The 56,702-nt window shown below is 64.6% G+C and carries 50 protein-coding genes and 1 pseudogene (2 of these 51 cut by a window edge); 19 read left to right on the top strand and 32 right to left on the bottom strand.

The window, feature by feature from the left end; all coding sequences use genetic code 11:
* Positions 1-78, bottom strand: partial view of a GFA family protein gene (locus J2R76_RS26195; protein ID WP_076824759.1) — the start only. It extends 357 nt beyond the left edge of the window; only the first 78 of its 435 coding nucleotides appear in the window; its start codon is at positions 76-78; its stop codon lies beyond the left edge, outside the window.
* Positions 79-328: 250 nt separating this feature from the next.
* Here J2R76_RS26195 and J2R76_RS26200 point away from each other — a divergent pair, with 250 nt between their 5' ends.
* Positions 329-703 (top strand): nuclear transport factor 2 family protein, encoded by a 375-nt coding sequence (locus J2R76_RS26200; protein WP_016847513.1) that lies wholly within the window; start codon positions 329-331, stop codon positions 701-703.
* Between the two features lie 108 nt (positions 704-811).
* Positions 812-2,419, top strand: coding sequence for a Na+/H+ antiporter (locus tag J2R76_RS26205; RefSeq protein WP_076824681.1), 1,608 nt, complete (start codon positions 812-814; stop codon positions 2,417-2,419).
* Positions 2,420-2,576: 157 nt separating this feature from the next.
* Here J2R76_RS26205 and J2R76_RS26210 read toward each other — a convergent pair whose 3' ends face one another.
* From J2R76_RS26210 to ispG, 3 genes are all read right to left on the bottom strand, one after another.
* Positions 2,577-3,917 (bottom strand): Rieske 2Fe-2S domain-containing protein, encoded by a 1,341-nt coding sequence (locus J2R76_RS26210; protein WP_057015585.1) that lies wholly within the window; start codon positions 3,915-3,917, stop codon positions 2,577-2,579.
* 73 nt (positions 3,918-3,990) lie between these two features.
* Entirely contained in the window at positions 3,991-4,884 is an 894-nt protein-coding gene (locus J2R76_RS26215; protein WP_028343560.1) for a TauD/TfdA family dioxygenase, read from the bottom strand.
* 252 nt (positions 4,885-5,136) lie between these two features.
* Complete coding sequence (gene ispG, locus J2R76_RS26220) at positions 5,137-6,426, bottom strand: flavodoxin-dependent (E)-4-hydroxy-3-methylbut-2-enyl-diphosphate synthase (RefSeq protein WP_076824679.1); 1,290 nt, start codon at positions 6,424-6,426, stop codon at positions 5,137-5,139.
* Positions 6,427-6,685: 259 nt separating this feature from the next.
* Here ispG and J2R76_RS26225 point away from each other — a divergent pair, with 259 nt between their 5' ends.
* Positions 6,686-7,561: a sulfurtransferase gene (locus tag J2R76_RS26225; RefSeq protein WP_057016781.1), complete on the top strand. Its 876-nt coding sequence runs from the start codon at positions 6,686-6,688 to the stop codon at positions 7,559-7,561.
* A gap of 218 nt (positions 7,562-7,779) precedes the next feature.
* Here J2R76_RS26225 and J2R76_RS26230 read toward each other — a convergent pair whose 3' ends face one another.
* Positions 7,780-7,968: a hypothetical protein gene (locus J2R76_RS26230; protein ID WP_076824677.1), complete on the bottom strand. Its 189-nt coding sequence runs from the start codon at positions 7,966-7,968 to the stop codon at positions 7,780-7,782.
* 164 nt (positions 7,969-8,132) lie between these two features.
* Between J2R76_RS26230 and J2R76_RS26235 the strand changes: the two genes are divergently transcribed.
* Complete coding sequence (locus J2R76_RS26235) at positions 8,133-9,392, top strand: DUF805 domain-containing protein (protein WP_158074159.1); 1,260 nt, start codon at positions 8,133-8,135, stop codon at positions 9,390-9,392.
* A 187-nt stretch (positions 9,393-9,579) separates the two neighbouring features.
* Here the strand turns inward: J2R76_RS26235 and J2R76_RS26240 are convergent, their stop codons facing one another.
* Together J2R76_RS26240 and J2R76_RS26245 are read right to left on the bottom strand one after the other, a co-directional pair.
* Positions 9,580-10,536, bottom strand: a complete 957-nt coding sequence (locus J2R76_RS26240) for a DMT family transporter (protein ID WP_028343556.1) — start codon at positions 10,534-10,536, stop codon at positions 9,580-9,582.
* A gap of 232 nt (positions 10,537-10,768) precedes the next feature.
* The gene (locus tag J2R76_RS26245) at positions 10,769-11,257 is read right to left on the bottom strand and encodes a Fur family transcriptional regulator (RefSeq protein WP_026191999.1); all 489 of its coding nucleotides are present in this window, start codon (positions 11,255-11,257) and stop codon (positions 10,769-10,771) included.
* 167 nt (positions 11,258-11,424) lie between these two features.
* Here J2R76_RS26245 and J2R76_RS26250 point away from each other — a divergent pair, with 167 nt between their 5' ends.
* From J2R76_RS26250 to J2R76_RS26265, 4 genes are all read left to right on the top strand, one after another.
* Positions 11,425-11,904: a MarR family winged helix-turn-helix transcriptional regulator gene (locus tag J2R76_RS26250; protein ID WP_085970781.1), complete on the top strand. Its 480-nt coding sequence runs from the start codon at positions 11,425-11,427 to the stop codon at positions 11,902-11,904.
* Positions 11,897-13,069: an HlyD family secretion protein gene (locus J2R76_RS26255; RefSeq protein ID WP_076824671.1), complete on the top strand. Its 1,173-nt coding sequence runs from the start codon at positions 11,897-11,899 to the stop codon at positions 13,067-13,069. Before J2R76_RS26250 ends, J2R76_RS26255 begins: the two co-directional genes overlap by 8 nt.
* Positions 13,070-13,166: 97 nt before the next feature.
* Positions 13,167-14,723, top strand: coding sequence for an MDR family MFS transporter (locus tag J2R76_RS26260; protein ID WP_141340582.1), 1,557 nt, complete (start codon positions 13,167-13,169; stop codon positions 14,721-14,723).
* A gap of 284 nt (positions 14,724-15,007) precedes the next feature.
* Positions 15,008-16,318 carry an ABC transporter substrate-binding protein gene (locus J2R76_RS26265; protein ID WP_076824669.1) on the top strand — a complete coding sequence of 437 codons (1,311 nt, stop codon included), beginning with the start codon at positions 15,008-15,010 and terminating at the stop codon, positions 16,316-16,318.
* Positions 16,319-16,761: 443 nt separating this feature from the next.
* Here the strand turns inward: J2R76_RS26265 and J2R76_RS26270 are convergent, their stop codons facing one another.
* The 9 genes and pseudogenes from J2R76_RS26270 to J2R76_RS26310 form a co-directional block, all read right to left on the bottom strand.
* Positions 16,762-17,931, bottom strand: coding sequence for a Gfo/Idh/MocA family protein (locus J2R76_RS26270; protein ID WP_057015446.1), 1,170 nt, complete (start codon positions 17,929-17,931; stop codon positions 16,762-16,764).
* Between the two features lie 16 nt (positions 17,932-17,947).
* A pseudogene (locus J2R76_RS26275) lies at positions 17,948-18,798 on the bottom strand (shikimate dehydrogenase).
* Between the two features lie 21 nt (positions 18,799-18,819).
* Positions 18,820-19,284 (bottom strand): SRPBCC domain-containing protein, encoded by a 465-nt coding sequence (locus J2R76_RS26280; RefSeq protein ID WP_028344907.1) that lies wholly within the window; start codon positions 19,282-19,284, stop codon positions 18,820-18,822.
* Positions 19,285-19,295: 11 nt separating this feature from the next.
* Positions 19,296-19,619, bottom strand: a complete 324-nt coding sequence (locus J2R76_RS26285; RefSeq protein ID WP_057015449.1) for a helix-turn-helix transcriptional regulator — start codon at positions 19,617-19,619, stop codon at positions 19,296-19,298.
* A gap of 143 nt (positions 19,620-19,762) precedes the next feature.
* Entirely contained in the window at positions 19,763-20,365 is a 603-nt protein-coding gene (gene pcaG, locus J2R76_RS26290; protein WP_076824667.1) for a protocatechuate 3,4-dioxygenase subunit alpha, read from the bottom strand.
* Position 20,366: 1 nt separating this feature from the next.
* Complete coding sequence (gene pcaH, locus J2R76_RS26295) at positions 20,367-21,068, bottom strand: protocatechuate 3,4-dioxygenase subunit beta (RefSeq protein WP_076824666.1); 702 nt, start codon at positions 21,066-21,068, stop codon at positions 20,367-20,369.
* A gap of 38 nt (positions 21,069-21,106) precedes the next feature.
* A complete protein-coding gene (locus tag J2R76_RS26300; protein WP_076824664.1) occupies positions 21,107-21,646 on the bottom strand; it encodes a DUF4863 family protein in 540 nt (179 codons plus the stop codon).
* Positions 21,647-21,659: 13 nt separating this feature from the next.
* Positions 21,660-22,388, bottom strand: coding sequence for a nitroreductase (locus tag J2R76_RS26305; protein WP_082653659.1), 729 nt, complete (start codon positions 22,386-22,388; stop codon positions 21,660-21,662).
* On the bottom strand, positions 22,364-23,593 hold the full coding sequence (locus J2R76_RS26310) for an ABC transporter substrate-binding protein (RefSeq protein ID WP_083714869.1): 1,230 nt from the start codon (positions 23,591-23,593) through the stop codon (positions 22,364-22,366). Before J2R76_RS26310 ends, J2R76_RS26305 begins: the two co-directional genes overlap by 25 nt.
* Positions 23,594-23,825: 232 nt before the next feature.
* Here J2R76_RS26310 and J2R76_RS26315 point away from each other — a divergent pair, with 232 nt between their 5' ends.
* Entirely contained in the window at positions 23,826-24,803 is a 978-nt protein-coding gene (locus J2R76_RS26315) for a LysR family transcriptional regulator (RefSeq protein WP_076824662.1), read from the top strand.
* An 8-nt stretch (positions 24,804-24,811) separates the two neighbouring features.
* Here the strand turns inward: J2R76_RS26315 and pcaG (J2R76_RS26320) are convergent, their stop codons facing one another.
* From pcaG (J2R76_RS26320) to pcaF, 3 genes are all read right to left on the bottom strand, one after another.
* A complete protein-coding gene (gene pcaG / locus J2R76_RS26320; RefSeq protein WP_141340581.1) occupies positions 24,812-25,414 on the bottom strand; it encodes a protocatechuate 3,4-dioxygenase subunit alpha in 603 nt (200 codons plus the stop codon).
* Between the two features lies 1 nt (position 25,415).
* The gene (pcaH, locus tag J2R76_RS26325) at positions 25,416-26,117 is read right to left on the bottom strand and encodes a protocatechuate 3,4-dioxygenase subunit beta (protein WP_076824658.1); all 702 of its coding nucleotides are present in this window, start codon (positions 26,115-26,117) and stop codon (positions 25,416-25,418) included.
* 105 nt (positions 26,118-26,222) lie between these two features.
* Entirely contained in the window at positions 26,223-27,431 is a 1,209-nt protein-coding gene (gene pcaF, locus J2R76_RS26330; RefSeq protein WP_028337987.1) for a 3-oxoadipyl-CoA thiolase, read from the bottom strand.
* A gap of 212 nt (positions 27,432-27,643) precedes the next feature.
* Here pcaF and mutS point away from each other — a divergent pair, with 212 nt between their 5' ends.
* Complete coding sequence (gene mutS, locus J2R76_RS26335; RefSeq protein ID WP_076824656.1) at positions 27,644-30,373, top strand: DNA mismatch repair protein MutS; 2,730 nt, start codon at positions 27,644-27,646, stop codon at positions 30,371-30,373.
* Between the two features lie 92 nt (positions 30,374-30,465).
* On the opposite strand, the gene J2R76_RS26340 is transcribed toward mutS, so the two are convergent.
* The 5 genes from J2R76_RS26340 to J2R76_RS26360 form a co-directional block, all read right to left on the bottom strand.
* Entirely contained in the window at positions 30,466-31,263 is a 798-nt protein-coding gene (locus J2R76_RS26340) for a hypothetical protein (RefSeq protein WP_076824654.1), read from the bottom strand.
* Positions 31,264-31,413: 150 nt separating this feature from the next.
* A complete protein-coding gene (locus J2R76_RS26345) occupies positions 31,414-31,923 on the bottom strand; it encodes an OsmC family protein (RefSeq protein WP_076824652.1) in 510 nt (169 codons plus the stop codon).
* Between the two features lie 157 nt (positions 31,924-32,080).
* Positions 32,081-32,866 (bottom strand): ABC transporter ATP-binding protein, encoded by a 786-nt coding sequence (locus J2R76_RS26350; RefSeq protein ID WP_141343250.1) that lies wholly within the window; start codon positions 32,864-32,866, stop codon positions 32,081-32,083.
* Complete coding sequence (locus tag J2R76_RS26355; protein WP_076824755.1) at positions 32,866-33,699, bottom strand: ABC transporter permease; 834 nt, start codon at positions 33,697-33,699, stop codon at positions 32,866-32,868. The genes J2R76_RS26350 and J2R76_RS26355 overlap by 1 nt, the downstream gene beginning before the upstream one ends.
* 235 nt (positions 33,700-33,934) lie before the next feature.
* Entirely contained in the window at positions 33,935-34,909 is a 975-nt protein-coding gene (locus tag J2R76_RS26360; RefSeq protein ID WP_076824647.1) for an aliphatic sulfonate ABC transporter substrate-binding protein, read from the bottom strand.
* A gap of 199 nt (positions 34,910-35,108) precedes the next feature.
* Here J2R76_RS26360 and J2R76_RS26365 point away from each other — a divergent pair, with 199 nt between their 5' ends.
* A complete protein-coding gene (locus tag J2R76_RS26365; RefSeq protein WP_076824645.1) occupies positions 35,109-37,901 on the top strand; it encodes a [protein-PII] uridylyltransferase in 2,793 nt (930 codons plus the stop codon).
* Between the two features lie 525 nt (positions 37,902-38,426).
* Here the strand turns inward: J2R76_RS26365 and J2R76_RS26370 are convergent.
* The 3 genes from J2R76_RS26370 to J2R76_RS26380 form a co-directional block, all read right to left on the bottom strand.
* Positions 38,427-40,373, bottom strand: a complete 1,947-nt coding sequence (locus J2R76_RS26370; protein WP_076824643.1) for a glycosyltransferase — start codon at positions 40,371-40,373, stop codon at positions 38,427-38,429.
* Complete coding sequence (locus J2R76_RS26375) at positions 40,370-41,725, bottom strand: HlyD family efflux transporter periplasmic adaptor subunit (RefSeq protein ID WP_253625174.1); 1,356 nt, start codon at positions 41,723-41,725, stop codon at positions 40,370-40,372. The genes J2R76_RS26370 and J2R76_RS26375 overlap by 4 nt, the downstream gene beginning before the upstream one ends.
* Before the next feature lie 387 nt (positions 41,726-42,112).
* Entirely contained in the window at positions 42,113-42,379 is a 267-nt protein-coding gene (locus tag J2R76_RS26380; protein WP_057015418.1) for a hypothetical protein, read from the bottom strand.
* Between the two features lie 368 nt (positions 42,380-42,747).
* Here J2R76_RS26380 and J2R76_RS26385 point away from each other — a divergent pair, with 368 nt between their 5' ends.
* From J2R76_RS26385 to J2R76_RS26400, 4 genes are all read left to right on the top strand, one after another.
* Positions 42,748-44,499: a PAS domain S-box protein gene (locus tag J2R76_RS26385; protein ID WP_244558657.1), complete on the top strand. Its 1,752-nt coding sequence runs from the start codon at positions 42,748-42,750 to the stop codon at positions 44,497-44,499.
* Positions 44,493-45,167 (top strand): response regulator transcription factor, encoded by a 675-nt coding sequence (locus J2R76_RS26390; RefSeq protein WP_076824640.1) that lies wholly within the window; start codon positions 44,493-44,495, stop codon positions 45,165-45,167. The genes J2R76_RS26385 and J2R76_RS26390 overlap by 7 nt, the downstream gene beginning before the upstream one ends.
* A 102-nt stretch (positions 45,168-45,269) precedes the next feature.
* The gene (locus tag J2R76_RS26395; RefSeq protein ID WP_076824638.1) at positions 45,270-45,644 is read left to right on the top strand and encodes a response regulator transcription factor; all 375 of its coding nucleotides are present in this window, start codon (positions 45,270-45,272) and stop codon (positions 45,642-45,644) included.
* A 37-nt stretch (positions 45,645-45,681) separates the two neighbouring features.
* Positions 45,682-45,990, top strand: a complete 309-nt coding sequence (locus tag J2R76_RS26400; protein ID WP_253625175.1) for a hypothetical protein — start codon at positions 45,682-45,684, stop codon at positions 45,988-45,990.
* A 423-nt stretch (positions 45,991-46,413) separates the two neighbouring features.
* Here J2R76_RS26400 and J2R76_RS26405 read toward each other — a convergent pair whose 3' ends face one another.
* Positions 46,414-46,938 carry a methylated-DNA--[protein]-cysteine S-methyltransferase gene (locus J2R76_RS26405; protein WP_141340233.1) on the bottom strand — a complete coding sequence of 175 codons (525 nt, stop codon included), beginning with the start codon at positions 46,936-46,938 and terminating at the stop codon, positions 46,414-46,416.
* Positions 46,939-47,128: 190 nt separating this feature from the next.
* On the opposite strand from J2R76_RS26405, the gene J2R76_RS26410 reads away from it, so the two are divergent.
* The 3 genes from J2R76_RS26410 (at position 47,129) to J2R76_RS26420 (ending at position 50,524) form a co-directional block, all read left to right on the top strand.
* Entirely contained in the window at positions 47,129-47,491 is a 363-nt protein-coding gene (locus J2R76_RS26410) for a DUF1304 domain-containing protein (RefSeq protein ID WP_083714868.1), read from the top strand.
* A gap of 203 nt (positions 47,492-47,694) precedes the next feature.
* Positions 47,695-48,915, top strand: coding sequence for an ABC transporter substrate-binding protein (locus tag J2R76_RS26415; protein ID WP_076824752.1), 1,221 nt, complete (start codon positions 47,695-47,697; stop codon positions 48,913-48,915).
* 382 nt (positions 48,916-49,297) lie between these two features.
* On the top strand, positions 49,298-50,524 hold the full coding sequence (locus tag J2R76_RS26420; RefSeq protein WP_018269220.1) for an ABC transporter substrate-binding protein: 1,227 nt from the start codon (positions 49,298-49,300) through the stop codon (positions 50,522-50,524).
* A gap of 210 nt (positions 50,525-50,734) precedes the next feature.
* On the opposite strand, the gene J2R76_RS26425 is transcribed toward J2R76_RS26420, so the two are convergent.
* Positions 50,735-51,160, bottom strand: coding sequence for a DUF1330 domain-containing protein (locus J2R76_RS26425; protein WP_016845520.1), 426 nt, complete (start codon positions 51,158-51,160; stop codon positions 50,735-50,737).
* Between the two features lie 247 nt (positions 51,161-51,407).
* On the opposite strand from J2R76_RS26425, the gene J2R76_RS26430 reads away from it, so the two are divergent.
* A complete protein-coding gene (locus J2R76_RS26430; protein ID WP_076824750.1) occupies positions 51,408-53,663 on the top strand; it encodes a transglycosylase domain-containing protein in 2,256 nt (751 codons plus the stop codon).
* A gap of 259 nt (positions 53,664-53,922) precedes the next feature.
* Here J2R76_RS26430 and J2R76_RS26435 read toward each other — a convergent pair whose 3' ends face one another.
* The 3 genes from J2R76_RS26435 to J2R76_RS26445 all read right to left on the bottom strand — a co-directional run.
* Positions 53,923-54,762 (bottom strand): M48 family metallopeptidase, encoded by an 840-nt coding sequence (locus J2R76_RS26435; protein WP_076824634.1) that lies wholly within the window; start codon positions 54,760-54,762, stop codon positions 53,923-53,925.
* Positions 54,763-54,960: 198 nt separating this feature from the next.
* Positions 54,961-56,289 (bottom strand): polyhydroxyalkanoate depolymerase, encoded by a 1,329-nt coding sequence (locus tag J2R76_RS26440; RefSeq protein WP_028341465.1) that lies wholly within the window; start codon positions 56,287-56,289, stop codon positions 54,961-54,963.
* Between the two features lie 128 nt (positions 56,290-56,417).
* Positions 56,418-56,702, bottom strand: the end of a protein-coding gene (locus tag J2R76_RS26445; RefSeq protein WP_057015392.1) for an ABC transporter permease. It continues 540 nt past the right edge of the window; the window shows 285 of its 825 coding nt (coding positions 541-825); its start codon lies beyond the right edge, outside the window; it ends in the stop codon at positions 56,418-56,420.

Here is a 56,702-nt window from a genome sequence, read left to right on the forward strand (position 1 = left end):
GGCCACCTCGTAGCGCACGTCGCGGCAGAAGCATTCGCCGGTCAGGATATGTTCGTTCGAATTTGCAGATGCGGTCACAACTCGTCCCTCACGCAGAATTTTGTCGCCGGCCATGGCGCAATCTAGCGGTTCATGGCTAAATCCTAGCATTGTGTCTCTGACAGTCCATTCCGTCATTCCGGGGCGCGACGAAGTCGCGAACCCGGAATCCAGAGGTTGTGGATCGAGATTCCGGGTTCTCGCTTCGCGAGCCCCGGAATGACACTGAGTGAATCACGCGTCAGAGACGCAACACTAACAGATCAAACCCTGCCGGGAGGACCAACCAATGAGCCAAGATCGATCCAGCGTCGAAAGCGTCGTGCAAACCTATTTCGACGGTCTCTACGAGAGCAATGCCGACAAGCTCGCCGAGGCTTTTCATCCGAGCGCCGATTTGCGCTGGGTGGAGAAGGGCGAGCTGAAGGTCCTGACCGTGCCGGACTGGCTTGCCCTGGTGCGCAAGCGCACCTCGGCGAAGGCCGAAGGCAAGCCGCGCGAGGATTTTATCGTCACCATCGACCGCTCCGACGACAACACCGCCTTCATCAAGGTGCGCTGCCAGCTGCCGCCGCGCTATTTCACCGACTATCTGGTGGCGATGAAGCTCGCCGACGGCTGGCAGATCGTCTCGAAGTCCTACCGCTACGACCTCAGGGATTGATCGATCGGGCGCAGCGCGCCCGCGAAGGCTTTGTGACACACCCTCCGCGGTCCGGCTCCGGCCGGACCGCATTGACTGGCACCGGTTTCCGGGCGAATTGAGCCCGTTATGGAAGCCAAATTTCAGATTTTTCTCACTTTGCTCGGCGTGCTGGCGGGAACCGCCCTGGTGGCGCGGCGGACCGATATCGCGCCCGCGATCCTGCTGCTGCTGGTCGGCATCGTGCTCGCCTTCGTGCCGGGCATGCCGTCGCTGGAACTGCCGCCCGAGCTGGTGCTGCTGGTGGTGCTGCCGCCGCTGATCTATTCGGCGAGCGTCGCGATGAGCTGGCGCGAGTTCAAGGCCAACCTGCGGCCGATCATCCTGCTGTCGGTCGGCTGCGTGATCTTCACCGCCTTCATGGTCGCGACCGCGACCCATTATCTGATCGGCCTGCCCTGGAGCATCGGCTTCCTGCTCGGCGCTATCGTCGCGCCGCCGGACGTGGTCGCCCCGCTGGCGATCGCCCGCAGGCTCGGCATGCCCCGCCGCATCCTGGTGGTGCTCGAGGGCGAAGGGCTCGCCAATGACGCGACCGCGCTGATCCTCTACCGCTTCGCGCTCGCCGCGATCACCACCGGGCTGTTCTCGCTGCCGAAGGCGACCGGCACCTTCCTCGTCATCGTCGCCGGCGAGATCGCGTTCGGCACCGCGGTCGGCTGGCTCAGCCTGCGCGCCCGCCGCCGCGCCAGGGATCCGCAGGTCGAGATCACGCTGTCGCTGATCACGCCCTACCTCGCCTACTGGATCCCCGAGCATTTCGGCGGCAGCGGCGTGATCGCGACCGTCGCCTGCGGCCTCTACATGAGCTGGAACGGACCGCTGTTGATCTCGGCCGCGACGCGCCTGCAGGGCATCTTCTTCTGGGACTTGATCATCTATCTGATCGAGGGCCTGCTGTTCCTCTTGACCGGCTTCCAGATGCGTTCGCTGTACGAGAAGTCGAAGTCGTTCCCGCTGCACGACATCCTCACCGCGACCGTGCTTGTCGCCGTCATCGTGATCGTGGCGCGCTTCGTCTGGGTGTTTCCCGGCACCTATCTGCCGCGCTGGATCAGCCGACGCGTGAGCGAGCGCGATCCGCTGCCGTCGTGGCGGGCGGTGTTCGTGGTCGCCTTCACCGGCGTGCGCGGCGCGGTCTCGCTCGCCGCGGCGCTGGCGCTGCCGCTGACATTGCCGAGCGGAGACGCCTTCCCGTATCGCGACCTGATCCTGTTCGTCGCCTTCGGCGTGATCTTCGTGACGCTGGTCGGGCTCGGCCTCACTCTGCCACCGGTGGTGCGCTGGCTCGGCCTCGCCAGGGACGGGCGCAGCGAGCACATCGCCGAGCACGAGCAGGAGATCGCGGCGCGGCGCGAGGCGCTGAACGCCGCGCTGAAGTCGCTCGATGCCATCACCGACGACCGCGAGCTTTCCGACGAGGTGATCAAGCTTTTGCGCTCACGGCACGAGATCCGGATCAACCAGCTGCCCGACTCGCTCAATCCCGACACGCACGACGTTTCCGCCACCGGCACCGAGCTGACGCGGGAGCTGATCGCCTCCGAGCGCAAGTTCATCCACATGCTGCTGCGCGACGGCAAGATCACCGACGAGACAAGGCGCCGGATCGAGCGCGACCTCGACCTCGAGGAAGCGAGCCTCGCCAACCGCGAGTATCGCAGGATTCCGTTGTAGCGCGTGTAGCGCGCGGTATCCCTCCCCACGTCGTCCCGGCGCAGGCCGGGACCCATAACCACCGTCGCTGGCTTGGCGAAGGTTCGGGCCACAGCGCATCTCAACAATATCCAACGGTGGTTATGGGTCCCTGCTTTCGCAGGGACGACAGCAGAGATTACTCCGCCGCGGCGTTCTGGCCGGGACCGCCGACGAAGCCGGCGGGATCGCCGAACCGCTCGATCATGACGGCGGTGAGGTCCTTGGTCTTGCTGGTGACGCAGGCGCCGGAGCGCACGGTGTAACGGTCCTGATGCTGAGCATGCGGCGGCGCCTCGCCCTTTTGCAGCGCGCGGGCCGCCTCCATGACCAGCTTGCGGAAATGCATGATGCCGAGATCGGTCGGGCCGAGATGCTCGCGGGTACGGTCGGCGATCGGGCCCTGGCTGTCCTGCACCGCGGCGTCCTGCTCGGAGACGCCCTTGATGCCGGTGTAGCTTTTGGTCCGCTGCAGCTTGCGGTCGATCAGATAGTCGTTGGCCTTGTTGCGCAGCGGCACGTAGTTCTCGTCGACGACAGCCATCACGCCGTTGCCGTTGGCGTAGCCTTCGCGCTCGGCATCGGTCAGCGGCCGGTGGGGATTCCACGCATAGGTGTAGATCCAGCAATTGGTGTCGGTGACCGGCACGAAGGTCTGGCCGAACATGTTCTCGCCCGGCATCGAGCTCGGCGCGTAGCTGTGGAACGGCATCAGGAACTGGGCGATGCGCCAGTAGATGTTGTCGCTGCCGGTGAGCCGTCCGCCCGCCACCGTGAGGCCGGCCTCATGCGGATTGATCTTGATCACCGGGCGCGGGTCCTCGGCGATCCAGCGCATGTGATCGGTCGCGACCCGGGTCAGCGGGTTCACGAAATGCTTCTTGATGTCGAGGATCTCGTTCTCCTCCTTCTCGAAGGAGAGATGCGCGAAGGTGAAATGCGCGGTGTCGATCGAGCCTTCCACCGCCTGCACCCAGTTGCAGTCCTGCCACTTCTTGGTGACGAAGCGGTGCGAGGCCGGCAGCAGCGCCATCTCCAGCGCCGGCAGTTCTGGCATCTGATCGGCCGGGCCCATATAGGCCCAGATCATGTCGCCCCATTCGCGCACCGGATAGGACTTGATCCGGATCAGGTCCTTTGCGTTGAGGTCGGGATACGAGGTCGGCATATCGACGCAGCGGCCGTCGGTATCGAACTTCCAGCCGTGATAGACGCAGCGGATGCCGCATTCCTCGTTGCGGCCGAGCCAAAGATTGGCGCCGCGATGCGGGCAGTACTGGTCGATGACGCCGACCACGCCTCTGGTGTCGCGGAAGGCGAGCAGCTCCTCGCCCATGACAACGATCTTCTTCGGGTCGCTGTCCGGCTCCGGCAGTTCCTCGGACAGCAGCACCGGAATCCAGAACCGCCGCAGCAATTCGCCCATGCCGGTCCTCTCACCGGATTCGGTGAGGAATTTGTTGTCCTCGGCGCGAAGCATGGGCGGTCTCCCGATGGCATTTTTTCAGTTCGTAGTCCGTAGGATGGGTGGAACCAACGCAGCACGCAATTCCTCACACCGGCCGCTCTCCCTTCACGGTCACGCGGGTGCCGGAGCGGGTGTGCGGCCAGTAATCCCACATCGCGCGGTGCTGGGCGCAGCGGTTGTCCCAGAACGCGATCGCGTTCTCGGTCCAGCGGAAGCGGCACTGGAACAGCGGGTTCTCGGCGTGCTGGTAGAGATAGGCCAGCATGGCGTCGCTCTCGTCGCGCGGAATGCCGACGATAAAGCGGGTGAAGCCGCGATTGACGTAGAGCGATTTCTTGCCGGTCACCGGGTGGGTGCGGACCACCGGATGCTCGGCGCGAGGATATTCCCGCTTGTCGGCGACGCCGTAGTTCGCATACAGGCCACGATAGGTCTGCTCGCCGTCATGCAGCGCGGTCAGCCCGTCGAGATAGGCCTTCATGCGGTCCGACAGCGCCTCATAGGCGGCGTACATGTTGGCGAACAGGGTGTCGCCGCCGCGCGGCGGGCACTGCTTGATGTAGAGGATCGAACCCATCGGCGGCTCGAGATCGCAGGACACGTCGGTGTGCCAGCCCTCGCCATTCGCGCGTGGCGAATCCTTGTCGGCATAAATCTTCATCAGCGCCGGATCGCCCTCGTTGGGCGCGGCCGGATGCACATGCAGCTCACCGAACTTGCGGCCGAAGGCGAGATGCTGGTCGGGACTGATGTGCTGGTCGCGGAAGAAGATGACGAGGTTTTCGGCGAGCGCGCGATGGATCTCGTCCATCTGGCGGTTGGAGCGCGCATCGTCGCCGACCAGCTTGCCGATATCGACGCCGGAGATCTCCGCGCCGATGATCGGCGTCAGCTTCTCGACGCCGATGGTCTCATAGGGCTCGGATTGGTCGGCGAGGTGGCGGTAGCGTGGACCCTGCTTGCCGGACAGCGAGCTCATGGGCGTTCTCCCAATCATTCTTGATTGGGAGCATCGTAGCGCGCATCGACGGAAGCGCAATCTGCGCCTCAAACATATCTGTCGTCCCGGACAAGCGCAGCGAAGCGGAGCGCAGATCCGGGACCCATAACCACAGGATCGGGTTTTGCGGAGGCTGGTAACCCGCATCTCGCGCCACAACCACGTCCTGTGGTTATGGGTCCCGGCCTTCGCCGGGACGACGGTTGAGTGTGGGTCACGCGCGGAGTGAAACTACTCCGCGGCGCCGGCATGCTCCGGCAGCTTGGCGCCGTTGCCGTAGCGCTGGTCGATATAGTCGATCACCAATGCCTTGAAGTCGGCGGCGATGCCCGGACCGCGCAGGGTGCGGAACTTCTTGCCGTCGACGAAGACAGGCGCGGCCGGCGCTTCGCCGGTACCGGGCAGCGAGATGCCGATATTGGCATGCTTGGATTCGCCCGGGCCGTTGACGATGCAGCCCATCACCGCGACGTTGAGCTGCTCGACGCCCGGATACTTGGTCTTCCAGGCCGGCATCTCGTCGCGGATGAAATCCTGGATCGAGCGCGCCAGCTCCTGGAACGTGGTCGAGGTGGTGCGGCCGCAGCCCGGGCAGGCCGCAACCAGCGGCACGAAGGTACGGAAGCCCATGGTCTGCAGCAATTCCTGCGCGACCTGCACTTCCAGCGTGCGATCGCCGCCGGGCTCCGGCGTCAGCGAGATGCGGATGGTGTCGCCGATGCCCTGCTGCAGCAGGATGCCGAGCGCGGCCGAGGAGGCCACGATGCCCTTCGAGCCCATGCCGGCCTCGGTGAGGCCGAGATGGATCGCATAATCCGAGCGGCGCACGACTTCCTGATAGACCGCGATCAGGTCCTGCACGGCCGACACTTTGGCCGACAGGATGATCTTGTTCTTCGGCATGCCGAGCTCTTGCGCACGCGCGGCCGACAGCAGCGCCGACTGCACCATCGCCTCGCGGGTCACCGCGCGGGCATCGCGCGGATTCGCAGACGCCGTGTTCTCGTCCATCAGCTTGGTGAGCAGCTCCTGGTCGAGCGAGCCCCAATTGGCGCCGATGCGCACCGGCTTGTTGTTCTTGTTGGCGATCTCGATGATGTCGGCGAACTGCGTATCGCGCTTGTTCTTGAAGCCGACATTGCCGGGATTGATGCGGTACTTGTCGAGCGCCTCCGCGCAGGCCGGATATTCGGCGAGCAGCTTGTGCCCAATATAGTGGAAGTCGCCGATCAGGGGCGTGGTGATGCCGCGCTTGCGCAGGCCGTCACGGATGTGCGGCACGGCAGCGGCGGCTTCCTCGCGGTCGACGGTGATGCGGACCATCTCGGAGCCGGCGCGGGACAGCGCGGCAACCTGGGCGATGGTGCCGTCGACATCGGCGGTGTCGGTGTTGGTCATCGACTGCACGACGATCGGCGCGCCGCCGCCGACGGCGACGTTGCCGACCATGACCTGCGTGGTTTGGTGCCGCGGCGCGGGGCCGGCGACGTCGTCTTGCGGCAAAATCTCGGGCTTGTTCATGGCGTCTCGAATATCAGGTTTTGGTGACATTCACCAAGGGGGCGATGGGCCTCGCGCGCGGCGGGCCAAACGATCATGTTTCGGAGCGAATTCAATAGCTTATGGCGCCGATTGAGGCCAAACGCAAGCCATGCAGCGGCGTCCTGCATGCCCAGCTATATTGGACCGGATTGGGGTGAATCAAAGGGCAAAGTGACAGCTTTTCATGTGATCTGGCGCATCTTAGCATCCCGTTAAACACACACCGGGAGGACGCAAAATGGCCGGCAACAGCGAGCTGATCACCACGGCGGAACTTGCCGAGATCCTGACCCGGCCGGATCTTCGCCTGTTCGACTGCACGACCTATCTGGAGCCGGCCCCCGCCGGCAGCAACGCTCCCTATATGGTCGTCTCGGGCCGCCAGACCTTCGAGGCCGGCCACATCCCGGGCGCCAATTTCCTCGATTTGCAGGCCGAATTCTCGGATGCCCATACCCATCTGCGCTTCATGATGCCGCCGACAGCGCAGCTCGAAGCCGCGTTCGGCCGCCACGGCATCTCGGCGGGCAGCCGCGTCGTGCTCTATTCGATCGGCACCGCAATGTGGGCGACGCGGTTCTGGTGGATGCTGCGCTCGCTCGGCTTCGAGGGTGCCGCCGTGCTCGACGGCGGCATCGACAAATGGACTGCCGAAGGACGCGACATCGAGACCGGACTTGCCGGCGGCTATCCGCCGGCGACGTTTCCGGCGCGGCCGAAGGACGGCATGTTCGTCGACAAGCATGACGTGCTCGCCGCGACCACGGAGGGCGACACCGTCATCGTCAACGCGCTCGGCCCGCAATTCTACAAGGGGCTGGAGCCGAGCCGTTACGGCCGACCCGGCCGCATCCCCGGCAGCGTCAGCGTGCCGGCGGCGACCTTGATCGATCCCAAGGCCAAGACGTTCGTGCCGCTTGAGGAGGCCGAAGCAATCTTCGCAGCGCAAGGCATCACCAGGGACAAGCGCGTCGTCGCCTATTGCGGCGGCGGCATCTCCGCGACCATCGACCTGTTCCAGCTGCATCGGCTCGGCTACGACAATCTCACGCTCTATGACGGCTCGATGGGCGAATGGGCGAAGGATGAGTCCCTGCCAATCGAGAGGGGTTAGTGGGGAAGCGCGATGTCTCCTCCGTCGTCCTGGCGAAGGCCAGGACCCATAACCACCGCGTTTGGTGATGAACGGGATTGTGGCCCCAGCGGCGCGCAACAATTGAGATTTGGGGTAATGGGTCCCGGCCTGCGCCGGGACGACACTGAATTTGTTGCGCCGCTCGTGAGTCATACATCCGCATTCTCGCGACATGAATCGTCGGAGTCTTGAGGCGATCAAGCCGGCTTCTTGACGATCTCAAGGCCGCGGGCCGCCAACTCCTTCAAAATGCTCCGTGCCAGATGGGAGCACTCATCCGGCTTGATCCAGCACGCGCTCCGCCAGTCCGGATCATCCTCCTTGGAGTATGCGGTGAACGCGGAGCGAATACCGGCTTCAATTGCATCGATGGCATCGATTGGCATCAGCGCGCCTCCAACGGCATCCCTCGCATGGGAGCCTTCGTGGAGGCGATGTTGACGTAAATCGATACCGTCCGCAATTGCGCCTGAAGGCCACAATTGTCCGCTCAGCAATAGGGAAACGTAAATCTTCGCCGCTAGAGTGCCGCCGTCTGCCGGAGATGGTCGTGCATCCCACCGCGTCGATCGCCACCTGTTTCAGGAAGTTCGCTGATTTCACCGGACGGGCTTCGCGTGCCGAGTTCTGGTGGTTCTTCGGCTTTTGTCTGCTGCTCCTGCTCGCAGCCCATCAGCTCGACAAGACGGTCTACGCCGCCGTCGCAATAGCGCTGCCGCTGTTTGCCGTGACGGCCCGGCGCTTCCACGACAGTGGCCTGACCACCGGCCTTGCGGTGTTCTTCGCCGTTGCGCCGTTTGTCATCTTCTACTTCTTTTCCGCTGTCCAGGATCGCATCGAGGCATGGTTTGGCGTGCACGTGCCGTATGGATTGATCGCCGCGATCCCGGCGATCTGCGCCTTTGCTTTCTCTGCCTTCTGCTTCCTCGCCGCACTCGGCCGCCGAAGCCTGCAGACCGCTTCGACGGCACGGGCGAGGTCCGGCGTCGATTCATCGGAAGCAAATCCGGCCGTGCTCGCCAGGCAAGAGGCGGAACGCAAGGTCTCCGGTTTTTCCAAAGCCGTCATGGCCGTATTCGCGATCCCGGCGGATGGCGGGGCGTCGGCCGGCGCCGACAAGACCGACCCCGGCGTCACCGCCGCGTGCGGGATGGTCGTCGATCTCTGCGCGCGTTACGGACACGGCATCACCTCACCGCCATTCAACGCGCTGTTTTCCGGATCAGGGGCGCGACTTGAGGCCGCCGGCTGGCACGCCCTACCGGACGGCGGCGCGGAGATCGACCTGAACCATCGCGCAAGCACCAGCATCGTGCGCAATTGCGCAGTTGAACTGCGCAAGGACGCGGGACAGACCGACATTGCCGGCCTGCTGCGCAAGGAGAAAGAGCAGTTGCAGGCGGCCGAGACGGCGACGCCGGAACAGGATCGGACGACGGCCTATTACGCGCTCGACGGAGCGGGCGCAGCCGGATTCATTGCGATCGAGAAGCTGCGTCAAAGCTACAACACCTATTTCCGAATCCGCATCTGCCTTGCCGAAGGGGATGGGCGCGCCGCGATGGAGACCCTGCGATCGTCGACGCTCTACCAGGCATTCCGCCACGCGTTCTCCGATGGCGCGCCGCCCTATCCCGCGTTCGGCCAGAGAATCATCAAGGGCTATCAGCCGATCCTCTACCGGGACGGGCTCGGCATCTCACTCGAGGTCACCGATCTCGGAGCCGGGAGCACAAAAATGCTTGCCGGCCGCGGGCTGCATCTTCCGCCGGTCTACGTCGATTTCGAGATGCATGAGCGGATGATGTAACGGGATTGCGCTCCGGTTGTCTGCGGCATTCCGCTCCTCTTTGCTCGTCATCCTGAGGCGCGAGCTCTTGCGAGCCTCAAAGGATGAACGGCCCGGGTGCCGGCTGGGCCGTCGTGCTTCGAGACGCGCGTTCCGCGCTCCTCAGCATGACGGGGAGAGAGTTGAGCGCACGGCACCCAGGATAACCTCACGCCGGCACGTTGGGATCCGGCGTCACCTTCGGGTCGGGCTTGTTGACGAGATAGAGCCCGGCGATCACCAGCAGCGCGGCGACGCCGAACACCGCCGTCAACGTGTCGTGCATGATGAAATAGGCCGCGACGACGCCGAACAGCGGCGTGACGAAGGTGAAGGCCGACAGCTTGCTCGCGGAGTAGGTTTTCACCATCGCAAACCAGATGACGAACGTGCAGCCCACCACCCAGACCGCCTGATAGGCGAGCAGCGAGATCGACAGCGCGCTCGGCACATGCTCGATGCGCTCGCCCGCGATCCAGGCGGCGAGGCCAAGGATCGGAATCGAGATCGCGACCTGGTAGCCGAGCGCCTTTTCCGGCGCCGCCTTGCGCAAGCCTGTGCCCTTGGCGACCAGCGTGGTCGCCGCCCACAGCGCGCCGCCGCCGACCACCATGAGGTCGCCGAGCAGCACCTTGGCATCGACGTTCGGCTGCGGCACGCCGATCGCGAGCGCGACGCCGGCAAAGCTCAGCGCAAGCCCGCTCCACTGCACGGTCGAGAGACGCTCGCCGAGGAACTGGTGCGAGCCGAGCGCAACGAAGAACGGCGCGGTGTAGAGGAACACCGAGGCGCGCGAGGCCGAGGTGAAGACGAGGCCGGTGAAGATCAGCACGAACTCGCAGCCGAACATCAGCCCGGCGATGATGCCGGGGACGAGGGTGCCGTCGCGCTCGAAGAATTTGACGCCGCGCAGGTGGCCGACGATCAGCATCACCGGCAGCGCGCCGGCGGAGCGGATCATCGCCTGCAGCATCGGCGGCACGTCGGGCAGCGCAAGCTTGACCGCGAGCTGGTTGAAGCCCCAGCTCACGCACAGCATCAGCATCACGGCGATGGCGCCGGGCGGCAGCCCGTGTCCGACGCTGACGGGCCTTGTGACGCTGGCGGAGATCGCTTGGGTCGACATGTTTCCTCGCGGGCCGGCTTGGTGCCGTGTTGTTAATTGCCGGTTGGGCTCCCTCGCCCCGCTCTTGCGGGGAGAGGGTTGGGGTGAGGGGCCGTCGCCGCAAATTCGATAGAGGCGAGCGTGCGGAGAGTCCCCCTCACCCGAAATTCGCTACCGCGAATTTCGACCTCTCCCCGCAAGCGGGGCGAGGTAGCTCGAAAGCAGTGCGAGTTAGCTGAAACCATCGCGCCATCTACGTCTTCTGGCAATGCGCGCAGGTGCCGGCGATCTCGACGACGGAGAGTTTCGGGATGAACCCCGAGGCCCGCGCCGCCGCGGTCAGGCTTTGCGCGACGGGGGCGGCCGGGATCTCGCCGACCGAGCCGCAATGGTCGCAGATCAAAAACGCCACCATCGAGGTCTCGTCATGGTCATGCGCGCAGGCGAGGAAGGCGTTGCGGCTCTCGATGCGGTGGACGAGGCCGTTCTCCATCAGGAAGTCGAGCGCGCGGTAGACGGTAATCGGTGCCGGCCGCGGCATCGTCTTGGCCAGCTCGTCGATCACCTCATAGGCGCCGAGCGGGCGATGGCTCGACAGCAGCGCCTGCAGCACCTGACGGCGGATCGGGGTGAATTTCTGGCCGCGGCGCGCACAAACCTGCTCGGCATGCGCCATCGCGTCCGCGGCGCAGCGGCCGTGATCGTGGTCGGGGGCAGGAAATGTCGGCTTTGCCAGGCTCATTGCCTCGATATGTAGCATTTGCGCGGCCGTTCCCAAAGCCCGGCTCCAAACCCCGGTCCGTCGCCGCGTTGCAGCCATGCCCGCAATGCGGGGCAGCCTCGCATTAACCCGGCATGCAGAAATCATAAGCAAGCTTATTATATCCCAAGCTTATGGAGGCAGGATCGATGCGCGGTTCGGTGGACACCGACTTCTTGTTTACGCTGGGCGAAGTGTTCCGGTTGATCCGGGTCTATGCCGACAAGGAGGCCGCACGCTACGGCATCACCCGCGCGCAATGGGCCGTGCTGTCCAAGGTGGAACGCCAGGAAGGGTTGAAACAGACCGAGCTCGCCGAGCTGCTCGAGGTGCAGCCGATCACGCTGACGCGGCTGATCGACAAGCTCTGCGACAATGGCTGGATCGAGCGCCGCAGCGACGAGAACGATCGCCGCGTCAACCGCCTCTATCTGAAGAAGGCCGCGCGCCCGCTGCTCGGCAAGCTCGCCGGCCTCCGCTCCGAACTCACCGCGACCGCGCTCGAGGGCATCAGCCCCGCTGACGCGTATCGCCTGCTCACCCAATTGGAATCGATCAAGGAAAACGTTCGCAATGCCGTCCAGACCCCAGCCGGCGAGCCCTCCCGAAAGGAACAGCGCTATGGCTGAACCCGTCCTCAAACTGGCCCCCGAGCAGAAGAGCAATCCGGGCGAGCCTGCGCCGTCGGGCAAGGCCAGCCGCGCGCCGCGCCGTCGCCTGATGGCCGGTCTGCGGCGCTATCGCCGCACGCTGCTGCTGGTCGTGCTGCCGACGCTCGCTGCGATCGGCGGCATCGTGTTCTATCTCAATGGCGGCCGCTATGTCGGCACCGACGACGCCTATGTCGGCGCGCAGAAGGTGCTGATCACGCCGGAAATCTCCGGCAAGATCGACAAGATCGTCGTGAAGGAAGGCCAGCACGTCAGGAAGGGCGACGAACTGTTCGAGATCGACCCCGTGCCGTTCCGCCTCGCGGTGGCGCAGGCCAAGGCTGCGCTCGACCAGACCAGGACCACCTATGACAACCTGGTCGACAACATCAAGATCAACGGCAGGATGCTGGAATTCGCCCAGCAGAGCATCGAATTGAAGAAGCGCGACGTCGAACGCAAGTCGACGCTGGCCAAGCAGAATTTCGGCTCGCAGCTCGACCTCGACAACGCGGCGAATGCGCAAGTGACGGCCGAGAGCCTGGCGCAATACATCAGGCAGCAGATCTCCAAGGACAAGACGCAGCTGCTCGGCGATATCGACCTGCCGATCGAACAGTTCCCGCCCTACGCCCAGGCCAAGGCCAAGCTCGACGACGCCCAGCGCAATCTCGACCACACCGTGCTGCGCGCGCCGATGGACGGCGTCGCGACCCAGGTCGACCAGATCCAGCTCGGCCGCTTCGTCGCCGCCGGCTCGCCGGTGTTCTCGATCATCGACGTCGACCATCCCTGGGTCGACGCCAATCCGAAGGAAAGCGACTTCACCTATGTCGCGGTCGGCCAGCCGGTTGAGCTCGACGTCGACGCGTTCCCCAACCATCGGTTCAAGGGCAAGGTCGGCTCGCTGTCGCCCGGCACCGGCGCACAGTTCGCGATCCTGCCGCCGCAGAACGCGACCGGCAACTTCGTCAAGGTGGTGCAGCGCGTGCCGGTGCGGATCTATCTCGACGAGAACGATCCGTTCGTGAAGAAGCTGAAAGCCGGCATGAGCGTCTACGCGACGATCGACACCAACCACCGCCGCACGCTGGCCGGCCTGCTCGGGCTGGCGCCGGCCTCGGCGCACCCGGACCACGAGTAGAGAGAAGAAGCGGTCGATCATCGACCGCAGAGACAGTGCGCCCCCTCTCCCGCTTGCGGGGGAGCGGGTTTCCAACGCTCGAACAGGACCGACCTGAATGAATGCACCGTCACCATCCGCCGTACCCGGCATGCGCCGGAACATGGTGACGATCTGCGCGATGACCGCGACGATCATGCAGGCGCTCGACACCACGATCGCCAACGTCGCGCTGCCCTATATGCAGGGCTCGCTGTCGGCCTCGCAGGACCAGATCAACTGGGTGCTGACCTCCTACATCGTCGCGGCCGCGATCATGACCGCGCCGGTGGGCTGGATCGCCAACCGCTATGGCCGCAAGCGCATCTTCATCATCTGCTCGGCCGGCTTCACCGTCGCCTCGGTGTTCTGCGGCCTGGCGCAGGACATCAACCAGATGGTGCTGTTCCGCCTGCTGCAGGGCGTGTTCGGCGCGGCGCTGGTGCCGCTGTCGCAGGCCGTGATGCTCGACTCTTACGCGCTGCATGAGCGCGCGAAAGCGATGTCGATCTGGGGCATGGGCGTGATGATGGGCCCGATCATGGGGCCCTCGCTCGGCGCCTGGCTGACCGAGACCTATTCCTGGCACTGGGTGTTCTTCGTCAACCTGCCATTCGGCGCCATCACCGTGCTCGGCCTTGCCGTCTTCATGGACGAGACCAAGCAAGACCTCAATCTGCGCTTCGACTGGTTCGGGTTCGGCGCGCTCGCGGTCGCGATCGGTTCGCTGCAGCTCGCGCTCGACCGCGGCGAGCAGCTCGGCTGGCTGGAATCCAACGAGATCATGATCGAATTCGTCGTCTCCGCGATCGGCTTCTACTATTTCTTCGCCCATTCGCTGACGACCAGCCGGCCCTTCATCCAGTTCGCGCTGTTCAAGGACAAGAACTTCCTCGGCGGCTGCGTGTTCATGACTGTCATGGGCCTCGTGCTGTATTCGACCATGGCGCTGTCCTCGCCCTATCTGCAGAACGTGGTCGGCTACCCGATCATAACCGCGGGCCTGTTGTTGGCGACCCGCGGCGCCGGCACCTTCGTCGCGATGATGCTGGTCGGCCGCATGATGCGCTACATCGAGGCGCGCACGCTGATCATCTCCGGCCTGGCGCTGACCGCGGCCTCGCTGTTCCAGATGACCGGCTGGACCGACATGACGCAGGCCAACGAGATCATCGTCGTCAGCGTGATCCAGGGCTTCGGCTTCGGCCTCGTGTTCGTGCCGCTGTCGACGGTGGCGTTCATGTCGCTGCCCAACCATCTGCGCACCGACGGCACCTCGATGCTGACGCTGTTGCGCAACGTCGCAAGCTCGATCGGCATCTCGATCGTGATCGCGCAGCTGACGGAAGGCGGACGGCGGATCTACGCAAAGCTGTCGGAGCAGATCAATCCGTTCAACCACGCGCTGCAGATGCCCGACGTATCGGGCATGATCAACCTCAACACCGATGCCGGCCGCGCGATGGCCGACAAGATGGTGGCGGCGCAGTCGCAGATCATCGCGTTCTCGCACGACTACCAGCTGGTGATGCTGTTCATCCTGGTCTCGATCCCGCTCGCGCTGATGATCGGCTCGACCAAGGCCACGCTGCGCGCGCAGTCGGCGCCATCGGATCATGCCGCGGTGATGGAGTAGGTTTTCGCCCTACGTTCTCCGAGTGTCGGGGCGATTGGTCACACCGTCATCCTGAGGCGCGAGCACTTGCGAGCCTCGAAGGATGCACGGCCCCGTTGGTGGCCGTCGACCCTTCGAGACGCGCTACGCGCTCCTCAGGGTGACGGTGAAAGAGTGAGGACGCCCCCTCCGAAAGCGCAAGACGCCGCAGCCGCAAGCCGCGTTGACTTTCCGACCTTGCCTCCCAATACTCCGCGAAAACAAGCAGACCCGTCATGCAACTGACGATTTCAGGGGAGGACGCGATGCCGACTTCACGCAGGACGCTGCTGAAGACTTCAGCGGCTGCCGCCGCTGCTTTCAGCTTGGATTGGACACGGGCGCAGGCGCAGGCCGAAACGGTCCGGATCGGTGTGATCTACGACCTGACCGGCCCGTTCGCCGCCGGCGGCTCGGTCGCCTCCTCGATCGGCACCCAGATCGCGATCGACCTCGTCAACGCGAAGGGCGGCATCGGTGGCAAGTACAAGATCGCGCCGGTCAACGTCGATTCCCAGAGCAAGCCTGATGTCGCGATCAACGAGGCCAATCGCCTGATCGACCAGGAGAAGGTCGACATCCTCAACGGCGTGTTCGCAAGCTCCCACGCGGTGCCGCTCGCCGCCAAGGTCGAGCAGCAGAAGCGGATCCTGTGGATCACGACCGCAGTCTCGACCGCCGTGTTCAAGGACAAGAACCTGCAATACGTATTCCGCGCGCAGATCCATTCCGACCAGTACGGCCAGGCGTTCGCGAGCTTCATCAACGAGCACGCCAAGGCCAAGCTCGGCATGGAGCCGAAGGACGTTAAGGTGGCGCTGATCCATGAGGACGGACCCTATGGCGTCGGCGTCGCCGCCGCGGACGAAGCCTTCGCCAAGGAGGTCGGGCTCCAGGTCGCGCTGAAGGAGGGCTATTCCGCCTCCGCGCCCGATCTCTCGGTGCTGGTCACCAAGCTGAAGCGCGCCAAGGCCGACGTGATCTCGCATGCCGGCTACAATCCCGACATCACGCTGTTCCTGCGCCAGGCACGCGAGAGCGGGCTGAAGTTCAAGATGCTGTTCGGCGCCGGCGCGGGCTACAGCCAGCTCGACAAGCTGCGCGCGACCTTCGGCGCCGACATCGACAATTTCTGCAACATCGATCCGGTGCCGGCGCAGCTGCTCGATCCCGCCAAGCTCACGTCGGGAATCGGCGACCTCACCAAGACCATGGTCGCGCGCTACCGCGAGAAGACCAATGCGACCGAAGTGCCGCCGCACTGCTCGATGGGCTTCAACCAGACCTGGATCCTGCTCAACAATGTGCTGCCGGTCGCCAAGGAGAAGTACGGCGGCTTCGATCCCGAGGCGATCCGCAAGGCGGCGCTCGACGTCGACATCCCCGCAGGGGGCACCATCCAGGGCTATGGCGTGAAGTTCTATCCGCCGGGCACGCCGCTGTCCGGCCAGAACGAGCGCTCGACGCCGGTCGTGATGCAGAACGCCGGCGAGCGCATCACCGTGGTGTGGCCGACCAATATCCGCACGCAGGATCCGGTATTCCCGCTGCCGAAGGGATCGGTCTACGCGGCGTAGCGTGGCGACGAGGCGAGACTGCCGCCGCATCGGGGCTGCGCTCCCTCGCCCCGCTGTTGCGGGGAGAGGGTTGGGGTGAGGGGCTTCTCTCCGCGAATGCGATCGCGATGAGACCTGTACCCCCTCACCCGGATTGCATCTGGCGATGCAATCCGACCTCTCCCCGCAAGCGGGGCGAGGTGAGGTGAGATGTCGCCTCGCCGCTCGAGCGAATGACGCGGTGACAACCTCTCATCCGGCGCGCTGTGCGCGCCACCTTCTCCCACAAGGGGAGAAGGGAAGAGCAGCCGCGGGGTAACCAAAAGGAGTGCGACGACGTACCAGACTCACATGCTGCTCTCGACTCCGTCATCCTGAGGTGCGAGCGGAGCGAGCCTCGAAGGATGGACGGCCCGGCATACGCACTATGGGACGAGAGCAATCACGCTGCTCCTCCCGCGCCGTTACAACACCACCCGCCTGCCCTCATCCGCCGCCCAGTAGCCGGCGTAATTTACCCTGGTCGTCTCATACGCCAGCGCGAGGTCCGCGAGGGGCTGCCGCCCGGTCGCGACGCATTCCATGAAATCCTGGATCTCCTGCAGGTAGCCGCGGGTCCATTCCTCCTCGAGGCAGACATATTGCCAGCCGGTTTTGCGATCGACCTTTTCGGTGATGTAGACCGAGGCGAGCTTCTCCTCGCTCGTCTGGTAGCTGGTCAGATGCGTGTTCGGGGTGATGTTGGCAAACAGTGAGCCGCCGCTCGTATAGGTCTCGATCAAATTGCGCACGCCGCCCATGATCATGTCGCCGGAGAACACCGTTGCCTTGGTGCCGTCGGAGAAGGTTGCGGTCAGCGTGCCCCAATCCTCGACATCGACAGGATTGGCCTTGATGTAGGCGCGCTCCTCGGATTTAAGGCCGGCGGTGACATTGCCGACGTCGCAGGTGACGCTGGCGACCGTGATGGTCTCGCCGCGCGCTTTGGCCTCGACCTGCTTGAGATAGAGCACCGCCGACAGGGGATGACAGCCCATCCGGATCAGCGAGCCGCCGCCGGTCATCGCCCACTCGGCGGCATGCGCCGCATGCGAGCCGGAATGGCTCTCCTCGCCCTTCATGAACAGGATCTTGTCGCCTGTCGCGCGGATGATCTCCGCGGTCTTGGTCACCGCCGGTGCGTAGATCCAGTCCTCCGCATACATGAAGAGTTGTCCGCTTCGCTCGATCGCGGCGCGGGTCACCTCCATCTCCTCCATCACCCGCTGGTACATCAGCGCTTTCGGCACATGCCTGCCGATCGGCGCCTTGTCGCCGTCGCGGCCAAAATAGCCGCTGAACGGCTTCTCGCAGATCACGTGCTTGCCGGCCTGCATTGCCTCGACGATCATCGCGGCGTGAAGGTTCGGCGGCGTGCAAATGTCGATCACGTCAAGCTCGCGGTCGGCGATCAGCTCGGCGAAGCTGCGATAGGCGTTCGGGATTGCGTGCTTGCGGGCGAACGCATTGACATGATCGCCGCGCGCCGCGACCGCCCTCACCTCGACGTCGACGCCATAGACGCGCCGGTAGGCAACCATATGCAGCTCCGACACGAAGCCGCAGCCGGCCAGCCCGATCCTGATTTTTGTCATTTTGTGTCTCCGCCCCTCAGGCGGGCGCAGAGTAGCGTGCGGCCATCACCGCGTCGAACGCATTTGCCATGACATCCGTCGAAGGCATCATTGTCGTGAACAATTCGAACGCGTCCGCTGCTGCGTAGATCGCAAGATCGCGCCCGGTCAGAACTTTGGCGCCCTTGGCCTTGGCCGCCAACAGCAGCGGCGTCCACAGCGGCGTGTAGACGGCGTCGGCGACCCACATCGACGGATGCAACAAGCCGTCCGGCACAGGACTGTCGCGGCTCGGCAGCATGCCGACCGGCGTTGCGTTGACGACGCCGGTCGCGCCATCGACCGCGCCCTCGACGCTGGCGACACCACGAACCGCATGACGGCTGGCCAACTGACCGGCCAGCCGCGCGACCTTCGCGGCATCGGCATCGAAGATGCGGAACTCACCAACGCCGAGGATGGCGAGCGCGAAGGCGATCGCCTTGCCGACGCCGCCGGTACCGATCAGCGCGATCGGGCCGCGCGGCGCTGACGCAAGCAGCGGCGCGATTGCGCGCGCAAAGCCGGTCGCGTCGGTGTTGTGTCCGACCAGCCGCGTGCGATCGACGACGATGGTGTTGACCGCGCCGATCGCACGCGCATCGGGTGCGAGGTCGTCGAGCAGCTCGACCACCGCCTCCTTGTAGGGAAAGGTGACATTGACGCCGGCAAAGCCGAGCCGCCGGATGCCGTCGAGCATCGCGCGCAGCTCGTCGCGGCCGGCGCCGTTGACCTCGATGAGCTGGTAGTGGACGCGAACGCCGAGCGCTGCTGCGGCCGCTTCGTGCATGGCAGGCGCCGCCGAATCATCGGATAGCCAATCAGCCCCGTCAGGAAACGGTCGCGCATTGTCCCTCACGTCAGTCGCGTTCAGCTCATGCGGTCGAGCCGAGCATAGCTGTCTTCCATGCCGTGCTCCATGCCGGTCGCGAGCATCGCTGCGCGCGTTTCGGCATCCGGCAAGGTCATCCGCATCGTCATCAAGGTGCCGTCGCCGTCGGGCGCAAAGCGCGTCTCGACATGATTGTCCGGCGTCGGATCCGGCAGATGCATGCGCTCGACATGCACGATGCGGCTGAACGGTTCGAGCGCGAGATATTCGCCGGTCAAATGAAAGCCGCCGCCCTTCCCGTCGGTCCATTCGTAGCGGATCCTGCCGCCGGGCTTCGCCTCGCTGATGCAGACCGGCATGGTCCAGCCGTCGGGACCGAGCAGCCATTTCTGCAACAGCTCCGGCTCGGTATGCGCCCGATACACCGCCTCCGGCGGCGCGACGAAGCGCCTGGTCACGACGACATAGCGGTCGCCTTCGGTCTTCAGCGTCAACTTGCTCATGGGGATACCCTTCACTGCTCAGGCTTCATTGTGGCCAGCACACCGTCCAGCCGGTCGTAATTGGTTTCCAGCGCACGGCGCAGCATGCCGAGCCATTGATCGATCTCGGTAACCGCTGATGGCGCCAGCCGGCACGGTCGCTTGGTGCCCTCGATCCGCCGCACGATCAGGCCGGCGCCCTCGAGCACCTTGAGATGGCGGGAGATCGCGGGCTGGGTCATGTCAAACGGCTCGACTAGCTCCATCACAGTCGCCTCGCCCAGCGCGAGGCGCGCCAGGATCGCCCGGCGGGTCGGGTCGGCGAGCGCGGAAAAGGCGGCGTCGAGGTTGGCCATGCTTTATCTCTCATCGGTTATATAATAACCTTATTATATAACCGATGCCGCATGTTCAAGCCAAATCCGCTGCGGCGAACGCGCGCAGCGGATTTTTCGGCCGTCCCCCAAAGTTGGATTGGCGCGCCGCTGGCGGCGCGCAGCTAGACGTCGAAGAACACGGTCTCGTTGTCGCCCTGCAGATGGATGTCGAAGGTGTAGACGCTGCCCGCGCCGGCCTTGCGCCTGGCGATCAAGGTCGCACGGCGATCGGCCGGCACCAGCGCCAGCGTGGAATCTGTGGCGTTGCTGGCCTCGTCGTCGAAATAGATCCTTGTGTAGAGGTGCAGCAGCATGCCGCGCGCGAACACCGCGAGCCCGATGTGCGGCGCCTGCGGCTTGCCGTCGGCATCCGGCACCAAGCCCGGCTTGATGGTGTCGAAGGCGTAGCCACCACTCTTGTCGGTGCCGCAGCGGCCAAAGCCCTTGAAGCTCGAATTGGGCAGCGCGCGCGCATCCTGCGGGTCGGAGAAGCGGCCCTGGCTATCGGCCTGCCAGATCTCCAGCATGCAGTCCGGGATCACGGCGCCGTCGCCGTCATAGACCTTGCCCTCGACGCGGATGCGCTCGCCCGAGACGTCAGGCGTCAGAAGGTTGCTGGTGAAGGCGTCATTCCATTCGTATTCGCCGTTCGGCGTCAGGCCGTACTTGAAATAGGGGCCGACGGTCTGCGAAGGCGTGATTCCATCAGGACGCGGGTTCGACACGTTACTTGGTCTCCATCGGCGTGGCACTCTGCCCGCGCAGCACGATATCGAAGCGGTAGCACAGCGCCCATTCCGGCTTGGTGTTCTCGAGATCGAACGACGAGATCATCCGCGCCCGCGCCTTCTCGTCCGTCACCGAGTTGAAGATCGGATCGAACGGGAACAGCGGATCGCCCGGGAAGTACATCTGGGTCACCAGCCGCGAGACGAACGAGTGGCCGAACACCGAGAAGTGGATATGCGCGGGCCGCCACGCGTTGTGGTGATTGCCCCAGGGATAGGCGCCGGGCTTGATGGTGATGAACTTGTAATAGCCCTTGGCATCGGATTGCGTCCGGCCGGCGCCGGTGAAGTTGGGATCGAGCGGCGCCGGATGCTGGTCGACGACATGGATGTAGCGGCCGCAGGCATTGGCCTGCCACAGCTCGACCAGGGTGTTGGGCACGCCGCGGCCGTCCTCGTCGAGCACATGGCCGTGCACAATGATGCGCTCGCCGAGCGGCTCGCCTTTCGCCTGGATGGTGAGGTCGTTGTCGTGCGCGCGCACGGTCTCATGACCATAGACCGGGCCGGTCAGCTCCGAGAGCGTATGTCGCATCGGGACCAGCGGCTTTGAGGGTACGCGCTTGATCGCGCTGCGGTACGCAGGCGACAGGCGCGCGGGATGGACGCTGTTCGAAGCGACCGGGTAGATCAACGTCATGCGCTTTCTCCAGACCGGATTGCCGCCCGCGCCGGATATCAGGCCGGCGCCTTGAAATCGTAGGAGATGCGCCCGGCCGGCAGAAAGAACAGCGCGATGACCGCGCCACCCCTGACCTCCGGATAGTGCCGGCTGCCGGGATCCGGCGCGGTCCAGCCCGGCCCCTGCCAGCCCTGCAGCCCCTTCAACTGCGCGCCCTTGTCGAGGGGAACGACGAGGTTGAGCTCGCCATAGGGGTGACCATGATATTGCCCGCGCAGCACGTCGTGATCGTCCTCGTCCTTGATGCGGCGCGGATCGGTGCTGTTCATGTAGACCGCGGTGATGCTGAACTGGAACGTCTCGGGGACCGGCTCGAGGATGCGGCTGCGCCGATAGTTCGGACCTTCCACCTCCTGGTTCGCCGCCCAGCCCTCCTCGACTCCCATTTTGATGAGGCGGGCGAGATCCTGGTACAGCGCGCTGTCCTCTCCATAGGTCTCGTTGAGCCATCGCTCCATCGCCGCGCTCGGCGTCATGTCCTTGACCTCGCGCAGAAACGGAATGCTGCGTTCGATAAGCTGTTCCCGGCTTCCCATGACTCTCTCCTGTCTAATCCTCGAAACCCTTGAAGGAGGCGAATGCCTCCAGTTCCGCGCGCGGCATCAGCCGCGTGCGCGACCGCTCCCTGGGGTGGCCCATCGAGATCCCGCAGGCCACCATCTGCTCGGCGGGCATCGACAGCAGCGGACGCAAGATCCGATGGAATCTGGCGAAGGTCTCCTGCGGACAGGATTGCAGCCCGCGTCCGACCGCCGCCAGCATCACGTTCTGGATGAACATGCCGAGATCGAGCCAGCTTCCCATCGCGAGACGCCGATCGATGGTGACGATCAACCCAACCGGCGCGCCGAAGAACATGAAGTTCTTTGCGGTCTGCCGGCTCCTCGCCGCAGCGTCGCTTTGCGCGATCCCGAGCGAGTCATAGAACAATCGCCCGAACTCCTGACGACGGCCGAGATACGGCTCGGGGAAAGCGCTGGCGTAGTATTGATATTCGGAGACGTGCTCGTTCGGCTCGTTCTCATACGCATCCAGCAGCGCAGCCGACACCTCGGTCTTGGCGGCGCCGGCGAGCACGTAGACGTGCCAGGGCTGGATGTTCGCGCCGCTCGGCGCGAACCGCGCCACGCGCAGGATCTGCTCGATGGTCGATCGGGAGACCGGACTGCCGGAGAACTCGCGGCACGACAGCCGGCCGGCGATCACCTCGTCGATTGGATTGCGTGCGGCTCCGCACGCCACATCCCGGTCGATCACGACTTCTTCACGAGCGAGCATCCGCCGTCCTCCATCGGTCTGAAGGCCTCTTCACCCGGGATGGTGGCCAGCAGCTGGTAGTAGTCGAACTGGTATTTCGACTCTGCCGGCGACTTGACGCGGAACAGATACATGTCGCGGACCAGCCGGCCGTCGGGACGGATCCTGCCGTTGCGGGTCATGAAATCGTTGACCGGCAATTCGCGCATCTTGGCCGCGACCGTCGGCCCATCAAGCGTGCCGGCGGCTTCGACCGCCTTGAGGTAGTGCATGACAGCACCATAGGTGCCGGCGTGGATCATGGTGGGCACTTTCTTCGTCTTCTCGATGAAGCGCTTCGACCATGCCCGCGTCTCGTCGTTGAGGTCCCAGTAGAACGCCGAGCTCAGCATCAGGCCTTGCGCACTCTGCAGCCCAAGGCTGTGAATGTCGGCGATGAAGACGATCAGGCCGGCAAGCTTCTGCCCGCGCGTCACCCCGAACTCGCCGGCCTGCTTCACGGCGTTGATGAAGTCGCCGCCGGCGTCGGCGAGCGCGATCACGTCGGCCCTGGAGGCCTGCGCCTGCAGCAGGAAGGACGAGAAATCGGGCGTGTTGATCGGGTGTTTCACGGCGCCGACCACCTTGCCGCCGGTCGTGTCGATCACCTTGCGGCTGTCGGCCTCGAGCTGCGCACCGAGCGAATAGTCGGCCGAAAGAAAGAACCAGGACTTGGCGCCGAGGCGCGAAATCGCCTTCGTAGCCCCCTGCGACAGCGCGTAGGTATCGTAAGTCCAGTGGATGCCGGTCGGCGAGCACTCGTCGCCGGTCAGCCGGGACGTTGCCGCGCCGGTGGCGAGAAACAGCTTCTTCTTGTCGCGCGTGATGCCCTGCACCGCCAGTGCGACCGCGGAATTCGGGACGTCGAGGATGGCTTCGACGTTGTCGTTCTCCAGCCAGCGCCGGGCAATCGCCGAGCCGATATCCGCCTTGTTCTGATGATCGCCGGCAACGATCTCGATCGGGCGGCCGAGCACCTTGCCCTTGAAATCGTCCACCGCCATTTGCGCCGCGACCACCGAGCCCTGGCCGCCATTGTCAGCGTACAGCGACGACATGTCGGTCAGCACGCCGAGCCTGACCGGCCCGTTCTGTGCAATCGCCGACGTCGCCGTCGCCACCAGCATCAACGCCAGTCCGATTGATTTACGCGCGCCACTTCGGGCCAACATCACCCAGGCCTTCATCGCTTTTCTCCTCCCAACCCGGCGCCGGCAATCTTGGCCAGAACGCCGCGTTGCGGAAGTGAAAGTCTTGCAGAGTGATCCTGAACCGGCTTCAGATGGCAGGTGGTGACGACACGGCTATACGCTCGTGGAGAATCCGCTCGGTTGCATCCGCCAGACGCCTGGCCTTAACTGCCGTCGATCGCGGAATTTTGCCGAGGCGAGCGATCTGCCATAGACGGGGACTCTCAACGTGTCCGTTTCCTTCAAGACCCTGGATCTGAATCTGCTCAAGGTATTCGACGCCGTCATGGAGGAGCGCAGCGTGCTGCGGGCCAGCCAGAAGGTCGCGCTGAGCCAGTCCGCTGTCAGCCACTCTCTGGCGCGGCTGCGCGAGATGCTGGATGACGACCTGTTCGTGCGCACGGCCACCGGCATGCAGCCGACCGCGCGCGCGTTGACGATGGCGCCGCAGGTTCGCCAGGCGCTGCGATCGCTGGAGGCCGCGGTCGAGCTGCCGACCTTCGCTCCAGCAGCCTCCACCAAGCCGTTCACGCTGGCCGCCAACGACTTCACGACGATGGTGCTGGCGCCGCCGCTCCTGAAGATCCTGGGCCGGGAAGCTCCTGCGATCGACCTCACCATCAAGCCGGTGACGCGGATCGATCTTGCCGAGCAGATCGACCTCGGCCGCATCGACGTCGCGATCGGCGTGTTCTCGTCGCCGCCGAGCCGTTTCCGCACGGCGCTGCTGTTCGAATATAATGATGTGCTGATCGTCGGCAAAAGGCGCAAGCTTGGCCGGCTCGACAAGGCAAAGCTCGCGACCTTGCCGTTAGTCGTGGTGTCCTTTGGCGGCGAGCAGGAAGGCGCGATTGGCGGCTTCATCTCCGAGCGTGGACTCGCCAGGCGTTCGGAGATGTACGATCGCCCCGCGCTCGAACGGGCGCTGTCCGACAGCGACCGGCCGCCGCGGATCGCGGTCTCGCTGCCGCACTTCCTTGCCCTGCCCGCACTGCTGATCGATTCCGAGTTGGCTGCGATCGTCCCGCGGCCGCTGGCGCGTGCACTCGAGCAGGCACATGCGATCACGACCTATGAACTGCCTTACACCACGACGCCCGTGGAGGTTCGGCTGCTCTGGCACGAACGCGTCGAGGACGAGCCTTCGCACGAATGGCTTCACGAGGTGCTCCGGCGCGCCACCGAAGAGCTGCGGCGCGGCGGCTAGCGGCCGGGCTAGACGTCGAAGAACACCGTCTCGTTGTCGCCCTGCAGATGGACGTCGAAGGTGTAGACGCTGCCCGCGCCGGCCTTGCGCCTGGCTATCAGCGTCGCGCGGCGCTCCGCCGGCACCAGCGCGAGCGTAGAATCAGCGGCGTTGCTGGCCTCGTCGTCGAAATAGATCCTTGTGTAGAGATGCAGCAGCATGCCGCGCGCGAACACCGCGAGCCCGATATGCGGCGCCTGCGGCTTGCCGTCGGCATCCGGCACCACGCCCGGCTTGATGGTGTCGAAGGCGTAGCCACCGTTCTTGTCGGTGCCGCAGCGGCCAAAGCCCTTGAAGCTCGAATTGGGCAGCGCGCGCGCATCCTGCGGATCGGAGAAGCGGCCCTGGCTATCGGCCTGCCAGATCTCCAGCATGCAGTCCGGGATCACGGCGCCGTCGCCGTCATAGACCTTGCCCTCGACGCGGATGCGCTCACCCGAGACGTCAGGCGTCAGAAGGTTGTTGGTAAAAGCGTCGTTCCATTCATATTCGCCGTTCGGCGTCAGGCCGTACTTGAAATAGGGGCCGACGGTCTGCGAAGGCGTGATTCCATCAGGACGCGGGTTCGACACGTTACTTGGTCTCCATCGGCGTGGCACTCTGCCCGCGCAGCACGATATCGAAGCGGTAGCACAGCGCCCATTCCGGCTTGGTGTTCTCGAGATCGAACGACGAGATCATCCGCGCCCGCGCCTTCTCGTCCGTCACCGAGTTGAAGATCGGATCGAACGGGAACAGCGGATCGCCCGGGAAGTACATCTGGGTCACCAGCCGCGAGACGAACGAGTGGCCGAACACCGAGAAGTGGATATGCGCGGGCCGCCAGGCGTTATGGTGATTGCCCCAGGGATAGGCGCCGGGCTTGATGGTGATGAACTTGTAATAGCCCTTGGCATCGCTCTGGGTGCGGCCGGCGCCGGTGAAGTTGGGATCGAGCGGCGCCGGGTGCTGATCGACGACATGAATGTAGCGGCCGCAGGCATTGGCCTGCCACAGCTCGACCAGGGTGTTGGGCACGCCGCGGCCGTCCTCGTCGAGCACATAGCCGTGCACGATGATGCGCTCGCCGAGCGGCTCGCCTTTCGCCTGGATGGTGAGGTCGTTGTCGTGCGCGCGCACGGTCTCATGACCATAGACCGGCCCGGTCAGCTCCGAGAGCGTGTGCCGCAGCGGGATCAGCGGCTTCTGCGGCGAACGCTTCACGGTGGAACGATAGTCCGGCGACAGCCGCGCCGGATGGGCCGCAAGCGATTGCAGCGGGTACAACAAGGTCATGGCGAATTCCTCCGCGGCCCACGCGCCCGGTGAGCTCACGTCAGATCATTATAATGCATAACCAATTTGGGGAAGGGCTGTTTTCAACCCCTCCAAACCATTGGCTTAATTAAGTTTTTCGATCGCGACCGCAACGCCCTGACCTACTCCGACGCACATAGTTGCCAAGGCAAGCTTCCCGCCCCGCTTCTCCATGCCGTGCACGGCGGTCAAGACCAGCCGCGCGCCGCTCATGCCGAGCGGGTGGCCGAGCGCGATCGCACCGCCATGCGGATTGACGAAATCGGCGTCTTCCTTGACGCCGAGCTGGCGCAGGCAGGCGATACCCTGCGAGGCGAAGGCCTCGTTGAGCTCGATCAGGTCGAAGTCCGACACCTTGATGCCGAGGCGTTCGACCAACTTCTTCGTTGCCGGCACCGGACCGATGCCCATGATGCGCGGCGGCACCGCGGCCGAGGCAAGGCCGAGGATTTTTGCGCGCGGCGTCAGGCCGTGCTTCTTCACCGCGGCTTCGGAAGCGAGGATCATCGCGGCGGCGCCGTCATTGACGCCGGACGCGTTGCCCGCGGTCACTGTGCCCGGATTGCGCACGATCGGCTTCAGCTTGGCGAGACCTTCGAGCGTGGTCTCCGGACGCGGATGCTCGTCCTTGTCGACGGTGATCGGGCCGGCCTTGCCGCCGGGCACTTGGATCGGAACGATCTCCTCGGCGAAATAGCCCGACGCAATCGCCGCGCCCGCACGCTGCTGCGAGCGGATCGCCATCGCATCCTGATCGGCGCGCGACACCTGGAATTCCTCAGCGACGTTCTCGCCGGTCTCTGGCATCGCATCGACGCCGTACTGCGCCTTCATCAGCGGATTGATGAAGCGCCAGCCGATTGTGGTGTCGTAGATCTCGGACGAACGCGAGAAGGCTTCCGCGGCCTTGCCCATCACGAACGGCGCGCGCGTCATCGATTCGACGCCGCCCGCGATCGCGAAATCGATCTCGCCGGCGCGGATGGCGCGGCCCGCGGCGCCGACTGCATCGAGGCCGGAAGCGCAGAGCCGGTTCAGGGTCTGGCCGGGAACCGACTCCGGCATGCCGGCGAGCAACAGCGCCATGCGCGCAACGTTGCGGTTGTCCTCGCCGGCCTGGTTGGCGCAGCCGAAATACACCTCGTCGACCTCGTTCCAATTGAGCGTCGGGTGCTTGGCCATCAGCGCCTTGATCGGGGCCGCGGCGAGATCGTCGGCGCGCACCTTGGCGAGCGAGCCGCCGAAACGGCCGATCGGGGTCCGGACGGCATCGCAAATGAACACATCACGCATTGAATCTCTCCCTGAATGCCGCGACTTAGCGCTGGATCGGCTGGAACTTGAGATCGGTTTTAGGAGCGTGCCCGCGGCAGGTCAATTGATGCGGCTGCGCGCCCCGCACGCATTGCCGTGAGGGCTGACATAATTGGCACCGTGGACAGGGTGGAAAACCCCGACCTCGCGGATAGGACCGCGCGACGAAATTTTGTAGTTTCCGCCCCCTCATGACAGTCCAGCAGCCCATCCCCGTTCCGCCCGAGCCCGCTCCTGCCGCCGAGGCGCCGTCGCGCGTCACGCCGATGATGGAACAGTATCTGGAAATCAAGGCCGCCCATCCCGGCCTGCTGCTGTTCTACCGGATGGGCGACTTCTACGAACTGTTCTTCGAGGATGCGGAGATCGCCTCCCGGACGCTCGGCATCGTGCTGACCAAGCGCGGCAAGCATCAGGGCATGGACATCCCGATGTGCGGCGTTCCGGTCGAACGCTCCGAGGATTACCTGCATCGCCTGATCGGCGCCGGCCATCGTGTCGCGGTGTGCGAGCAGACGGAAAATCCCGCGGAGGCCAAAGCCCGCGGCAACAAGAGCGTGGTCCGCCGCGGCGTGGTGCGGCTGGTGACGCCGGGCACGCTGACCGAAGACACCCTGCTCGACGCCCGCACCAACAATTACTTGATCGCGATCGCGCGCGCCCGCGGCTCGGCCGGTGCGGATCGTCTTGGCCTTGCCTGGATCGACATTTCGACCTCCGAATTCATGGTGACGGAGTGTGCGACCGCGGAGCTCGCGGCGACGCTGGCGCGCATCAATCCGAACGAGGCCATCGTCACCGATGCGCTCTACAGCGACAGCGAGCTGGCGCCGACCTTGCGCGAACTGCCGTCGGTGACGCCGCTGACCCGCGACGTGTTCGACAGTGCCACCGCCGAGCGGCGACTCTGCGACTATTTCGCGGTCGCGACCATGGACGGCCTGTCGGCGATGTCGCGACTGGAGGCGACCGCCGCGGCCGCGGCCGTCACCTATATCGACCGCACCCAGGTCGGCAAGCGTCCGCCGCTGTCGCCGCCGGCGCGCGAGGCCGCCGGCACCACGATGGCGATCGATCCGGCGACCCGCGCCAATCTCGAACTGACGCGCACGCTCGCCGGCGAGCGCCGCGGCTCGCTGCTCGATGCGATCGACTGCACCGTCACCGCGGCGGGCTCGCGCCTCCTGGCGCAGCGCCTTGCCGCGCCGCTCACCGACGTCGCCGTGATCGCGCGGCGGCTCGATGCCGTCTCGGCCTTCGTCGCGGATTCCGCGGCGCGCGAGGACGTCAGGACCGTGCTGCGCGCGGCGCCCGACATGTCGCGCGCGCTGGCGCGGCTCTCGGTCGGCCGCGGCGGCCCGCGCGACCTCGCCAGCCTGCGCGACGGCATCCTCGCCGCCGACCAGGCGCTGGAGCTGCTGGCGCAGCTTTCCAATCCGCCGGCCGAGGTTTCGACCGTGATGGCGGCGCTACAGCGTCCCTCGCGCGATCTGGCGCAGGAATTCTCCCGCGCACTCGACGAGCAGCTTCCGCTGATCAAGCGCGATGGCGGTTTCGTCCGCGAGGGCTATGAGGCCGCGCTCGACGAGAGCCGCAATTTGCGCGATGCCTCCCGCCTCGTCGTCGCCGCGATGCAGGCGCGCTATGCCGAGGACACCGGCATCAAGACGCTGAAGATCCGGCACAACAACGTGCTCGGCTATTTCGTCGAGGTCACCGCGCAGCACGGCGACAAGCTGTTCGCGCCGCCACTGAATGCAACCTTCATTCATCGCCAGACGCTGGCGGGGCAGGTCCGCTTCACCACCGCAGAGCTCGGCGAGACCGAGGCCAAGATCGCCAATGCCGGCGAGCGCGCGCTCAATCTCGAGCTCGAGATCTTTGAACGCCTGAGCGCGATGGCGCTCGCGGCGAGCGATGATCTGCGCAATGCCGCGCATGCCTTTGCGATGCTCGACGTCGCGACGTCATTGGCCAAGCTTGCGATCGACGACAATTACGTGCGGCCCGATGTCGACGGCTCGCTCGGCTTTGCGATCGAGGGCGGACGGCATCCGGTGGTCGAGCAGGCACTGAAGCGCGACGGCCAGCCGTTTATCGCCAATGCCTGCGACCTGTCGCCGGCGCCGGGCCAGAAATCCGGTCAGCTCTGGCTGATCACCGGTCCGAACATGGCCGGCAAGTCGACCTTCCTGCGCCAGAATGCGCTGATCGCGCTCTTGGCACAGATCGGCTCTTACGTGCCGGCGTCGCGGGCGCGGCTCGGCATCGTCGACCGGCTGTTCTCGCGCGTCGGCGCCGCCGACGACCTGGCGCGCGGACGCTCGACCTTCATGGTCGAGATGGTCGAGACCGCGGTGATCCTGAACCAGGCCAGCGAACGGTCGCTGGTGATCCTCGACGAGATCGGCCGCGGCACGGCAACGTTCGACGGGCTGTCGATAGCCTGGGCCGCGATCGAGCATCTGCATGAGAGCAACCGCTGCCGCACGCTGTTCGCGACGCATTATCACGAGCTGACCGCGCTCTCGGCGAAACTGCCGCGGATGTTCAACGCCACGGTGCGGGTCAAGGAGTGGCAGGGCGACGTCGTGTTCCTGCACGAGGTGCTGCCGGGCTCGGCCGACCGCTCCTACGGCATCCAGGTCGCAAAACTCGCCGGCCTGCCGCCGGCCGTGATCACGCGCGCCAAATCGGTGCTGGCAAAACTCGAAGCCCAGGACCGCGGCCAGACCGCGCGTGCCTTGGTCGACGATCTGCCGCTGTTCGCCGTCCCCTCCCGCGCCGCCAGTGAGGACAAACCGCCGAGCGAGGCCGATCTGCTGGTCGAGGCCGTGAAGGCGCTGCATCCCGACGAGATGTCGCCGCGCGAGGCGCTGGATGCGCTGTATGCGCTGCGGGCAAAGCTGCCGAAAGCGTAGGTGCTGTCGTCATTCCGGGATGTTCCGAAGGACCAGACCCGGAATCTCGAGATTCCGGGTTCGATGCTTCGCATCGCCCCGGAATGACGGCGTCAACGTTTTACTTTCCTCCGCCCGATCTGCCACAGCACCAGATTCCAGACGATGCAGGTGGCGAGCGCGCAGCATAGGCCGATTGGCGAGCCGAGTTGCAGCACCGCGACGTGCAGCACCGCAACCCCGAGGCCAAAGCCCATCAAGCCCCAGGCGCTGTTGGCGAGCACGGCGGCGGTTGCGGGGCCGCCGATGCGCGGATGCAGAATCAGCATCATCGAGGAGAATACGATCGGAAACAGCGCCATCACGCCGGTGACGCGCGGGCCGACCCAGCCTGACGCCGTGACCACGGTGCCGACCAGGCTTGCGACCAGCGCGGCGCGCAGCGGAATGTCGTACCAGCGCCGCGCGATCAGCGGCATTTTCGCGACATGCCGATAGGGCCTCAGCAGCGGGATGCAGATCGCAAAGGTGATGGCGTTGACGATCAGCCCGGCGACGAGCGACCACTCGAACTGGCGGATGATGGTGGCGAGCACCAGCCACACCGCGATCGCGCTGCCCGCGCTGATCCACATGCTGAAGCGCTGCGCCAGCACGGCGTAGGTCAGGCCCATATAGATCGTGGCGGCGTTGACCGGCAGGCTCGCCAGCGCCCCCTCGGCGATGAAGGCGGCGTCATGGTCGAGCGCGAGGAAGGTGTAGGACGGCCCGGCCGAGATCGGCAGGGTTGCGATCAGCGCGCCGATCACCGGTCCCGAACGCTCCGTGATGATGGACGCGCTGACCACGAATGCGGCCGCAACCGCCATGCGCAGCACGAGGATCAGGACGAAGTGGAGTTCGGGGGACATTTGTTCCGTCGTCCCGGCGAAGGCCGGGATCCATAACCACGACTGTTCGTGTGGAACGAAAGCCGTCGGACAGCGCGGCTTGAACCGATGGGACACGGCGTATGGGCCCCGGCTCCCGTGCGCAATTGCGCACTAGGCCGGGGCGACGCGCTAAACCCGCTGCATCGTGACCGAAACCTTCGGGCCGTTCTTGATGGTCTGATAGACCACGCAATAGCGCTCGGTGAGTTTCAGCAAGAGATCGAGCTTGTCCTGCGGCGCGTCGGTGCCGATCTCGAAGCGGAGGCGGATCTCGCGGAAGCCGACCGGGGTCTCCTTGTCGACGCCGAGCGTGCCGCGGAAATCGAGATCGCCCTCGGCGAAGACATTGCCGGGCTTCAGCGGCACGTCGATCGCGGTGGCGACCGATTTCAGCGTGACGCCGGCGCAGGCGACCAGCGCTTCCAGCAGCATGTCGCCGGAGCAAAGCTCGAGCCCGGAGCCGCCGGTAGCGGGGTGGAGGCCGGCGATCGCGAGCGCACGGCCAGTCTCGACCTTGCAGGCGATGCTCTCATTGTCGATCGATCCCTTGGCCTTCAGCGTGATCACGGCGGCCTGGGGGTCGGTCTTGTAGCGCTCCTTGATCGGAGCCTGCATTGCGCGGAGTTCGGCGGAGTCCATGGGTCTGCTCCCGGCTATTCTTCTTAAAGCGCGATGAGACTCAGGCTGAAATCGTCATCGCGCTTTAGATTCTTGTTTTAGCATGATCTTTTCGGAAAACCGCTTCACACTTTTCCGGATCATGCTCTAGCCGATGTAAGGCCTTAAGGAGCGGATGTCACCACCACATCGCCTCGCCGGCGCTGGATTTGTCGGTGACGTCCCGCACCGAACGGTCGAGCGAGCGGTCGAGCGCGGTCAGCACGCGGCGCTTGAAGGTGTCGAACAGCTCCGATTTGCGGTCGCGCGGCCGCGCCAGGTTGATGGTAATCTCCTCGAACAGCCGGCCCGGCCGCGGCCGCATCACCAGCACGCGGTCGGCGAGCACCACGGCCTCGTCCACGTCGTGGGTGACCAGGATCAGGGTCGGCCGCGTGTCGGCCCACAGATCGAGCAGATGATCCTGCAGATCGCGCCGCGTGAAGGCATCGAGCGCCGAGAACGGCTCGTCGAGCAGCAGCACTTCGGGCTGCGGCACCAGCGCGCGGGCTATCGCGACCCGCTGCGCCTGGCCGCCGGACAATTCGCGCGGCCAGGCCGCGGCCTTGTCGGCAAGGCCGACGCGGGCGAGCGCCGCCACGACGCGCGCGCGCCTCGCCTCGGCCGGAAGGCCGGCGAGGCCGAAGCCGATATTGTCGGCGACGCTGAGCCAGGGCAGCAGCCGTGGCTCCTGGAAGATGATCCCGATCTTGGCGTGCGGCGATGATATCACCGCATTGTCGAGCGTCACGCTGCCTGAAGAGGCGCGATCGAGGCCGGCGATGGCGCGCAGCAGCGTCGACTTGCCGCAACCCGAGCCGCCGATGATCGCGATGATCTCGCCGGGCGCAATCTCGGCCGAGAACCGCTCCAGCGCGTGGACACCGTTCGGATAGGTCTTGCCGACGTCCTTGAGAGCCAGCATCACTGCCCTCCCCGCGCGCCGAACGCGTCCTGCCAGCGCAGCAGCGGTGCGGCGGCGACCTCGATCAGCCAGTCGGTGAGCTTGCCGAGAATCGCGAAGATCACGATCGCGGCGAGGATCTGCGCCGGCTTGCCGAGCTGCTGGCCGTCGAGCAGCAGATAGCCGAGGCCTTCGGACGCGCCGATCAATTCGGCCGCGACCACGAACATCCACCCCAAACCGAGCCCGACCCGCAGCGCCACCACATAGGCCGGCAGCACGGCGGGCAACAGGATGCGGCGGATCATGGCGGGTCCGGACAGGCGGAACACGCGCCCGACCTCGACGATCTTGCGATCGACCGACAGGATTGCGCCCATCACGCCGAGATAGATCGGAAAGAACACGCCGACCGCGATCAGCGCGACCTTCGAGGTCTCGAAAATGCCGAGCCAGAGCACGAACAGCGGCACCCAGGCGAGCGAGGGGATCGCGCGCAGCGCCTGCACCGTCGGATCGAGCAGCCGCTTGGCGAAATCCCAATAGCCGGAGATCGCGCCCATGATGGTCCCGGCGACGACACCGAGCGCAAAGCCCGCGCCCACGCGCCACAGCGTCGCGAGGATATGGCGCGACAGCTCTCCGCTCTTGGCGAGCTCGACGATGGTCTCGAACACCTTTGACGGAGGCGGCACCAGGCGGCCGTTGGAATAGCCGAGAGAGACGACGAGTTCCCAGCCCAGCGCCAGCGCAATCGGCAGCACGAGCCCGAGCACCGGGCGCGCATAGCGTGACCACCGCCCAGGTGCACCGGGCGGGGCCGTCTGTTCCAGCGCGGGCAGGTCAACGGTCATGGCCATAGCAACAACTATTCTTCCAGCGGGATTGCAAGGCGGAGCGCGCCTAACTCCATCCACGTCGTCCCGGCGAAGGCCGGGACCCATAACCACAGGGCGTGGTAATCAAGCGAGCTGGGGCCACAGCCTTGTCCAACAATAGAGCCCTGTGGTTATGGGTCCCGGGTCGCGCTTCGCTTGCCCGGGACGACGAAGGTTAGTTTGACGACGGAGGTTAGTTTAACGACAGCGGTTAGTTGGTGGGCAGCGGGACCTGATCGTCGACCAAGGAATCCAGCGCGGCCTTGACGTCGGTCTTGGCGTCGATCACGCCCGCCTGCTGCAAGGCGAGGCCGGCGGCGAGGATCGATTCGCGCTGGGCACTGCCGATCCGGCTGTGGGTCAGCTCGGTGCGCTCCTTGAGCTGCTTGTCGACCACGGCGTCCGGCAGCTTGGTGACGGCGATGAAGGTCTTCTTCAGCTCGTCATAGTTGGCCAGCGAATATTTCCGCGCTTCCTCGTACGTCGCGAGCACGCGGCGGACGATATCCGGATGCGCCTTCAGGAACTCCTCGCGCACATTGAGGATGCCCCAGGTGTTGGCTTCCGCCTTGCGGTAGAACAGCTTTGCACCGTCCTCGACCTCCGCCTGCGCCATCATCGGATCGAGACCGGCCCAGGCGTCGACGTCGCCGCGGATCAACGCGGTCTTGCCGTCGGCGTGCTGCAACAGCACCGGCGTGATGTCCTTTTCGGTGAGACCGGCGCCGAGCAGCGCACGAACCAGGAAGATGTGCGGATCGGTGCCACGCGTCACCGCGACGCGCTTGCCCTTGAGGTCGGCGACGGACGCGATCCTGGAGTCCTTGGTCGTGACCAGTGCGGTCCATTCGGGACGCGAATAGACATAGATCGACTTGATCGGGTTGCCGTTGATCTTCGCGACCAGCGCCGCCGAACCCGCGGTCGAGCCGAGATCGATCGAACCGGCGTTGAGGAATTCGAGCGCCTTGTTGGAGCCGGCCGACTGCACCCAGACGATGCTGATGCCGTCCTTGGCGAATTCCTTTTCCAGGAGGCCCTTCTGCTTCAGGACCATCGACACCGGATTGTAGGTCGCCCAGTCGATCCGGATCTCCTTCAGCGCGTCGGCGGCGCGCCCCGCGCCGGGCAGCAAGGTCGAGACCGCGAGCAGCGCAGCGAACGTGCGCCGGGAAAATTTTTGCATTCGTCGACCCCCTCGATCAGTTTTATGAAACAATCTTTTATTTCAATGAGTTAGCCTTGCGGTCAACGAGAAAATCTCTACCCTTTACGGGATGGCGCGAGAACGATCTTGCTCGAAGCGCCGCCATGAGAGCATGGAGCTGCTGTCGTTATACTTTGGTCAGTGACAGCAACGGCTCCGTCCGATATCGGATGAACCTATGGACAGCGTCGTAGCCGAGGCCCGCCCTGAAGCGGATGATCGTTTCGAGACCGAGCGGATCACCGCGGCGGTGAATGCGCTTGCCGAACGGCATGCCGGCCGCGAGGACCAGTTCCGCGCCGCGATGGCGCAGCTGCTCAAGGCCGAGCTGATCGCGGCGCGCGCCACGGCGCAGGCGCTGCTGCTCAAGGACCGTCACGGCCGGCGCTGCGCCGAACGGCTCTGCTTCGTGCAGGACGAGATCATCCGCATCCTCTACGCGGCGGCGACCCGCCACCTCTATCACTCGCCGATCCCCTCGGGCGCCGAACGCATGGCCGTGGTGGCGACCGGCGGCTATGGCCGCGGGCTGATGGCGCCGGAGTCCGACATCGATCTGTTGTTCATCCTGCCCTACAAGCAGACCGCCTGGGGCGAACAGGTCGCTGAAGCGATTCTCTATTGCCTCTGGGACATGGGGCTGAAGGTCGGCCACGCCACCCGCTCGGTCGATGAATCGATCCGTCAGGCCCGCGGCGACATGACGATCCGCACCGCGATCCTCGAGACGCGCTTCCTGACCGGCGACCAGCCGCTTTATGACGAGCTGGTCGAGCGCTTCGACAAGGAGGTGGTGCAGGGCACCGCGTCGGAATTCGTCACCGCAAAGCTGGCCGAGCGCGAGGAGCGGCATCGCCGCGCCGGCCAGTCGCGCTATCTGGTCGAGCCCAACGTCAAGGACGGCAAGGGCGGCCTGCGCGACCTGCACACGCTGTTCTGGATCGCCAAATACGTCTACCGCGTGCGCGAGACCGACGAGCTGCTGGAACGCGGCGTGTTCGACTCGCAGGAATACCGCACCTTCCGCCGCTGCGCCGACTTCCTGTGGTCGGTGCGCTGCAATCTGCACTTCTTCGCCGGACGCGCCGAGGAACGGCTGTCATTCGACATGCAGCGCGAAATCGCGGTCCGCCTCGGCTACACCTCGCATCCCGGCATGCAGGACGTCGAGCGCTTCATGAAGCATTACTTCCTGATCGCGAAAGACGTCGGCGACCTCACCGCGATCCTGTGCGCCAAGCTCGAGGAAGAGCACAACAAGCCGGCGCCGGTGCTGAGCCGGATGGTGGCGCGGCTGCGGCCCGGCACCAAGCGGCGGCGGGTTAACGGCAGCGACGACTTCATCGTCGACAACAACCGCATCAATCTCGCCGCGCCGGACGTCTTCAAGCACGATCCGGTCAACCTGATCCGGATCTTCCGCCTTGCGCAGCAGAACAACCTCGCCTTCCATCCCGATGCGATGCGCACGGTGACGCGCTCGCTGAAGCTGATCAACACCCAGCTGCGCGAGAACGATGAAGCCAACCGCCTGTTCATGGAGATCCTGACCTCCGACAATGCGGAGATCGTGCTGCGGCGGATGAACGAGACCGGCGTGCTCGGCCACTTCATCCGCGCCTTCGGCAAGATCGTGTCGATGATGCAGTTCAACATGTACCACCACTACACGGTGGACGAGCATCTGCTCCGCTGCATCGGCTACCTGCAGGACATCGAACGCGGCGGCAACGAGGAGTTCACGGTCGCCAGCGACCTGTTCCGCAAGATCCGCCCCGAGCACCGCCCGGTGATCTATATCGCGACGCTGCTGCACGACATCGCCAAGGGCCGGCCGGAAGACCATTCGATCGCCGGCGCCAAGGTGGCGCGGCGGCTGTGTCCGCGGCTCGGCTTCTCGGCGGCCGACACCGAACTGGTGGCGTGGCTGATCGAGGAGCATTTGACGATGTCGACGGTGGCGCAATCGCGCGACCTGTCGGACCGCAAGACCATCGAGAATTTCGCCGCCGTGGTGCAGTCGGTCGAGCAGATGAAGCTGCTCACGATCCTGACCACCGCCGACATCCGCGGCGTCGGACCGGGCGTGTGGAACGGCTGGAAGGCGCAGCTGTTGCGCACGCTGTATTACGAGACCGAACCGGTGCTGACCGGCGGCTTCTCCGAGGTCAACCGCGCCCAGCGCATCGCGGTGGCACAAGCCGAATTCCGCCGTGCTTTCACCGAATGGCCGGAGGCGGAGCTCAACGCCTATATCGGCCGGCATTATCCGGCCTACTGGCTCAAGGTCGAGCTGGCACGCAAGATCCGCCAGGCCCGCTTCATCCGCGCCAGCGAGCAGGCCGGCCACAAGCTTGCGATCAATGTCGGCTTCGATGAGGTCCGCGCCGTCACCGAGCTGACGATCCTGGCAACCGACCATCCCTGGCTGCTGTCGATCATCGCAGGTGCCTGCGCGTCGGCCGGCGCCAACATCGTCGACGCCCAGATCTACACCACGACCGACGGCCGCGCGCTCGACACCATCTCGATCTCGCGCGAATACGACCGCGACGAGGACGAGGGCCGCCGCGCCACCAGAATTGGCGAGATGATCGAGCACGTGCTGGAAGGCAAGCTGCGGCTGCCCGAGGCGGTCGCCAAGCGCACCGTCCGCAGCAAGGCGCGGCCGTTCATCGTCGAGCCCGAGGTGACTATCAACAACCAGTGGTCCGACCGCTACACCGTGATCGAGGTCTCCGGCCTCGACCGGCCCGGCCTGCTCTACCAGCTCACCACCGCGATCTCGAAGCTCAACCTCAACATCGCCTCGGCGCATGTCGCGACCTTCGGCGAACGCGCCCGCGACGTGTTCTACGTCACCGACCTGCTCGGCGCCCAGATCACGGCACCGACCCGGCAGGCCGCGATCAAGAGCGCGCTGCTGCATCTGCTGGCGAGCGAGGACCAGGCGGCGAAGCCGGCGGCGTGAAACGCCGCACCAGAGCCTGATGAAGTCAGGCTGGATCGGTCTCGCGCCACGCTGGCTGCACCTCTCCCGCTTGCGGGTAGGGCAATCGCATATCGGCTCGATAGCTCCACAAACTCGTCATGCCCGGCCTTGTGCCAGGCATCCGCGTCTTGGTTTCGCGAAAAGGCGTGGGTGGCCGGGACAAGCCCGGCCATGACGGCGCGGGAACAGCGGTGCTGGAGCCATTGCGATTGCCCTGCCTTTGCTGGGGAGGCGCGTTGCCAAAATATCGAAAACAACCCCATGCAAAGTAGCCGGCAGTGGCTGGCGTTCGACCAGGCTACTTGACGCGTCGGGCAACTCAGGGATACTCTTCCAATAATCCGAAATTGCGCAGATGCACACTCACCCCTGGGTGCAAATGTCATTTGCGTCCTTCTTTAACGCTTCCACGTCGTCACGGCCGATGGCCTGCGATAGCCCCGCCCTTTCGGGGAGCGGGCGCACCGCCTTCGCGGCCGCCATTCGACCTAATCTCACCGTGCCTTAGCCGAACAGCCGCATCAGCAGGGCCTTGCCGACCGGCGCGGCGCGCACGCCTTGGAAAGCGCGGACATATTCGCCGGCATAGAATGCGCGCACGACATTGACCCGGGTCGCGACCGCGTCCTCGAAGCGGACGCCGAAGCCGTCGCGGGTGCGCCGGACCACAGTCGCGGCGACGTTCTGTCCGTAGACATTGCATTTGATCAAGGAACCGATGGCGGGCGGGACGGGATCGATGAAGCGCGCACCGGAGATCGAGATATCGGCCATCCGGATCAGCCGCATCTCGCTGTCCTGATGGATCAGGATCGGCTCGTCGCGCTCGAACCGCTCGGCCTTGCGGCGCCGCGGCTGCTCGATGCAGATGAAGCACACGATCGCGAGCACGACGCAATTGTACAGGCTCCAGGCCAGCGCCAGCCCGCCATAGGCGATGTTTTCGCCGCGCAGATGCAGGATGAAGGCGTAGGCGATCGCAAACAGCGTGATCAGCAGGGCGGCACCGTAGAGCCGCAGCAGCGGCCACTCGATGAAGCGGCGGTTGCGGTCGCCGCCCTTGGCCGTCACCTTGAATTTGTGGCCCTGCGGCCTGGCGAGGCCGGTCACGACCGCCTTCAGCACCGCGGGCGCCGCGATGTATTGCGACACGTCGGTCATGATCGCGAGCGAGCGGCCGCGCGAAATCCAGGCCATCGTGAAGGCGTGCCAGACATAGAACGGCAGGAAATATTTTAGCAGCTCGAACAGGTCGGCATGGACCGCCTTGATCCCGAACAGCAGATAAAGCCACGGCACGACCAGGCCGAACACCTTGGTGCCGTAGACCGCCGCCCAGCTCATGAAGGCGTCGACCAGCGACAGCCGGTCCATGAAGGCGAGCTTCGATTGCCGCGAGAACGGCCCGCTGCGGCCGCGGAAGATCTGCATGAAGCCGAGACACCAGCGTCCGCGCTGCGTGATGTATTCCTTCAGTCCCTCCGGCGCGAGTCCGATGGTCAGGCGCTCGTTCAGATAGACCGTGCGCAGTCCCTTCTCCTTCAGCCGCAGTGTGACGAGGTAATCCTCCGTCACCGAATCGGTCGGGAAGCCGCCGATCTGCATCAGGCCGGAGAAGCGGATCAGCGACGAGGTGCCGCAGCAGAATGCCGTGTCCCAGGCATCCTTGGCCGGCATCAGGATATCGAAGAAGAAGCGCTGCTCGTCGGGCCACACATCGGTCGCCGCAAGATTGGTCTGGATCGGATCCGGGTTGATGAAATGCTGCGGCGTCTGCACGACGCCGACGCTGCCGTCCTGCATCAGGCTCATCGCCCGGGTCAGGAAGTCCGGCATCGGGACGAAATCCGCGTCGAGGATCGAGATGAACTCCGGCCGCTCGGCCAGCCCGGAAACGTGCTGGAGCGCATGATTGATGTTGCCGGCCTTGGCGTGGCGGTTGTCCGGACGGGCCAGATAGTTGCAGCCGAGCTCCTGGGCGAGCCGGCGCAGCCAGAGCCGCCGCCCATCGTCGAGCACCCAGACGCGGTAATTGGGATAGTTGAGCCCGGTCGCGCCGATGATGGTGCGCTCCAGGATCGCTTTCTCCTCGTTGTAGGTGCAGATGAAGACGTCGACGAGCGGCGCGTTTGCGGGCAGCTTCGATCGGCGCAGGATCGAATTGACCTCGGGTGAGCGGTCGATCGTGCGGCTGAGGAACAGCAGCGACAGGCATACCGCGATCATCGAGGCCGCCTCGGCCAGCATGAAGGGATAGCCGACCAGCGCGTCGGCGGTGAGGCCCGGAGGCGGCAAGGTGTGGGTCACCCGCCACGCGAAATAGTGGACCAGCAGGACGAACGACATGCCGGTCATCATGACGCGGGCCAGGGTCTGCTCGCGGCGGAGCAGGGGTAGGATGGCAAGGCAGGCGCCGAAGGCGACCAGCCCGGGCGCAAATGCCGCCATCATGACTTTGCCACGTCCGCGTTGAACACCACGCGCCCGGTGCGGCCGACCGCGCAATCCTTGCCCGTGGTATCGAGCGCCGGCATCGAGACCGTGACCCGATAGGGTTCCTTGTTCAGCGCATCCGGATTGATCGCAAGGTTCGCGGGCGCGCCCGACGCGCCGGTGAGATTGACGATCTCGCCCTGCAGCGCGGCGCTGCCGTCATTCGGCTCGAAGCTCGCCTGCTCGCCGAGTTTCAGTCCGTTGTAGGCGCTCTCGGTGACGTTCGCCGTGACCACCGCGCCGCTGCAATCGAGCAGCTTGAGCAAGGGCTGCCCGGCCCTGACGTCCTCGCCGGGCGACGTCATCATCTCCCAGATGCGCCCGCCGACCGGCGCCTTGATGTCGGCTTCCGCCCGGTTGACGTAGTGCAGCTGCTCGGCTGCGATCTCGTGGGTCAGCCAGTCGATCTCGGCGTCGGCATGCGCCAGATCGGCGCGCAGATCGCTAACGCGCTGGCGCATCTCCTCTTCGCGCTGCACGGAGCTCGGCCGGTCATTGTAGCTGTCGCCGAGATAAGTGCCATTCCTTGCCGCGGTGAGCTCGACCTTGGCGGCGTCGAGACGCCGTCGAGCGCCGATTTCGGTCTGCTGCGAGATCGCCTGCTCGCGCGTCAGGCGGGCCATTTCGACCGTCGACACGCTGCCCGACTTGATCAGCGACGACGCCCGCTCGACGGCGGCCACGGCCTCCTCCCGCCGTGCGGCGGCGGCCTCGATCGCGGTCTGGATTTCGGCGATCCGGGCCTCGAGCTGAAGGATGCGGCCGTCACGGAACTGGCCGGCCTGGCGGGCAAGATCCTGTTGCGCCGTCTCGGCGGCCGCAAGCTTGGCGGCCAGACTCGGGCGCTCATTTTCCAACCGCGACATCTGTCGCCGGAGATCATCGAGCCGGGCGCGATCGCCGCGTGCGTTAACGACGTGAAGGATCGCATCGCCCTCGTGAACCACGCTGAGCTGCGTGGATTTCTGCGGCTTCGCGCTCACGGTGCCGTCGATCGGTGAGCGCAAGGTCACGATCCTGGCGTTGACCACGGCCTCCACGCTCGAGGTCTGCAACACAGCCCTGAGCGGCAGCCATCCGAAGACGGTGACGATGGCAAGGCCAATGCCGACCTTGAGCAGGCGGCGAACCATCCGGCCTGAGCCTGCGGGCGCTTCGGGATGGGGAGCGCTATCGCTGGCCGGCGCGTCATGCTCCGGCTGCAGCCGTTCCTGCAGATCGCGCTGCAATCCCCGTGCGCCGTCGGCCTCATTCCTGGTGACGGAATTATTGTCTTCGGGAGGCGGCTTGTGCTGCTGTGCCTGATTCATAATGACCGGCCCCTGATCTGTCAGTGCGCGAACCAACGCACAGCTCTGCAGAGCGATGCCGTTGCCGGACAGATCCAATAATCAGGTGCTTCAAAAGCGGCTAAAGCGAACCGGGCATCTTTCGAAAAAATTGCTGCAATTTGCCGCCGTCGGGAGCCTGGCGCGGGAGCCGCGCCGTCGACCTGCTCCGCCCATCATTGCGGTGCGCCATTGCGCAGCCGAGGGCGTCTGCAGAACTGAGCCCGGAATCCATCAGGGCCGGGGCTAGGCGGGGAATGGATTCCGGGCTCTCACGGAGGCTGTGATCGGACCCGTCTTGCGCGACCCAGGCGTGAGCAGCCAGCGCTTCGGTCCCGGCAGCCTGCCGGACTTGGAATTCAGGGCCGGCTACCGCCCTGAGTCTGGCGCGTCGAATTGCGGCTGCAGCGCCGCCAGGCTCGCTCCCAGCAAGGCCAGGTAGCTGGCCTGACAGACCACCACGCCCAGATCGAATGCGTCCAGCAGATCGATCCACGGGTTGTCGGTCAGCGTGCTTGCTGTTTGCCTGCCACCAACGATAACGGAAGGCTGGAAGCTGCGATCGCGTCTCTGAGGCCTTGCCTCGTGGTCGACGTCGTCGGAGCAAACGATCAGATGCAGGCGCGCGCTGGGCATTTCAATCTCCGTCACTGATTGGCGATTGCTGAACCCCGGAAATCTCTGCCGTCGTCGAGTTGCCCAATAAGCGTAGTCACCGGGATGGAACGGGCCATTGAACGGAGGTTGATCCGACCGTTACATTCGGTGGGGACGACTCATACTTGAGTTTAGGTCGCAACCTGGACCTGAGCGCGCTCAACGGCTTCGCTTTCTGCGCGATCCCACGGGCGTGGACCGCCAAAAAGGCCGGCGTCATCCCGCCCGGGCGGCAAGAAAGCTGCTAATATACAGTCTATTGGGAGGGCGACGTTGTCGCCGCTGATGGTAGCAGTCACCTAGCGACGCAGCGCGGCCCATGATGATGGCCAAGTGCTGGGCTGCCGATGATCCGCGACCCGACCACGAAGTCCTGGTCGGCCGAGCAATGGCTGCTCGGCGGCATGGTGCTGGCCTTGGCGACAACCTGCATCGGGCTGTTGCTAGGTCCGCAGCCGGCAGCTTCCGCCCATCTGGTTGCCCTGGCGCTGCTCGTCGCGTCGCTGACCGCCGCATTGCTGATGATCCGCCTGGTGGGCCGTTCGCAAAGGCGGATGGAAGCCATGTTGCGCGGCCGAGCCAGCAGCGAGGAGCGCGCGATGGAGGCGCTGCGCAACAGCGAAGCGCAATGGAAGGAGGTATTCGAGCACAACCCGGTCATGTACTTCATGGTCGACGCAACGGGGCTCGTGCTGTCGGTCAACACGTTCGGCGCGGCGCAGCTCGGCTACACCGTCGACGAACTGCTTGGACAATCGGTGCTGCGGGTCTTTGCCGCCGAAGACCGGGACATGGTCCAGCGCAACGTCGCGACATGCCTCGACAACATCGGCCAGACCCACAATTGGGAAATCCGGAAGGTCCGCAAGGACGGTTCACGGATTTGGGTTCGTGAAAACGCCAAGGCGGTGCGGCGGCTGGGCGATCAGCTGATCGTGCTGATCGCATGCGAGGACATCACCGAGCGCAAGCACGCCGAAAATGCGCTGCAGCAGAGTGAAATGTACCTGACCGAAGCCCAGCGATTGAGCCACACCGGCAGCTTCGGCTGGCACGTCGCCAGCGGCGAGATCATCTGGTCGGAAGAGACGTTCAGGATCTTCGAATTCGACAGGGCTCCTTCCATCACACATGCCACGGTCCTGCAGCGCGTCCATCCGGATGATCGCGCCCGCGTGCAACGGACCATCGACCGCGCCTCGCTCGACGGCAAGGACTTCGAACACGGCTACCGATTGCTGATGCCCAATGGGGCGATCAAATTTGTTCACGCCAGGGCGCATGCGGTGACGAATCTTTCGGGCGACACCGAATTCATCGGAGCGGTCACCGACGTGACCGCCCGCAAGCGAGCCGAGGCGGAGTTGCACGAAGCGCAGACCAACCTCGCACACGTCACGCGCGTGACGGCGCTCGGCGAGCTCGCCGCATCGATCGCCCATGAAGTGAACCAGCCGCTTGCCGCCGTGGTCACCAATGCCGCGGCATGCCTGCGGTGGCTCAACCGGGCGGCCCCCGATCTGAACGAAGCTCGCGGCGCGGTCAGGTCGATCATCAGCGACGGCAACCGGGCGGGCGAGGTCATCCAGCGCGTCCGCGCGATGGTGAACAAGACGACCGATCAGAAGGCGCCACTCGACGTCAATGAAGTCATCAACCAGGTGATCGGGCTGGTGCAGCATGAACTGCAGCGTCACCTGGTATCCTTGCAGCTCGACCTCGCTCCCGCGCTCCCGTCTGTCGTCGCCGACCGTATCCAGCTGCAGCAGGTCATCCTCAACCTGGTCCTCAATGGTATCGAGGCCATGCAGCCGGTCACGGACCGGCCGCGGGAACTCGTAATCCGGACGCGCCATGACGAGGCCGGGCAGATCGTGGTCACGGTCACCGACTGCGGCGTCGGAATCGCGACCGAGAATGCCGAACGGCTGTTCGACGCGTTCTACACCACCAAGGCCAGCGGCATGGGAATGGGGCTGTCGATCTGCCGATCGATCGTCGAAGCCCACCGAGGCCGCCTGTCCGTGACCGGAAATAGCGGCCCCGGCGCGACATTCCAGTTCACCTTGCCACTGCACGAAGAGGATCATGCATGGTGACCGGGCGCGCGGCATCGCCTTCTGGTCTGGCAAACGCCGAGGATCCCATCGTCTTCGTCGTCGACGACGACGCATCCGTGCGGGACGCGCTGAGCAATCTGTTCCGGTCCGTCGGCTTGCGGACCGCAGCATTCGGCTCGGCCCATGAATTTCTGCAGCGCAAGCCTCCGGATGTCCCGAGCTGCCTGATCCTCGACATCCGGCTGCCCCGGCTCAGCGGCCTCGACTTTCAGGGGGAGCTGGCGAAGGCGGGCATCGATATTCCGATCATCTTCATGACCGGCCACGGCGATATCCCGATGACGGTCAGGGCCATGAAGGCCGGCGCTGTGGACTTCCTGACCAAGCCATTCCGCGATCAGGACATGCTGGATGCCGTCACGACGGCGATCGAGCGCGACAGGAGTCGTCGCGATGAGGCCAAGGTTCTTGCCAACCTGCGCGCCGCCTTCGCGACCCTGACGCCGCGTGAACGCCAGGTGATGACGCTCGTCACGGCGGGGTTGATGAACAAGCAGGTCGCCGCCGAAATCGGTGTGGCCGAGATCACAGTGAAGATACACCGCGGGCACATCATGCGGAAAATGGCGGCAAAGTCGTTACCCGATCTGGTCAGGATGGCACAGATGCTCCAGATCGGACCGGCAGCCGGCGGGGCGCAAACCTAAGTATGATTCTCCGGCCCCGATTGGCGACGCACTGTGGTCCCCACATGATGCACACGCCAGAGGCCCTTCCGGCCCGGGATAACCTCCTTGCCCAACCCGCCAGTGATATCAATCATCGACGATGACATGTCGGTTCGCACCGCGACCGACAATCTCGTCAGGTCGCTAGGCTACGCGGTCGAGACCTACGCGTCGGCCGAGGAATTTTTGCACTCGCCCCGCCTGAATGACACATCCTGTGTGATCGCGGATGTCAGGATGCCGGCCATGAGCGGGCTCGACCTGCAGAGCCACCTCATTGCCAGCGGACACCGCTTTCCGTTCATTTTCGTCACGGCGTTCTCGGTCGAAAGCGATCGCGTCCGGGCGCTGAAGGCTGGAGCGATCTGCTTTCTGAGCAAGCCCTGCGACGGGGACGTCCTGATCAAATGCCTCGATACCGCCCTCAGGCAGCACAGCGCGGCGCCGGGTGCGTGAGTTGGATCAGCCATCACCAGGCCGGCTATACGCAAGGATGATGCCACAAAACATCTGGACAAGTTGCGCATGGACGGCGGCGGCGCGAGATTTCGCATCGTCGTCCTTCGGGAAGATCGACGGCGAGGACAGCACCAGACATTTTGATTGGCAAATGGCAATTCCTCGGAGGGAGGTCGCCATGCGTGCGGAACCGCGCTGCGCCCAGTGTGACAGCGAAGAGCCCAAGATCATCTGTTTGCGAAATCCGGCGGGCGAACGCTACTGCGGACGCCTCTGCCTCTACAAAGGCCAGGAGGACTTCATCCGCTGGCTTTGGCGCGCGAATGCGGAGGCAGCGTCATGACAGCTCGTTGCGGAAATCCGGCCTGCAAGCGGCCTTTCGGGCTGATCCGGCATAATTGGTATTTTGAGCAGTTTTGCTCGACGAAGTGTCGCGAGATCCACAAGCGGCAGCTGGAGCGCAACAAGGCCTATTGGAAGTGGCTGTATCCCTTCCCCAGAACCGGCGCCCCATCGAAAAAGCCGATCTGACGACGTTGGCCAACAACGCGCAAGGAGTCTCACATGACGACGGTCGATGCGATGCTGGTAGGAGCGATACTCGCGTGGGTGCCTTCGCTCGTCGTGTTCCTCTATGTCGTGCGCGATCTGCGTAACATGCCCAGCGAAGATCTCGATTGATCGCCACACCGGCGGCCGAAGCGGATTGCTGGATCGTTGTCTTGACGCGCCTCTTCACGCGAACCGGTTCCCACTCGAAAACGCTCTAGACCTCCACGCCCTCGTGGCGTAGCAGCCAGCGCTTGCGCTCCAGCCCGCCGCCATATTTGACCAGTGAGCCGTTGGCGCCGATCAGGCGATGACATGGCACGACGACGCTGATCGGGTTGGAGCCGTTGGCATGGCCGACCGCGCGCATCGCATTCGGCGCGTTCAGTTTCGCCGCCAGCGCGCCGTAGCTCATGGTGGTGCCGTGCGGAATGTTCGGCAGCGCGTGCCAGACCTTCTGCTGGAACGGCGTGCCGGCGACGCGCCATTCGACATCGGTGAGACGATCGAGATCGCCCTTGAAGTAATCGCCGAGCGCCTTGCGCATCGCAACCGGCGCGTGGCCGTCCCGCAGCGTCACGGCGCCATAATGCAGCCGCAGCAGGTCGAGCATGCGCCCTTCATAATCGTCCCAGTCGAGCGCGCGCAGCACGCCGTCGTCATCGGTCACCAGCAGCGCGGTGCCGATCGGGGTCTTGAGGCGGTCGAGGTTGAAGGTCTGTGGAGTCCTGCGGTCGGCCATTGTCATATCTCGGGCAAGCAGATCGGCCAGCATACAATTCACCGCCCGCATGCTAGCGTCCACCCGAATTCTGGGTAGAGCGTTTTTCGAGCGAAGCGGAGACCGGTTCGCGTGAAGAAAACGCGCCAAAACAAGAATCTTGAGCTTCGATTCTGATTCAATCAGAACCGAAGCTTTGGGGGGCCGCAATATGTTGTTGCTTGGCAATGTTCTGGTCGCGGTGGTGGCCATGCTGCACGTCTATTTCCTTGTGCTCGAGATGTTTCTCTGGACCAAGCCGCTCGGGCTGAAGACGTTTCGCAACTCGATCGAGAAGGCAAACGATTCCGCGGTGCTCGCCGCCAATCAGGGGCTCTATAACGGCTTCCTCGCCGCCGGACTGATCTGGGGCCTCGTACATGGCAATCCGGCCTTCGCGTTCCAGATCAAGACATTCTTCCTGCTCTGCGTGATCGTCGCCGGTGCCTATGGCGCCGCCACCGTCAGCCGCCGCATTCTTTATGTGCAGGCGGCTCCCGCTGCGTTGGCGCTGATCCAGCTCTGGCTGGCCTAAAGCGCGGGCGCGCTTTTGTTTTCTTGAGCATGATCCGCTCGGAAACCGCTTCACAGTTTTCCGGACCATGCTCAAACGCGACATCGCGCGCAGGGTGCATCGTCTTGCAATGGCCCAGCCGTTCCTCCATCATCCCGTGCAACGGTGACATCCGCCGGCCTGAGCTTGCGGACAAGATCACCGGCAACAGGGAGGTCACGGACATGAGAAGCGTGCAATTGCTCGCTGCGACGGCGCTTGCGATCGCGTTGTCGGTTACATCGGCCACCGCGCAGAAGAAATACGACATCGGCGCGACCGACACCGAGATCAAGATCGGCCAGACTGTGCCGTTCTCCGGCCCCGCATCCGCCTATGCCGGCATCGGCAAGACCCAGGCGGCCTACATGAAGATGATCAACGATCAGGGCGGCATCAACGGCCGCAAGCTGAACCTGATCCAGTATGACGACGCTTATTCGCCGCCGAAAGCGGTCGAGCAGGTGCGCAAGCTTGTCGAGGGCGACGAGGTGCTGTTCACGTTCCAGATCATCGGCACGCCGTCAAATGCCGCCGTGCAGAAATATCTGAATGCCAGGAAGGTGCCGCAGCTGCTCGCCTCCACCGGCGCCTCGCGCTTCTCCGACCCGCAGAACGCGCCGTGGACGATCGCGTTCAACCCGAACTACCAGTCCGAGGGACGCATCTACGCCAAATACATCCTGGCCAATCACCCCAACGCCAAGATCGGCATCTTCTACCAGAACGACGATCTCGGCCGCGACTACATCACCGGCCTGAAGAGCGGGCTCGGCGACAAGGCCGCCAGCATGATCGTCACCGAGGTGTCCTACGAGCTGACCGACCCGACGGTCGATTCCCAGATCGTGAAGCTGAAGGCCGCCGGGGTCGATTTGGTCTATGACGCCTCGACACCAAAATTCGCCGCGCAGGCGATCCGCAAGATCGCCGACCTCAACTGGAACCCGGTGCACATCCTCGACATCAATGCGAGCCCGGTGTCGGCGACGCTGAAGCCGGCCGGTCTCGACATCTCCAAGGGCATCATCTCGACCAATTACGGCAAGGACCCCGCCGACCCGCAATGGAAGGACGATCCCGGCGTGAAGGCCTATTTCGCCTTCATGGACAAGTATTATCCGGAAGGCGACAAGCTCAACACCGTCAACACCTACGGCTACTCGACGGCCGAGCTCCTGATCCAGGTGCTCAAGCAGTGCGGCGACGACCTCACCCGCGAGAACCTGATGAAGCAGGTGACCAGCCTGAAGAAGTTCGTGCCGAGCCTCGCGCTGCCGGGCATGTCGATCACGACGGGGCCGAACGACTACCGCATCAACAAGCAGATGCAGATGATGAAGTTCAACGGCGAGCGCTGGGAGCTGTTCGGCCCGATCATCGAGGACACCGGACCGGCGGGCTAGCCGCGGTCGGGACGAGACTTCACTCACTCTCCCCGTTCTTACGGGGAGAGGGTCGGGGTGAGGGGCTGCTTCCGCGCACCGCTGCATTAGCTGCCCCCGCGGAGACTCCCCCTCACCCGCATCGCATCTTCGATGCGATGCGACCTCTCCCCGCAGGCGGGGGCGAGGTAAAGCCGGGCCCCAACCTTCGCGCCGCTCCACCCACCTTTTCGCAACGCCCCCTACTTTGGTTGACTGAAATCGCTCACCTTTTCGGCAGTGCTCGTCTTGCGTTGCAATAACGGTTCCTCCAGTATCCCGGCCCAGCGATGGCGACCGCGGGACCTTGAACCCGCGGACAAGATCATCGGCCAACCATCAGTCACGTGAGGGAAACAGCACTATGAGGAACGGGATTTTCCACTTGGTCACGGGAACGGCGCTCGCGATCGCGCTGTCAGCAACGTCGGCCTTTGCGCAGAAGAAGTACGATCCGGGCGCGAGCGACACCGAGATCAAGATCGGCCAGACCGTCCCCTTCTCCGGACCGGCCTCCGCCTATGCCTCGATCGGCAAGACCCAGGCGGCCTACTTCAAGATGATCAACGATCAGGGCGGCATCAACGGCCGCAAGATCAACCTGATCCAGTATGACGACGCGTATTCGCCGCCCAAGGCCGTCGAGCAGGTGCGCAAGCTCGTCGAGAGCGACGAGGTGCTCTTGACCTTCCAGATCGTCGGCACGCCGTCGAACGCCGCCGTGCAGAAGTATCTCAACGCCAAGAAGGTGCCGCAGCTGTTTGCCGCCACCGGCGCTTCGAAGTTCACCGACCCGAAGAACTTCCCCTGGACGCTCGGCTTCAACCCGAACTACTTCGTCGAAGGGCGCATCTACGGCCAGTACATCCTGAAGGAGCATCCCAACGCCAAGATCGGCGTGCTCTATCAGAACGACGACCTCGGCAAGGATTATCTGAACGGCATCAAGGCCGGCCTCGGCGACAAGGCCGCCAAGATGATCGTGGCCGAAGCCTCCTACGAGGTCTCCGACCCGACCATCGATTCCCAGGTGATCAAGATCAAGGACGCCGGCGCCGACCTGTTCTTCTCGGCCTCGACGCCGAAGCAGGCGGCGCAGGCGATCAAGAAGATCGCCGAGCTCGGCTGGCACCCGATCCACATCGTCGACATCAACGCGACATCGGTCGGCGCCGTGCTGCAGCCGGCCGGCCTGGAAGCCTCCAAGGGTCTGATCAGCACCAATTACGGCAAGGATCCGGCCGATCCGCAGTGGAAGGACGATCCGGGCATGAAGCGCTATTTCGACTTCATGGCCAAGTACTATCCCGACGGCGACAAGAACTCGAACTTCAACACCTATGGCTACTCGACCGCCCAGTTGATGGTGCATGTGCTGAAGCAGTGCGGCGACGACCTGACCCGCGACAACGTGCTGAAGCAGGCGACCAACCTGAAGAATGTCGAGCTCGACATGGCGCTGCCCGGCATCAAGGGCAACACCGCGCCGAACGACTATCGCGTCAACAAGCAGCTGCAGATGATGCGCTTCAACGGCGAGCGCTGGGAGCTGTTCGGCCCGATCCTCGAGGACGCCGGCCCGGCCGGCTAGTCGGTCGCGCAGGTTTGAAATGCAATCGGCGGCCTCCAAGCCGCCGATTTGTTTGCGGGGATGTCCTATCACCGTCACCCTGGGGAGCGCGAGGCGCGTCTCGAAGGGTCGACGGCCACCAGCGGGGCCGTGCATGCTTCGAGGCTCGTTCCGCTCGCACCTCAGCATGACGGGGATGGAGATCGCCGCGACCCATCGATTTTTACGCGCCTACTTCGGAATCTCGCCGAAATTCTTCCCCACCGGCAGCACGGCATGGCGGATCAGGCGGGAATCGTCCACCGCGGCCTGGCGGTGCTTCACCGCCTCGCGATAGACCGGATCGCGGATCATCTCGACGAAGGCGGCGACGCTTGGATATTCCGCGATGAAGCAGTGATCCCAGCGCTCCTCCTGCGGTCCGATCAGCATCAGCTCGAAGCGGCCTTGCCAGACGATGCGGCCGCCGAGCCGTTCGAACACCGGCCCGCTCTCGCGGCCATACGCCGCATAAGCCTCCGCGCCGGTGGCCTTGCGGCCGTCGGGATAGGCGGCCCATTCGCGCAGGCGCACCAGGTTGAGCATGTGGATCGGGCCCGGCCGGTTGTTGTCCCGGAACTGCGCGAAAACGTCCTTGGTCGGATCGATATGGCCCATGCGGTGCTCCTTCGTTTCTTGTTCCCTAGCGCGATCGCTCTATCGCGCTCTTCCATCCTGTTTGAGCATGATCTCCGCGCAAACGCTCCGCGTTTGTCGCGAGGGAAAACCGGTGCCCACTTTTCCTGATCATGCTCCTTATGTAGCACGCGCTGCCTCACCTCCTAATGCCCCGTTAAGCTTTGCGTAACCGCCCCTTAAACCGGGAACGCTAGCGTGCGTCCCTGTCAGGGTGTGAGCGTTGCGGATGGCGTGGGGACGGAAAAAAGGCGGTGCGCGCAAGGAGCCGCTGTTCGGGCTTCCGGCCGCGCTTGCCGACCTTCGGCTGTCGCCGTCCGATCGCATTCCCGGAGGCGGCGACGACAAGCCCGCCAAATCCAAACCCAAGAGCACCGACAAGAGCAGCGATTCCGGTAGCGAGAAACCGCGCCCGTCGCGCAGCGGCAGCAAGCGGCGCAGCAAGTCGCGGGGCTTTGGCATCGGCCGCCTGTTCTATTGGACCGCGGTGCTCGGCCTGTGGGCCGGCATTGCGGTGATCGGTGTCGTGGTGTGGGTCGGCGCGCATCTGCCGCCGATCCAGTCGCTGGAGATTCCCAAGCGTCCGCCGACGATCCAGATCGTCGGCATCGACGGCAGCGTGCTGGCGCAGCGCGGCGAAATGGCCGGCGCCAATATCGCGTTGAAGGATCTGCCGCCCTATCTGCCGAAGGCCTTCATCGCGATCGAGGACCGCCGCTTCTATTCGCATTACGGCGTCGACCCGGTTGGCATCCTGCGCGCGGCGGTGACCAACCTCCTGCACCGCGGCGTCTCGCAGGGCGGCTCGACGCTGACCCAGCAGCTCGCCAAGAACCTGTTCCTGACCCAGGAGCGCACCATGCAGCGCAAGCTGCAGGAGGCCGAGCTCGCGCTCTGGCTGGAGCGCAAGCATTCCAAGAACGAGATCCTCGAGCTCTATCTCAACCGGGTCTATTTCGGTTCCGGCGCCTATGGCGTCGAGGCCGCCGCGCAGCGCTATTTCGGCAAGTCGGCGAAGAACGTGACGCTGCCGGAAGCCGCGATGCTGGCCGGCCTCGTCAAGTCGCCGTCGCGGCTGGCACCAAATCGCAACCCTGAAGGCGCCGAGCAGCGCGCGCAGGTCGTGCTGGCGGCGATGGCCGATGCCAAGTTCATCACCGAGGCGCAGGCCAAGGCCTCGATCGGTCAGCCCTCGATTGCGGTGAAGCCGGCCGGCGCCGGCACCGTGAACTATGTCGCCGACTGGATCGGCGAAGTGCTCGACGATTTGGTCGGCCAGATCGACCAGGACATCGTGGTGCAGACCACGATCGATCCGAAGCTGCAGAATGTCGCCGAAGCCGCCATCATCGATGAGCTCGCCGCCAAAAGCGTGAAGTTCAATGTCAGCCAGGGCGCGCTGGTGGCGATGACACCGGACGGCGCGGTGCGCGCCATGGTCGGCGGCCGGAACTACTCGGAGAGCCAGTACAATCGCGCGGTCACCGCGAAGCGCCAGCCGGGCTCGGCGTTCAAGCCGTTCGTCTATCTCACCGCGGTCGAAGCAGGGCTGACGCCGGATACCATCCGCACCGACGCGCCGCTCGACATCAAGGGCTGGAAGCCGGAGAACTACACCCACGAATATTTCGGCTCGGTGACATTGACCCAGGCCCTGGCGATGTCGCTGAACACGGTCGCGGTGCGGCTCGGCGTCGAGGTCGGCGCCAAGAATGTGGTGCGCACCGCGCACCGGCTCGGCATCTCCTCCAAGCTGGAGTCCAACGTCTCGATCGCGCTCGGCACCTCGGAAGTCTCCGTGATCGAGCTGGTCGGCGCCTATGCGCCGTTCGCCAATGGCGGCTACGCCATCTCGCCGCATGTGGTGACCAAGATCAAGACCAGTTCGGGCAAGCTGCTCTATGACCGTCCGACCGATCCGCCCAACCAGGTGATCGAGCCGCGCTATGATTCGATGATGAACAGCATGATGCGCGAGACGCTGATCTCGGGCACCGCGCGCAAGGCGGAGATCCCGGGCTGGACAGCCGCCGGCAAGACCGGCACCAGCCAGGATTATCGCGACGCCTGGTTCATCGGCTACACCGCCAAGCTCGTCACCGGCGTCTGGCTCGGCAATGACGACAATTCACCGACCAAGAAGGCGACCGGCGGCGGCTTGCCGGTCGAAGTGTGGACCCGCTTCATGAAGGCGGCGCATCAGGGCGTGCCGGTCGCGGCGATCCCGAACTCGCAAGGCAGCTGGGGGCCGGCGAACCTGATGCAGATCTCGTCACAGGTCACCGCGCCGTCAGCGCCGGCGGGACCGATGCAGATTCAGCCACCGATGCAGGCATCGCAACCGCCCGCGCCGGTACCATCCGGCGGTTACTATCGCCCGCCACCGCCGACGCCGGCCCGCGCCTCGGCGCCACCCAACCCGAACGCGCGGCCCGAGGCTGCGGCTGGACTGGACGGCTGGCTGGCGGATCGGTTGTTTCGGTAGAAGTCGGTAGGCGGACGGATCGCGTTGCTCCGTAGCCCTGATGAAGCGAAGCGTAATCCGGGACCAGTCACGCCATCGATGAAAGCTGCCCCGGATTACGCTTACGCTCCATCTGGGCTACGCACTCAAGCCGTCATCCCCCGCGAAGGCGGGGGATTCAGTACGCCTCAGCCCCTGGATTGAAGACAAACGCCTCTGGAATACTGCATCGCCCGCTTTCGCGGGCGATGACAGCAACGTTCGGGGCGAACAGCGCGCCCTACTCCTGGATCCCGTAGCGGTGCAGGTCGTTGCCGTAGGTGTCGAGCCAGTTCTTGGCGCGCGTTACCGACGCGCAGACTTTGTCGACCACCCGCCAGAACCGCGCCGAGTGGTTCATCTCGACGAGATGGGCGACCTCATGCGCGGCGAGGTAATCGAGCACGAAGGGCGGCGCCAGGATCAGCCGCCATGAGAACGACAGCGAACCCGCCGAAGTACACGAGCCCCAGCGGCTGGACTGATCGCGGATCGAGATCCGGCGTACCCGCACGCCGAGTTCCGCGGCGTGAAGCTGCGCCGCCTTCTGCAGGTCCTTGCGCGCCTCGCGCTTGAGGAAGTCGTGCACGCGGCGATCCATGTACTCGACGCCGCCGGCGACGCAAATGATCCTCTCGCCGCTGTCGCGCGTCTCGGTCCACACCGTGCCGCGCTCGCCCGAGCGATGCACCAGGCGATGCGGCACGCCGCGCAACGGCACCACGGTGCCGGGCTGGAACGGCGCGGCCTTCGGCAAGCGGCCAAGACGGGCGGCGATCCAGCCGCCATGGAGATTGGCGAACTCCTTGGCTTCCGGAATCGTGCCGCGCGGCGGCATCGTCAGGATCGCTTCACGATCGGTTGGATGTATCCTGAGTGTGTAACGGCGCGCGCGCCTATGCCGGCGCAACCTGACGGTGAAGAACTGGGAGCCGTGTCTGACCAATACGGTCGCGGGTTCGGCAGGCCGCCGATAGAGGAGCGCGCGAGTAGCCATTTCTGAGAGTCCGGGGAGCAGGAGTTCGCCCGAACTTTGCCATATCCGCCGCCAGGGAAAGCGCTCGGCGCAAAAACAAATCATTTGCCCAATATACAGGGGTTGGCCGTTAATTGACCTCTACCGGCAGGGGCTGGAACCGGAATTTTTCCGATGAATCAAGGTTACGAAAAAGGCCCAAAGAATGAAATTACATTCACCCTTTGGGCCTTGCCCGATTTTGGATTCTTTTAGTTAAATCAGCGACTTGCGTGACCGCGAAAATCGCGGCCGGGGCGATACCTATTCGGCGGCGGCGACCAGCGAAAGCCGCGTATTGGCCGCCGAAACCATGAAATCGGAGATCCGCGGCACGATTTCGGACCGGAAACGCGAGCCGTTGAACACGCCATAGTGCCCGACGCCCTTCTGCACGTAATGCACGCGGCGATGGTTCGGGATCGCGGTGCAGAGCGCGTGCGTCGCCTCGGTTTGGCCAAGACCTGAGATGTCGTCCTTCTCGCCTTCGACCGTCATCAGCGCGACGCGGCGGATCTTCGACGGATCAACCGGCTTGCCGCGATGGGTCATCTCGCCCTTCGGCAGCGCGTGCTTGACGAAGACGAGGTCGACGGTCTGCAGGTAATATTCGGCGGTGAGATCCATCACCGCGAGATACTCGTCATAGAATTCGCGGTGCTTGTCGACGAGATCGCCGTCACCCTTGACCAGATTGGCGAACAGCGCCTTGTGCGCGTCCATGTGCCGGTCGAGGTTCATGCTGATGAAGCCATTGAGCTGCAGGAAGCCCGGATAGACGTCACGCATCACGCCCGGATGCGGGAACGGCACCTTGGTGATGACATTGTTGCGGAACCACTCGATGCCGCGCTCTTCGGCGAGGTTGTTGACCGCGGTCGGATTGCGCCTGGTGTCGATCGGCCCGCCCATCAGCGTCATCGACAGCGGCACGAACGGATCGTTGTTGGCTTCCATCACCGAAACCGCTGCCACGACAGGCACGGAAGGCTGGCACACCGCGATGACATGCATATTGCCGCCGAGCGCGTGCAGCATCTCGATCAGGTAGTCGACATAGTCCTCGAGATCGAACCGGCCAGCCGCGAGCGGCACCATGCGCGCGTCGGCCCAGTCGGTGATGTAGACCTCATGGGTCGGCAGGAACGCCTCGACTGTGCCGCGGAGCAGCGTCGCATAGTGACCCGACATCGGCGCCACGATCAGCACGCGCGGCTGCGGCGAGCGCAGCGGGCGCGTCAGCTTGCGATCGAAATGCAGCAGGCGGCAGAACGGCTTTTCCCAGATCGAACGGACCTCGACCGGAGTGCGGATGCCGTTGACCTCGGTCGTCGGCAGGTTCCATTCCGGCTTGCCGTAGCGGCGCGTGGTGCGCTCGAACAGCTCACAACCGGCGGCGATCGACTTGCCGAACTCGGTGTGGGTCCACGGATTGAGCGGGTTCTGAAACAGGATCTTGGTGGCGTCGGTTACCGCGCGCACCGGATTGAGCGACGCATGCGCCATCTCGTACATCCAGTACAACGGCGTCGTGAGTGCCGGGCTGCCTTCCGCCGCTAGTGGCGGGGCACCGCCAAATTCACCGATGGGCATAGTATTTTCAGACCCCTGTTTTGCGCCGCAGCATACTGACCAATGCGTAACAATGCGTCAATGCGCCGCGAGCCGAATCTGGGGGCGATATCGGGCTAAAAGGCCGAGAATCCACGAGAAAGTGACATTTATTCACCACCGCCGAGCAGCGACCCGTTGCGCTTGGCGCTCTGCAAAAGGGCAAGGAAGATCGCAAAAGAGGCAGCGAACAGGAACGCGTTGATGACCAGCGCCCACGCCATCAGGTCGGCGCGGAAGACGTGATCGATCAGAAGCGAGCGCATGCCTTCGAACACATAGGTCGGCGGCAGCGTCCAGGCGACAGCTTGCAGCCAGGCCGGCAGCACCTCGACCGGATAGTAGATGCAGGCGAGCGGCATCACCGCGAACATCAGCGTCCAGACGATGCTTTC

It is taken from the genome of Bradyrhizobium sp. USDA 4532, assembly GCF_024171315.1.
Classification (GTDB): domain Bacteria; phylum Pseudomonadota; class Alphaproteobacteria; order Rhizobiales; family Xanthobacteraceae; genus Bradyrhizobium; species Bradyrhizobium australafricanum.

Bases quoted from the DNA above. Each gene is read 5' to 3' on its own strand.
- J2R76_RS26200 (WP_016847513.1), top strand. From the start codon at position 329: ATGAGCCAAGATCGATCCAGCGTCGAAAGCGTCGTGCAAACCTATTTC.
- J2R76_RS26205 (WP_076824681.1), top strand. From the start codon at position 812: ATGGAAGCCAAATTTCAGATTTTTCTCACTTTGCTCGGCGTGCTGGCG.
- J2R76_RS26210 (WP_057015585.1), bottom strand. From the start codon at position 3,917: ATGCTTCGCGCCGAGGACAACAAATTCCTCACCGAATCCGGTGAGAGG.
- J2R76_RS26215 (WP_028343560.1), bottom strand. From the start codon at position 4,884: ATGAGCTCGCTGTCCGGCAAGCAGGGTCCACGCTACCGCCACCTCGCC.
- ispG (WP_076824679.1), bottom strand. From the start codon at position 6,426: ATGAACAAGCCCGAGATTTTGCCGCAAGACGACGTCGCCGGCCCCGCG.
- J2R76_RS26225 (WP_057016781.1), top strand. From the start codon at position 6,686: ATGGCCGGCAACAGCGAGCTGATCACCACGGCGGAACTTGCCGAGATC.
- J2R76_RS26230 (WP_076824677.1), bottom strand. From the start codon at position 7,968: ATGCCAATCGATGCCATCGATGCAATTGAAGCCGGTATTCGCTCCGCG.
- J2R76_RS26240 (WP_028343556.1), bottom strand. From the start codon at position 10,536: ATGTCGACCCAAGCGATCTCCGCCAGCGTCACAAGGCCCGTCAGCGTC.
- J2R76_RS26245 (WP_026191999.1), bottom strand. From the start codon at position 11,257: ATGAGCCTGGCAAAGCCGACATTTCCTGCCCCCGACCACGATCACGGC.
- J2R76_RS26250 (WP_085970781.1), top strand. From the start codon at position 11,425: ATGCGCGGTTCGGTGGACACCGACTTCTTGTTTACGCTGGGCGAAGTG.
- J2R76_RS26255 (WP_076824671.1), top strand. From the start codon at position 11,897: ATGGCTGAACCCGTCCTCAAACTGGCCCCCGAGCAGAAGAGCAATCCG.
- J2R76_RS26260 (WP_141340582.1), top strand. From the start codon at position 13,167: ATGAATGCACCGTCACCATCCGCCGTACCCGGCATGCGCCGGAACATG.
- J2R76_RS26265 (WP_076824669.1), top strand. From the start codon at position 15,008: ATGCCGACTTCACGCAGGACGCTGCTGAAGACTTCAGCGGCTGCCGCC.
- J2R76_RS26270 (WP_057015446.1), bottom strand. From the start codon at position 17,931: ATGACAAAAATCAGGATCGGGCTGGCCGGCTGCGGCTTCGTGTCGGAG.
- J2R76_RS26280 (WP_028344907.1), bottom strand. From the start codon at position 19,284: ATGAGCAAGTTGACGCTGAAGACCGAAGGCGACCGCTATGTCGTCGTG.
- J2R76_RS26285 (WP_057015449.1), bottom strand. From the start codon at position 19,619: ATGGCCAACCTCGACGCCGCCTTTTCCGCGCTCGCCGACCCGACCCGC.
- pcaH (WP_076824666.1), bottom strand. From the start codon at position 21,068: ATGACGTTGATCTACCCGGTCGCTTCGAACAGCGTCCATCCCGCGCGC.
- J2R76_RS26300 (WP_076824664.1), bottom strand. From the start codon at position 21,646: ATGGGAAGCCGGGAACAGCTTATCGAACGCAGCATTCCGTTTCTGCGC.
- J2R76_RS26305 (WP_082653659.1), bottom strand. From the start codon at position 22,388: ATGCTCGCTCGTGAAGAAGTCGTGATCGACCGGGATGTGGCGTGCGGA.
- J2R76_RS26310 (WP_083714869.1), bottom strand. From the start codon at position 23,593: ATGAAGGCCTGGGTGATGTTGGCCCGAAGTGGCGCGCGTAAATCAATC.
- pcaH (WP_076824658.1), bottom strand. From the start codon at position 26,117: ATGACCTTGTTGTACCCGCTGCAATCGCTTGCGGCCCATCCGGCGCGG.
- pcaF (WP_028337987.1), bottom strand. From the start codon at position 27,431: ATGCGTGATGTGTTCATTTGCGATGCCGTCCGGACCCCGATCGGCCGT.
- mutS (WP_076824656.1), top strand. From the start codon at position 27,644: ATGACAGTCCAGCAGCCCATCCCCGTTCCGCCCGAGCCCGCTCCTGCC.
- J2R76_RS26340 (WP_076824654.1), bottom strand. From the start codon at position 31,263: ATGTCCCCCGAACTCCACTTCGTCCTGATCCTCGTGCTGCGCATGGCG.
- J2R76_RS26345 (WP_076824652.1), bottom strand. From the start codon at position 31,923: ATGGACTCCGCCGAACTCCGCGCAATGCAGGCTCCGATCAAGGAGCGC.
- J2R76_RS26350 (WP_141343250.1), bottom strand. From the start codon at position 32,866: ATGCTGGCTCTCAAGGACGTCGGCAAGACCTATCCGAACGGTGTCCAC.
- J2R76_RS26355 (WP_076824755.1), bottom strand. From the start codon at position 33,699: ATGACCGTTGACCTGCCCGCGCTGGAACAGACGGCCCCGCCCGGTGCA.
- J2R76_RS26360 (WP_076824647.1), bottom strand. From the start codon at position 34,909: ATGCAAAAATTTTCCCGGCGCACGTTCGCTGCGCTGCTCGCGGTCTCG.
- J2R76_RS26365 (WP_076824645.1), top strand. From the start codon at position 35,109: ATGGACAGCGTCGTAGCCGAGGCCCGCCCTGAAGCGGATGATCGTTTC.
- J2R76_RS26370 (WP_076824643.1), bottom strand. From the start codon at position 40,373: ATGATGGCGGCATTTGCGCCCGGGCTGGTCGCCTTCGGCGCCTGCCTT.
- J2R76_RS26375 (WP_253625174.1), bottom strand. From the start codon at position 41,725: ATGAATCAGGCACAGCAGCACAAGCCGCCTCCCGAAGACAATAATTCC.
- J2R76_RS26380 (WP_057015418.1), bottom strand. From the start codon at position 42,379: ATGCCCAGCGCGCGCCTGCATCTGATCGTTTGCTCCGACGACGTCGAC.
- J2R76_RS26385 (WP_244558657.1), top strand. From the start codon at position 42,748: ATGATCCGCGACCCGACCACGAAGTCCTGGTCGGCCGAGCAATGGCTG.
- J2R76_RS26390 (WP_076824640.1), top strand. From the start codon at position 44,493: ATGGTGACCGGGCGCGCGGCATCGCCTTCTGGTCTGGCAAACGCCGAG.
- J2R76_RS26400 (WP_253625175.1), top strand. From the start codon at position 45,682: ATGATGCCACAAAACATCTGGACAAGTTGCGCATGGACGGCGGCGGCG.
- J2R76_RS26405 (WP_141340233.1), bottom strand. From the start codon at position 46,938: ATGGCCGACCGCAGGACTCCACAGACCTTCAACCTCGACCGCCTCAAG.
- J2R76_RS26410 (WP_083714868.1), top strand. From the start codon at position 47,129: ATGTTGTTGCTTGGCAATGTTCTGGTCGCGGTGGTGGCCATGCTGCAC.
- J2R76_RS26415 (WP_076824752.1), top strand. From the start codon at position 47,695: ATGAGAAGCGTGCAATTGCTCGCTGCGACGGCGCTTGCGATCGCGTTG.
- J2R76_RS26420 (WP_018269220.1), top strand. From the start codon at position 49,298: ATGAGGAACGGGATTTTCCACTTGGTCACGGGAACGGCGCTCGCGATC.
- J2R76_RS26425 (WP_016845520.1), bottom strand. From the start codon at position 51,160: ATGGGCCATATCGATCCGACCAAGGACGTTTTCGCGCAGTTCCGGGAC.
- J2R76_RS26430 (WP_076824750.1), top strand. From the start codon at position 51,408: ATGGCGTGGGGACGGAAAAAAGGCGGTGCGCGCAAGGAGCCGCTGTTC.
- J2R76_RS26435 (WP_076824634.1), bottom strand. From the start codon at position 54,762: ATGATTTGTTTTTGCGCCGAGCGCTTTCCCTGGCGGCGGATATGGCAA.
- J2R76_RS26440 (WP_028341465.1), bottom strand. From the start codon at position 56,289: ATGCCCATCGGTGAATTTGGCGGTGCCCCGCCACTAGCGGCGGAAGGC.